Origin of the sequence: Vreelandella neptunia (assembly GCF_022489065.1) — a bacterium.
GTDB classification, from domain to species: domain Bacteria; phylum Pseudomonadota; class Gammaproteobacteria; order Pseudomonadales; family Halomonadaceae; genus Vreelandella; species Vreelandella neptunia_A.
In genome coordinates this window covers 57,672-115,342 of record NZ_JAKVTW010000012.1, presented here as the reverse complement: position 1 = coordinate 115,342, position 57,671 = coordinate 57,672, and the positions used below count along the sequence as shown (strand labels likewise).

Genomic DNA, 57,671 nt, shown 5'->3' with positions numbered 1-57,671 from the left:
GGCAGCATTTGATCAATCGAGATTTTGGCGACCGCACAGGCAGCAAACAGGTTCACGCCCAGCGGTGGCGTGATCATGCCAAGGGCCAGGTTTACGACCATAACCAGGCCAAAATGAACCGGATGAATGCCAAACTGAATAGCGATCGGCGTCAAGATCGGCGCCAGTACCAAAATAGCGGCGGAAGTTTCAATAAACATGCCGACGACTAACAGCAACGCATTGACCACCAGCAGAAACATCAGCGGGTCATTGATGGTGTTGGTCACCAGGGTAGCAATTTGCGCAGGCAGTCCCGTTCGGCTAAGCAGAAAACTGAATAGCGAGGCGGCGGCGATGATCAGCATGACCGCAGCGGTGGAAATGACACTTTGACGAAGAATCGGCCACATATCGTCCATTTTCAGCTCGCGGTAGTAGAAGCCACCCACGATTAAGGCAAAAAACACCGCCACGGCGGATGCTTCGGTAGGGGTAAAAACACCGCCATAAATACCGCCAATCACCACCACCGGCATCAGCATCGCGACCCAGGCGCGCTTCATCGAGATCATAAAGCCGGTGCTGTCTTTATAGTCATCCTTACCGTAGCCACGAATCTTGCAGAATAGGTAGAGAAAGATGATCAGCGCACAGCCAATCAATATGCCGGGGCCAATGCCCGCCAGAAACAGTTGCCCGATGGAAGTATCGGTACTCACGCCGTACAGGATCAAAGGAATTGAGGGCGGAATCAGCACGCCAAGCTCAGCGGATGATGCCTGAATGGAAGCCGCCAACGGCTTGGGGTAGCCATGCTTTACCATGGCGGGGATCAAAATAGCGCCGATAGCAAAGGTGGTCGCCACACTGGAACCGGAAACCGCGGCAAACATCATGCAGGTGAGTACACAGGACATCGCCAAGCCGCCCTGCACCCGGCCAACGATGGATTTGGCCAAATCCACCAACCGTTGAGATATTCCCCCTGCCGCCATCAGGTTACCGGCAAGAATAAAAAATGGGATCGCCATTAGCGGGAATTTATCGATGCCGATAAACATCTGCTGCGGCACCAGCAGCAGTGGCAGGCGCGTGAAGAATTCAATGCCGATAATCGATGCCAGGATAATAGAAATGGCAATCGGCACACCGAAGGTAAACAGAATAATCAGCGACAGGCCAATCACCATGTTCATGGCTGTGACCCCTCATTAGGTAGCTGCCCGTCCTGGGCTTCAGGCGCTATTTCGCTATTCTCCGGCCCTACTTTCTCGCGGCCACTCAGTTGCGCCAGTAAGCGCGCGATCACTGCGACAATGGCAAAAAAGGATCCCGTAGGGATTGCTGCGTACGCCCATGCCATCGAAATATTCATCCCGGACATGGTTTGATTACTTACCCGCATGGTCATTTGAATGCCGTAATGGATAAGCACGCCAAGAACCAGCAGGCAGCACACCACAATGGCGACCTCTAATAGCGTTATAAAACGCGCAGGCACCACTTTATAAACCACCTCCACCGCCATCATATAACCGCCCCGAAAGGTGGCCGCGGCGGCCATAAATACGCACCAGATCATCGCCGCGCGGGAGGCGACTTCTGTCCATGTGGAGGGGGCGTTAAACACAAAACGGGTGAGCACCTGATAAAAACTGAGCGTGACCGAGATCGCCAGCATCGACACCGCCAGCAGCATCGCGAAGCGGGTTAACTGGTGCTCAAAACGAAGAAAGACCGCTAGCATAAGAATTCACCATGCCAAGGCGACCCCCGGCAATGCCGGAGGCCGAGGTGGGAAAAACACTTAACAACCGCTGGCGGTTTCCTGAACGCGCTCAAGCATTTCGGTGCCGTATTCAGAGGTAAATATCTCGTAGGCGGGCTGTACTGCTTCCTGGAAGGGGCCGATATCGATATCGGTTTTCACCGTCATGCCATTTTCTTCCAGCAGCGCTACCCCTTCACGCTCTAGGCGCGAAACTTCTTCCCGGGTTGCCTGTGCAGAGGCTGCAGCTGCCTCTATAAACCAACCACGCTCCTCATCGCTCAGACCGTCTAGCAGAATGGGTGACCCCAGCACGATGGCCGGTGAGTAGACATGCCCGGTGAGCGAGAGGTAGTCCTGCACTTCCCAGAAGTTGGTGGCGACGATGACGGTAATCGGATTTTCCTGACCATCGACAGTGCCCTGCTGAAGCGCGGTGAACAGCTCAGGGAACGCCATCGGTGTTGGGCGGGCGCCCATCTGACGGAACGCTTCCTGGTGTACCGCGTTCTCCATGGTGCGTACGCGCAGCCCCTCGGCATCTGCGGGCGTGGCGATCTCGCGTTGGCTATTGGTTAGGTGGCGAAAACCATTTTCAGACCACGCCAAGCCCACCAAGTCGTGCTCGCCCATTTTTTCCAACAGCTCATCGCCCAGTTCACTATCCAACACGCAGCGAGCCTGATCGTAGTTCTCAAACAGGAATGGCAGGTCGAGCACATAGCTTTCTGGTACGAAGTTACCCAGCGGGCCTGTGGAAGTAATGACCACATCGACCGTACCGATCTGCAGGCCTTCGATCATCTCCCGCTCGCCGCCCAGCGACCCAGAGGTGTGCTCGGTGACCGTGAACTCGCCGTCAGACAGTCGCTCCAGAGCCTCTTTGAAGGCATCTGCGCCAACCGAGTAGTGCGATGTGGAGGATAACGTGTGCCCCAGGTTCACTTCCGTTGCGGCGTGAGCCTGAAGTGCCATACCAGCAGTGGCGACACCGCTAATTGCTGCGACCAGCACATGGCGCTTGAGTGTTGTTGTCACGTATTGCTTAGTCATTGTAGTGCCCTCTTTATATTGTTGTGAGGGTGGTCATTGGGGCAACTTATCCACGTGGGGTCGCCCAGGCAGTTTCCTACCCTTACGGGTAGGAGAGGAAGTCAGGACTGTTCAGAAACGAACGCATCAATGATCTGCTTGAAGTTGTCATCGCCTACAAAGCCAAGCTGCTTGGCCTTTGCTGTCTCAAAGCGCGCAGGCCAACTGGCAACAATGGCTTCGATGCGTGGGTCGGGCTCATGGTGTACCAGTGAAAGCGCCTTCTCACCCGCAGCTTCACGCAGCGCTTCCAGCATTTCTGCCACTGTGACGGTGATCCCTGGCAGCATAAAAGCTCGAAAAGGCGCCAGTGCCTCGCTCGGCACCTCAGCGCCATGAATCAGCGCATCCACCACTTTGCCCGGCGACATCACAAACATCGGCAGCTCAACAGGTACGGGGCAAATCGCTTCTTCGCCATTCAGCGGTTCACGTAAAATACTGGAGGCAAAGCTGGAGGCGGCGGCGTTCGGTCGGCCAGGACGAATCACAATGGTGGGCAGGCGCAGCACTAGGCCATCGATAAGCCCACGGCGGCTGTAATCGTTGATGAGCAGCTCACACATGGCTTTTTGGGTGCCGTAGGAGTTTTGCGGATGGAGTGCTGTCATATCATCCAACACTTCCGGCAGCTCACCGCCGTATGCCGCCACGGAGCTGGCCATAATCAAGCGAGTATCGGTCAGTGACTGCTTCCGGCAGCCTTCCAACAGCGCCCGCGTGGCATCGAAATTAACCCGCATGCCGAGTTCCAAATCGGCTTCTGCCGCAGAGCTCACGACCGCCGCCAGGTGATAAATAACATCAGGGCGTTGCGCCAGCACGCTATCCAGTGCGCCGGACTCGGTAATATCCAGCGCCCTTGATGTCACGGCGACGTTTCCCGATTCAGGCAAAGGTGCTTCTATCTGATCAATCAGTGTTAGCCGAGTAATGGGCTGCTGGCGAAGCTCACCTCTAGTCAGCAGCTGTTGCACTAACCGCTGACCTAGAAAGCCTGCTGCACCGGTAATGGCTATATGCATCGTTTTGCTCCTATGCACTGTTGTTATTGTTTGCGTTTTTCTCGTTTTTATTTGAACTGACGGATATCAGTGAGTGGTTAGCCCCCAAGCTTCGCCCCATCCTAGCCCCGCTCGGGTTTCTTCCTTGGGCCGATACTCACAGCCGATCCAACCGGTGTAGCCCAGCGCACTTAATCGCTCAAAAATGGCGGGGTAGTGCACTTCTCCAACATTCGGCTCGTGGCGCTCTGGGACCCCTGCAACTTGGATATGGCCGATGGCGCTGAACTGGCGTTCAAGGTGGCGAATCAAATCGCCATCCATAATTTGGCAGTGGTAGAGATCAAACTGTAGCTTTAGATTTTCCGCCCCAACCTCTTCCAACACCGCCATGGCTTGCGCTTGGCGTGACAGGAAAAATCCTGGCATATCGCGGGTATTGATCGGTTCAATCAGTATCTCTCGGCCAACCTTGGCCGCTTCACTCGCCGCAAAACGGAGATTCCTGATGTAGGTTGCATGGTGGTCAGCCTGGGTGGTGGCATCGGCGTTCTCAGGCAGCACCCCGGCCATAGCATGCACCCGCGGGCAGTTGAGTGCCTCAGCGTAACGCAGTGCCTCCACCACCGAATCGCGAAATTCGCCCTCTCGGCCTGGCAGGCTTGCCAAGCCTCGCTCACCTGCCTCCCAATCCCCCGGTGGCAAATTAAACAGCACCTGTTCCAATTGCGTTTCCTTCAACGCGCGCTGTAAATCGTCGGCAGCAAAGGCATAGGGAAATAGATACTCAACACCTTTAAAGCCCGCATCCGCGGCGGCGCCAAAGCGATCGATAAAGGCGTGCTCGTTAAACAGCATGCTGAGGTTGGCGGCTAATCGAATCATGGGGTGCTCTTGTTGTTAAGTACGCTATTAAATTTGTAGTTAATCCCGTGGAAAGCGCGCTTCTAACTCGGCTACCTGCTCTTGCGTTAACCCCCGCGGGTTCTCGCCTCGTAGTAGCAGGTAAAGCTTAGCTGTCTCTTCCAGCTCCTCGGTGGCATAAACCGCCGCTTCTAAGTTTTTACCCGCCACCACCGGGCCATGGTTGGCCAGCAGTACCGCGCTGTGTTTACCCGCTAAGCCGCGTACCGCATCGCCCAGTTTGGGGTCGCCGGGAATGTAGTATGGCACCAGCGGTAGTTTGCCCACACGCATCACGTAATAGGCGGTCAGCGGCGGAATGCAGTCGCAGGGGTCGACTTCCGGCAAGCAGGAGACCGCCACCGAGTGAGTGGAGTGCAGATGCACGATGGCGCCGGACTGCGGGCGCTCTTCGTACATCGCCATATGCAGAAACTGCTCTTTGGTGGGCTTATCGCCGCTGATCAGTTGGCCGCTGTTATCCAGATGGGAGAGGCGCGCCGGGTCTAACCTGCCCAAGCAGGCATTGGTCGGCGTCATCAGCCAGCCGCCGTCGTCCAGCCGCACGCTGATATTGCCGCTGGAGCCCATGGTGAGGCCACGATCAAACAGCGATTTGCCCAGGGTGCTGATCTGCTCCCGCAAGCTGTTCTGGGGGTGGCGATGCAAATGGATACTCATGCCAGCACCTCAAATGCCCGGGTAAAGAAATCGACGCCACCGAAGTTGCCGGACTTCAGCGCCAGCGACAGAGGAGCTTCGCGATCTGCGAGCGGGGCTTGAGTCCAGGGCACGCCGGGGTCGATCTGCTCGCCGATGCGCAGGGTGGTAATGCCCAGCGCCGAGACCACCGCACCGGAGGTTTCACCCCCGGCGACCAGCAACAGACCCACGCTTTCGTTAACCAGCGTAACTGCCAGTTGGCTCAATGCTTCTTCCACGAGCTGCCCGGCACGCGCTACCCCTAACGCTTGCTGTGCCGCTGCTACGTTGATTGGATCTGCCGAGGCATAAATCAGTACCGGCGCCTGTTCAGATAACCGCTGCCGAGCAAACGCCAGCGCCTGCGTCTGCTGTTGTTCGTCTTCCGCCAGCGCCAAGGGATTCAGGGCAAAGCCACCGTCAGGGTGCTTGACCAAGAAGTCTGCCACCTGGGCCAGCGTGGCCCGGGAGCAACTGCCGGAGAGCACCAGCGCCCCGCCCGAAGCAGGCGATAAACGCCCCGGCTCCGTGATGGTGTCTAACCAGCCCTGGGCACGGTACTGGGCGGGCAGCGCCTGCCCCAGACCAGAGCCCCCGGTGACTAACGACATCAAGACGGTGGCTTCGGCCAATACATCCAGATCATGCTCATCCAAGGAGTCACAGACCACATGACGCATACCTTGCTCAGCCAGTGCCGACAAATGAGCGCGGGTTGCCTCCGCCCCTTGGGCCAGCACCGCCCGGTTGGCCAAGCCTACCGGGTGTGGCGTTTGGCGGGAGAGCACGCGGACTAAATCCGCGTCTTGCATGGGATTTAGCGGGTGGTGCTGCATGCCGCTGTCGTTAAGCAAGCGATCACCCACAAACAAATGGCCCTGGTAGACCGTGCGGCCATTGATTGGGAAGGCGGGCACCATCACGGTTTGATTTGCTTCAAGAGCCTCTAATAGCGCATCGGCCACCGGGCCGATATTGCCCTGGTCGGTGGAATCAAACGTGGAGCAGTACTTGAAGAACAGCTGGCGGGCACCCTGCTGGCGGAGCCAATTCAGTGCTGCTAAGGAATCCGCCACGGCCTCATCCACTGGGCAGGAGCGGGACTTGAGCGCCACTACTACCGCATCAATCTCTCGCAGTTCAATCTCCTCCGAAGGCACGCCAATCACCTGCAGGCAGCGCATGCCGCCGCGCACCAGGTTATTAGCCAGATCGGTGGCTCCGGTGAAGTCGTCGGCGATGGCGCCTAATACAATGTTCGATCCCATACCCATTTTTATCAGGCTCCTTGGGCATCGTTGGCGGCTTCCGGCAAGGCGATGCCGGAGAGCCGCTGATAAACCTTGATCACCGCTGAATCATCTTCACGGCCAAAGCCTGCACCGCTGGCAGCGGTAAACTGCTGCAGAGCGCTGGACGCCACCGGCGTTGCCAACGCCAGCTCGCGGCCGGTTTGATGCACGATATTGAGATCTTTAATGAAGATATCCACCGCGGAAAGCGGCGTGTAGTCACCACTCAGAATGTGCGGCACGCGGTTCTCGAACATCCAAGAATTGCCCGCCGAGTGGGTGATGACGTCATAAATAACCTCGGGGTCGAGCCCCATACGAATACCCAACGCCATGGCTTCGGCGGCGGTGGCAATATGGACACCCGCTAGCAATTGGTTGACTAACTTCATGCTGGAGCCGACCCCAGGTGCATCGCCCAACTGATAAACTTTAGCGGCCATGGCATCAAGCGCTGGCTGGGCATAGCTGAACGCCTCAGGTGTACCGGAGGCCATGACCGAGAGCTCACCGCTTTTCGCTTTAGCAGCACCGCCGCTAATTGGCGCATCCAGCATCATTAAACCCTGTGCCGACAAGCGCTCACCCAGCTGTTTGGCTTGACTGGGCGCCACTGTGGCGCACTGCATAATCAGACTGCCCGGTGCCAATTGGCTGGCCACGCCTTGCTCTCCAAACAACACCTGATCAACCTGTAAGCCGTTAACGACAACCACCAACACAATATGGCAGTGAGCAAGCTCGGCAGGTGTTGCAACACTGCGGCCCCCTGCCGCCACGAAGGCATCGCGAGCATCTGCAGAAATATCGCAGCCCGTGACGTTAAATCCGTGTTGGAGCAATACGGTAGCAGTGCCCATACCCATGGCACCCAGGCCAATAACGCCTACTTGAAGTGATTGTTGATCGTGTTGACTCACCTGCCGACACCTCGCTTTGTTGAAAGTGTTGTTGTTTTTGTTGCTATCGTCGCGGCGCTGTTCTCCTAATCCTAGCCCGTTGCTAAAAGGCAAATGGTAGCGCTGTCATGATAGCGCTACCATTTGTTTTAGATTATTCTCTGCGTAACGACAAGCTGAACATTAGGGCCCTGCGACCAATGTCTAAAGACTCACCTAACGCTGACTCGCGCGCCAAAAATGTGACAACGCCTGCCCTACCTAACAACGCTAGGCAGCGACGAAGCTCCGACCAAGTCACGCTCAGCCAAGTGGCACAAGCGGCAGGGGTATCGCCGATTACAGCATCGCGGGCACTGAACTATCCCGATAAAGTTAGCGATAGCGCAAGGCGAAGCGTTCTTCAGGCCGTGGAGAACTTGGGGTACGTACCTAACTTGGTCGCAGGCAGCCTGGCGTCTTCCCGATCACGGCTGATTGCCGTGATCGTGCCATCACTGATCAATAGCGTGTTTGTGGAAGTGATCAAAGGCCTGCAGGAAACACTCGAAGCCGAGGGTTATCAGATACTGCTGGGTAACACCGACTACGATCTAGACCGCGAGTATCAGTTAGTGCGCACGTTTTTAGGCTGGTCATGTTCAGCGCTGGTCACGGCCGGGCTACGCCATAACTCGGCGTGCCATACGCTGCTGGCGAACTGGGATCACCCCATTATGGAAGTGATGGAGCTGGGCAAGGGGATGGACCTTAACGTTGGCCTGGATCACGTGGCCGCCGGCCGCTGTATGGCCAGTCATCTGATCGACAAAGGCTACCGCCATATTGTTTATGTAGGCGCACGGCTAGCTCAGGATTACCGCGCCAGTATGCGTTTTGATGGACATAAAGCGGTGCTAAAAGAGAAAGGGTTCGACGCCCCACTACTGGAACTAGACACCCTGGGCAGCCTGCAAGCGGGCGCGGAAGGACTGGCCCAAGTGCTCGCGCAACATCCCCATACCCAGGCCATTCACTTTGCCAACGACGATCTGGCGGCAGGCGCCCTGCTGGCTGCTCAACGTCAAGGGCTAAACGTGCCAGGGGATATCGCCATTGCCGGGTTTAACGGCCTGCCCCTTGGCCAGCAAGTGACGCCTCAGCTCACGACTATTCTCTCACCCAGAGAAGAGATGGGCCGCTTAGCCGCCAAGGAGCTTATCCGGCGACTAGGCGGCAAAAACGTCTATCGCCGCCAGCACGATGTGGGTTTTACACTCCAAATCGGCGGCAGTACTTAGGCCGCCTCAGCATTCACACCGCTGGCGGTTGACCAAGAATCTCCAAGCCTGAGCCCAACTCATTTTCAATCGCCTGACCAATGGCTAAAAGTTTCGCGTCCTGCCACGGCCCGGCGAGCACTTGCAGGCCAACCGGCATGCCCAGCGCGTCTTTCCCCACCGGTAGCGTTAAGGCACACAGACCCAGGAAATTAGCGATCACCGTGTTGCGCAGGGCGTGCATATTGGCTTTAGGGTAGGCGCCTTCTGGCTCGAGACTTTCGATAGTGGGTGGTGTAATTGCCACCGTAGGGGTGAGCACCGCATCGACATCGGCCATACGGGCGGCAGCAGATTGATAGAGCGAATCCAGTATTGTGCGACGACGCACATACTCCCAAGCGGGCATATCATCGGCCGCTTTAACGCGGGCAGCCACATTAGGATCTAGGGATTCAATCATCTCAGGCAGTTCAGTTTTTAAAAACGCGGCCAGCTCTGCCGCAGCCACACCGCCCAGCTTGAACAACTCATACGCTTCATCGATGCCAGGCAGTTCCAGGGTGACTATTCGCGCCCCGGCGGCCTCCAGCTGTTTGATCGCCGCGCGTACCGTTTCCGCGATGCCAGGGCTGCAGTCGTCCCAGAAAAACGTTTCCGGAACACCAAAGGTAAGACCGGCAAGTGTCGGTGTTGCTGGCACTCGATCATCCTGACCGCTAAGACCGCCATCCAACGCATCGAACGCAAAGGCAAGGTCATCTACCCGACGCGCCAGCAACCCTGGGGTATCCAGCGTGCTTGAAAGCGGCACAATCTGCTCGGTCGACCAGCGTCCAGCGGTAGTTTTCAACCCCGCTACGCCGGTCATAGAGGCAGGAATACGCACTGATCCGGCGGTATCGGTCCCCAACGCCAGGCTTGCCGTCCCACTCACTAACGAAACACCTGCCCCAGAGCTGGAACCGCCAGGCGTGCGGTGCTGCTTAGTATCCCAAGGGTTGCGCGGCGCTCCCCAGTGGGCGTTGGTACCCAGCCCGCCAAAGGCAAACTCAACGGAGTGGGTTTTACCCATCACGGAAGGTAATTGCTTTAGCAAAGCGCTCACTACCGGGCCGGGGCGCTCCCAGCACTTGGGCAGGCGTTGGGAAGAACCCGCATAGGTGGGTAGCCCTGGCACGGCGTAGATATCTTTAATCGATACCGCCATGCCCATTAGCCCACCGCTGTCACCACCTTGGAAAAGCACGGCATCCGTGGCTTTAGCCATCGTCAGTGCCTGCTCGCCATTCCAGGTGAGGTAGGCGTGGTCGTGTTTGCCGCGCTGCTGATACGCCGCGATAGAAGCCTCGGCAAGTTCAGTCGCGGTGAGGGTGCCTGCTCGCAGGCGTGCACGTTGCTCACGTAAGGGTAGAAAAATCACTGAATCCTGCATGCGTTATATTCCTCCTTAGCGTGCTTAGCGCACTTCAAATATTGCTTCGACTTCCACCGCGGCATTGCCCGGCAGTGTCGCCACCCCAATTGCAGTTCTGGCATGGCGACCTGCATCACCAAACAGCGCGACAAATAGCTCTGATGCACCGTTGATTACCAGCGGCACATCGTGAAAGCCCGGCGCCACATTGACGAAGCCGTTCATGCGCACGCAGCGGACCACCCGTGAGAAGTCACCATCAACCGCATCGCTCAATTCCGCCAAGAGGTTTAAAGCACACGCTTGGGCCGCCAGTTTTCCGGTTTCAAGATCGAACTCACCGCCCACCTTGCCAGGATAGAGAACATCACCGCCACGTTCGCAAATCTGGCCCGCTAAAAACAACTGATTGCCCAACCGAGACCAGGGCAGAAATAGCCCGCGCGGTGTTGGAATGGCCGGTAATGTAAGGCCCTGGTCCGCTACCGCCTGTTCAATCGTTTTACTCATGATTCGTTGTCCTTATTTGTTAGCGTCTTTAAACCATTGATTAATAGATTAACGAGGGCAGCCAAGTGCTGAGCCACGGTACATAAGTGATAATAATCAGCGCTATCAGCATCAAACCAATCAGCGGCAAACAGGCTTTAAACACTTCCTGCAGTGACATTTTAGATATCGCCATGGCGACGAACAGGTTCAGACCTACCGGTGGGGTAATCATGCCCACTGAGAAGTTAATCAACGTAATGACACCGAAGTGAACAGGGTCGACGCCCACTTGCGCAGCGATAGGCTGTAGCAGCGGCGAGAGTACGATGATGGCCGAGGCGCTATCGAGGAAGAAGCCAGCAATAATCATTACGACGTTAAACAACGCCATGACTTGAAAGGGATCATCCGTCCACGACAGCACCTGCCCCGCCAGCTGGCTGGGCGTGCCAGTAATTGCCAATAGCCAAGAGAAGGCCGAGGCGCCAGCGGTAATCAACAGCAGCGTGGCGGAGATCAGCCCTGAGCTTCTTAACGTTCCCGCTAGCGCTTTAAGGTTGATGGTGCGATACACCACCATGCCGACAAACAGGCCATATACGCAGGCCACCGCTGCCGATTCAGTCGGGGTGAATACGCCGCTGTAGATGCCCCCCAGCAGAATCACCGGCAGGCCAAGGCCCCAGGCAGCGTCTTTAAAGGCCGCAAAAATTTGCCGTAGTGTTGGGAAAGGTGAGCGCTCATAACCTTTGATGCTGCTAAAAACAATGCAGTAGGCGATCAGTATCGAAGCGATAACGATGGCCGGTAATAAGCCTGCTGCAAACAGACGCCCAACGGATGTGCCGGTCACCGAGCCGTAGATAATCAGTGCAATACTCGGCGGCACAATGGGGCCTAGCGTACCGGCGGTGGCAATCAACCCAATGGCAAAGCGTTTATCGTAGCCCGCCGCTACCAGCGCGGGAAACATGATAGAGCCAATCGCCACCACAGTAGCGGGGCTTGAACCGGAAATGGCACCAAAGAATAGGCACGACAGGACGGTAGCCGCGGCTAAACCGCCGGGCACCCACCCCACTAACGCCTTGGCAAGATTGATCAACCGGTCGGAAAGCCCGCCAATCCGCATTAACTCCGCCGCCAGGATAAAGAACGGAATCGCCATCAGCGAGAAGTTATTCATACCGGTAAACATGCGCATCGGCACGATCACGGGGTTAGTGGAGCCAAAAAATTCAATGGCGAGAAATACCGCTAATGCTAATGAGGCAAAGATGGGCAGCCCGAGCAGCAGCACGGCAAAGAAGATCGGTAATAATGCAGTAATCATGGTCGCTCTCCAGGAGTTAAATGAGCTTATCCGAACCGGCTACAAGCTCTTCGGAGAGACCTACCGGAGGCTTTTTCCAGACTTCATTGATTACCCATAGATAACGCAGAATCAGCAGTACACCGGAAACACCAATCGGCAGGTAAAACCATGCCATGGGTAGTCTAAGTGCAGCAGTTAACTGCCCGCGATCCAGCGTGCTGAAATAGAGAACAAAGCCGTAATAAGTCATAAAGCCAGCGAACACGATACCGATGATTGCAGCGATCAAATGAAGCCAACGATTAACGGCGGGCGTGGCAATCGCATTCAGCACATCGACCGAAATATGCGTGCCATGACGCACACCCATACTGGCACCCACAAAACTCATACAGATAATGGAGTAAATAACGACTTCTTCAGCCCAAAACAGCGAACCGCTAAAGCCGTAGCGATAGACAACTTGGATGGTAGTGAGGATGGTCGCAATCGACATGAAAACGACCATCGCCACACTTTCCAAGCGATCAAGACATTTGTTGAGCGCTTCGAACATGAGAGATCCACACCCTTAAGTGGGTAAGAGGAAAAGAGCGAGATTTATAAAAACTAGGTTTACGGAAACCTCTGCTTAGTACTCGATACCCACCGAGTCATAAACTTTGTGGAGCAGTTCGGTGGTGACGATCTCTTCATACTCTTCGTGCACCGGCATGCTGGCTTCGATAAAGGCTTCGCGCTGCTCTGCAGTGAGTTCGTTAATGGCAATTTCGTCTTTAATGTCTTCCATAATGGTTTCTTCGTCCTGCAGCGTTAATTCGCGGGACGTGTCGCGGCCATTTTCAAAGGCTTCCAGCATGATCGCTTGCAGATCTTCTGGTAGCGAATCCCAGGAGTCCTGATTAATCACCGCCGCATAGGCGTGGTAAGCGTGATTCGTCAGTGAGAGATAATCCTGCACCTCGTGGAAACGCATGGTGTAGATATTAGCCAGCGGGTTTTCCTGACCGGATACAACGCCCTGCTGCAGGCCGTTATACACCTCGGTAAACGCCATGGCGGTGGCGTTAGCGCCCAGGTTTTCATAGGTGGAGATAATGATCGGCGCCTGCATGGTGCGCATGCGGATACTATCCATATCCTCGGGGGTTTCGATCGGGCGATCATTGTTGGTGATATGGCGGAAACCTGCGCCCCAGAAGTTGACGCCATACATGTTATGGCCATTCAGGGTATCGAGGATTTCGCGACCCACTTCACCATCCAGGGTTTCCACCATGGTGTCGTAATCGGCAATCAAGAACGGCAGATCCAGAATCTGCATGCGCGGCTCAAAGTTGCCCAGAGTGGCCGTGGGAGGGATACCGATATCAACCAAGCCCATCTGAATCTGCTCAATGATTTCAACGTCGCCCCCGACCTGAGCGGCGGGCAGTACGTTGATCTCGATACGGCCATCAGATTTCTCTTCAACCTCCTCTTTAAAACGCAGCGCCGCTTGGCCGTTAGGCGTTTCTTCAATCAACACATGGGCGAAGCTGAAGGTATAGTCAGCCGCATGGAGTTGAGCCGCACTTAAAGAAGCAACGGCAATGGCAGCAGAGAGGGTGGCTTTTGTCAGCGTCAGTTTCATGTCCAGCACCTTATTTAGTTGTGGTGAATTGCTTTTTTAGTTTCCTGTTACCGCATATTGAGCAAGGTTGAGAGGCCGCTCACGCCATCAAGCGCTCCATCGCATCCCCCAGCGCTTCGCGTGGGGTACTACTCAGCAGCAAGGCAAGGGCAAGCCTTGCCTTACGTGCACTGATATCGTTGAGTGTTAGCACTCCAGCAGAGGCTAAATCGGCTAGGCTGCCGCTAAATTCATAACTGGTATTCACCGGCCCTTGCGCGCAGCTACTCACGACCGCTATCGGGACGCCCGCGCTAACCATTTCTCTTATTTCGTTCATCCAACTTGGCGGTACATGTCCACGACCCAAGCCATCGATTACTACCGCTTTTGCCCCGCTCTCAACAGAGGCTTTCAGTAGCGCGGGAGAGGCATCTAAATAGGCGGGTAGCAGATCAACCCGTGGTAACGGCAAATCCCACCCTTTAATCGGGGCCGCGACCACCTTTTCCGCGTAATAGAGTTTCACCCGCTGCCCGTCGATATATCCCAGCGAACCAGCGCCAGGGGCTTCAAATCCGTTGAGCTGAAAGCTGTTCACCTTGCGGGCATAGCGAGCCGCAAACAGCGACTCGTTGAACGCCACGACACAGCCAAGCTGGCTGAGTTGCGGGCTTGCCGCCGCCACGATGGCATCGCAGATATTTTTAAACGCATCAGTGCCCAGTTGGTGAGGCGCCCGCTGAGAACCGGTGATGATACAGGGCTTATCCGCGGGCAGCGTGAGCGATAGAAAGTAAGCAGTCTCTTCCAAGGTATCGGTACCGTGGGTGATCACCAGACCGTCCACATCCGCCCGCGCTAAGGCTTTCCGCCCTTGGCGATGGAGCTCAGCAAGGTCGGCGAGAGTGACAGCATTGCTGGGTTTTTGCAGAATCGACATCACCTCTAGCGTTATCTCGACGCCCTGGGGTAGTGCCACCTGCTCCAGCAGTTGCTCTCCGCTTAATGCCCCTGACTGGCTACGCCCTGAATTACTGGGCTTGCTGGCAATGGTGCCGCCCGTTGTCAGCACTACGATGTGCTTTTTACTCATGCAGATTCTCTTGTTTTATGCCAAGCTAATACAAACAGCAGACATCAGATGTCTGTTTTCAGACTAGACCAAAGAACAAGCCATAAGCAAGTCAGGCACATAAACCAAAATAAAATAAGAATATTGCTTTTAAATATATGCGATCAGAGGCTCTAAGCCGCTAGGCTTACGTTTCATTAGCATGCAATAAATCCCGATGAGCCACGTGAGGCCCACATGAGTTTTAAACGCCAGCCCGAAACCAACCCAGCGAACACAACGTCTTTTGGGGATTCGATGGAGCGCAGTTCCGTTGCGCTACAACTACTAGAGCGTATCAAGAGCGCCTTGATACGCGGCGACCTGAAGCCAGGGGATTACCTTCCCTCAGAAACTGAATTGACCCACAGCCTGGGCATTGGCAAATCGAGCGTGCGTGAAGCCATCAAAATGCTGCAAGCGATTGGCATTGTGGAAGTCAAACGCGGCCAGGGCACCATGATTCGCCGTGAACCCGGCACGCCGTTAGTCGATCCTATGGCGTTCGGGATGATCTTGGCGCGGGGCATGACAAGGGATGTGCTTGAGTTCCGTCTGATGTTTGAACCGGCGTACACCCTGCAAGCCATGCGTAGCGCCACAGCAGAGGATCATCAGCACATTCAGCAGAGTATCGACGCCATGGAAGAAGCCATCCGCGAGGGTGCTCAAACCTCCAAGCACGATATCGCCTTCCATCGCGCCATTCTGCACAGCACCCATAACCCCATGACCATTCGCGTCGGTGAAACCTTGCTGCAACTGATTGAGGCCGCACTGGAAACCTCTATGCGTTCCCTGCCTGAAACGGCCTTAAAGGATCACAAAGCTATCTATAAAGCCTTCAAGGCAGGCGATAGTGCCGGTATTCACGCGGCCATCGCCGTTAGCAGCGAAAGCTGGGAAACCAACCTTACTTATGAAGGTGACAGCGAGCTGAGTGCAGCACCGAGTTAGCATAATTGGCAATTTCTTCAGATGGCGTGGGTTCACCCTTCCCGAAAAGCCTCCACCACCCGTTCGGCCAGTACTTCGCTGGCGTCGCCACTGCCAGCACGCTTAACCAGCGCCACTTGGTAATCAGCGAGTGGGGGCAGTGCGTCACTGGTGAGGCGCTTGAGCGGAGATCGAATCAAGCTTTTCGGAAACGGGGAAATGGCCAGGTCTGCCAACATCGCAGCTTCCTGACCGGCACAGTGGTCGCAGGAGTAGGCGATGCGGTAATTCACCCCGGCGCTATCCAGTGCGTTGAGTGCAATTCGACGCCACGCACATCCCTGTTGAGCCAGCGTCACCGGTAGCGGGTCGCGCTGGGCTGCCAAGCCACCTTCACGGCCCGCCCATACCAGCGGTTCGCTATGAACGACCTCCCCACGTGCCGCTTGACCAGGCTCCCCTGACATTACCAAGGCGAGATCAAGTTCTCCTTCATCGAGTCTTGCAAGCAATTCGATACTACGGCCAACCACCACATCGACCTGAACTGCAGGGTGCGAGCGGGCAAACTGGGCTAAAACGGTGGGCAAAATACGCCCCACCACGTCGTCGGTTATCCCCAGCCCAACGCGCCCTTCGATGGTAGGGGCTAAAAACTGGGTCACCGCTTCCGCATTGAGTTTAAGCAGCCGACGTCCATAGCCCAGCAGCACTTCTCCCTCGGCAGTCAGGCGGACGTGGCGCGCTTCGCGCACAAACAGCGTCTGGCCGAGGATCTCTTCTAGGCGTTTGATCTGCATGCTCAGCGCCGATGGGGTGCGAAACAGCTGCTGAGCAGCGCGCGTGAAGCTGCCACTTTCAGCAATGGTTACAAAGGTGCGCAGCACCTCGCTATCCAGTAGCGGCAAGGCAGCCCGGCTGGGAGCCATGGTCGATAGTTGATTCATCACGCTCACCTTTCAGAAAAACTTAATGCTTAGTGTAGATCTTTTCGTTTGATTGATCCAAGTCAAAGCGCCAAGCTGATAACCAGAGGTCGCGACCCTCCTACTTATTAACCACAGATCACCGCTGTCCAGCCGGTGCCCAAGCGCCGTTGACTGCACAGTCGTTGTGAAAAAGGAGGTGCGCGATGAAGTGTGAACACCCGATCCAACATGCCCAACATGCCTGGGAAAAAGCGAGCCAATTGGCGCCGCCCCCCAAGCCACCACAATTGCATTTTTACCTGCCTGCCATGCCGTCAATGAGGCTAGTTCGCGCGCTCGATATGGCCTGGTGGCATTACCGTCGCCGGCGGCTTTTCCGCCGCCATATACTGCCGCTGCTGGCCCACGACGATCAATTACTGCTGGATATTGGTCACAGCCGTGAAGATATACTCTGGGCCAACCAGCTCCCATTGAAAGTCGACTCCCTTCACGCGTTAGAAACCCGACAGAACAAGCGGCAAGTTCAGCAGACCTAGAATCAAAAAAGCTTCGAACCTGTGAGAGGTTCGAAGCTTTGAATGAAGTCCTTAATTGCGTTTTAAGCACCTAATATAGTTATTAGGCTTTGCACTCGACGCCTGTTTTTTACACGCCTATCTGCCCGCCATCGCGTTTCTGAATAACAACAGTCGATGCTCGAGGGCGTACTTGGCCGCTGGCCGCCACGGTGGCGTCTTGCACTAGCTCGCTACCATCGGCAGGCCAGTTACCCGGATGCTGAATGTTAATAAACAGCGCGGTTTTATCCGGCGTTGCAAAAATACCCGTCACTTCGCAGCCGTTCGGCCCTACCGCAAAGCGTTTAAGCTGCTGCTGGTTACTGCTGTTAACCACCGGGCCGGTGCCTTGAATATCGTCTAGCCCGTTAGGTACCACCGCGAGCAACTGGTCATTGGTGTACTCCGTGACACCTTCATAGCCGTTATCAGTCTGGATCCAGAGGATACCTTGACCGTCATCGCGCTCATCAAACCAGAGCCCATCGGGGCTGGCGAACTGATTCATTTCTGTCAGGCCCGAGTGATTATCGGCATCGTCAGCGGCGGCGCCAAACACAAACACCTCCCAAGTAAAGGCGTTGGGCAACCGGCTTTCGCGCCAGCGAATAATATGCCCCGCTTCGTTATTGGCGCGAGGGTTGGCGGCATTGGTGGGTGCTAAATCGTAACCAACACCTACTTGTTCCAGATGCTCACCGTCATTAGTATAAGTTGGGGTTGTCTCTTCAGCGGTACGCTGCGTGTTATTGGTGAGGGTGAGATACACCTCACCGGATGCCGGATCGACGGAAGCCCACTCAGGACGATCCATTGGCGTGGCGCCCAACAAATCTGCTGCATCGCAGGTGTTGATAATGATACCTGCCGCATCGTCGTCGGCTAGCCCCAACGCCGCCGCCAGTGTGCGTCCATCGCGCGTTTGGGTGCTAGGCGTTAGCGGCAGCCATTCGCCGCTGCCGTCAGCATGGAAACGGGCCACATAGAGAGTGCCGTTATCCAAATATTTGTTGCCAATGGCAAGACGATCGTACTCTTCACCTGGGCGGTTGGCATCGGCGGGATTCCAGGCAGTATCAGAAACATATTTGTATACGTACTCGTTGCGGGCATCGTGCCCCGAATAGTAAACCACTGGCTGACCTGCTTCCAGCTTGCCTAACCAACACCCTTCATGGCGGAAACGCCCAAGTGCCGTACGCTTAACCGCCAATGCATCACTATAAGGATCGACCTCCACCTGGTAGCCAAACGTGCGTGCTTCGTTACGATAGTCATCTTCAGCACGCTCGCCGCGCGAAGTAATGTCGAAGCGAGCAAATTCGTCATTCTGTTCAGAGGCATCACCTGCCGAAGTATCCCAACCATAGCGGCTTTTATCGGTGGGAATACCAATCCGCGCATCGTCCTGGAAGCGTTCGCCGCGGTTCACAAAGATATCGGGCCAGTTCTCTTCACAGGCTATATAGGTGCCCCAGGGCGTTACCCCGTTACCACAGTTATTGTTGGTACCACGGGTTTGGTTACCCTCAGGCGAAAAGCGCGTTTTGACGTAGTCACTGCCCGCCACTGGCCCGGAAAGTTCCATCACCGTCGCACTGGTGAGACGGCGGTTGTAGCGCGATCCCGGCACGTGCGCCCATTGGCCGCTAGCGTTCTTTTCGACCTCGACAAGGGTAACACCGTGAGCGTTGATTTCGGTGCGCGACTCCTCTGCTGGCCGCTGGCCCTCATCAGCATTAGTGGGGCCTCCCTGGGGCGCCCATAGCGCTGCTTGGTCGATATACTCATTGTTGAGCGCCAGCACAAAACGACGCGAGGCGTTGTCGGTACCCAGGGCAAAACCGGCCATACCGTCATGGTGCATGCCCACACTCTCCGCCTGACGCTCAGCGGTCATCGGCTGTTCGGGCTGCCAGGTAACATTTTGGTGCAGCGGCGTGCCCCACGGCACCAGGACTTGGGCCACATAACCTTCCGGCACCACAACGGCATCGGTGAGCGACCCATGAACCGCTTCAAACGCCAGTGTCAGAGGTGTTTTTTGGGCGCCGCTCGAGGCAAGCGCTTGAGCAGCACCGCCAAAGCTAAGCATTGAGGCAGCGGCCATGCTTAAACCACCACGCATCACATCCCTACGGGACACATGGCGCGCCAATACCTCGGCGAATGGCTGGTTGCCGCTGTGGTTAAACAGGCGATGATCTTCAATCTCTTTACTCATTGGGGTCTCCCTCTGATCGTTTGTAGGCCAACGATTGAACTGAAGGAGACACTAATTAAGCTAAATGACAGGGTAATGACGGGCTGACTTCATTTAGGTGAAGACTGTCAGCCTGCGTGGCAAAGCCGTGATATAAAACCATACTTATTTATACATAATGTGGTGTCACGGATAGTAGCAGGCCAATCAGGAGCAAGGATGAGACTGTTCAGCATCTTATGGGTAGCGGTGGCGACCATTAGTTTCAGCCTTGGTATGGTGGGAATTTTTCTACCATTAATGCCCACCACTGTTTTTATGCTCATCGCTGTTTACTGTGCATCTAAAGGCTCGCCGCGGTTTGAACAGTGGATTCGCTCGCGCCACTATGTTGGTCCACTACTGCTAACCTGGGAACAAGAGCGAGCCATACCCCGCCGCGCCAAACTGGCGGCCATTAGCATGATAGCGGCGAGCGCGCTCCTCATCATCTGGTCTCTTGATGGAGGCTGGCTGCGATGGGGTTTGGTCGCTTTCCTCTTAATCATCGCACTGTGGCTGGCAACTCGGCCCGAGCCCTCGTCTTCTCCTAGATAGCGTTATAAACCGCGCCACCTCTAAAGCTCAGTTGGTAAACACCTAAATCGGCACCTGATGGGTCGAGACCACCTGACGTAGCCCCATAAACGAGCGGATCTGGCGCACCCCAGGCAGGTAGAGAAGTTGTTCGGCGTGCAGCCTGTTGAAGCTTTGGCTGTCCCGGGTGCGCACCAGCATAAAGTAGTCAAACTCCCCTGTTACCACGTGGCACTCCATACAGCCAGACACCTTCTGGGCCGCCTCTTCAAAGGCGGCGAAGGATTCCGGCGTTGAGCGGTCCAGCACCACGCCAATCAACACCACCATGCCCGCCTGAAGCTGTTCCGGGTCTAAATGAGCCACCACTCGGCTGATCACCCCGTCCCGCTTGAGCTTTTCAACTCTGCGCAAACAAGCTGCGGGGCTTAGATTAACTCGCTCGGCCAAGGCCACATTCGATAGCGTGGCGTCATTCTGAAGCAGTTTTAGAATTCGCTTGTCGATACGATCCAGCTCACCCCCTGGCTGGTCGGCATCTGAGCGCGAAAGCGATCGCTTGGCACACACTAATAGTGTCCTTATTGGCTATTTAGAAAAATTTAAAAACGGATTTATTTATTTATATCACTTTTTATTGCCCATAAAGCAAATACTTTGCAACACAAATAATAACGATACCGCTTACTATAAAACGGTGCTGAATATAAAAATTAGCGAGCTCGCCAACGTTTCACATTCATCCTCGCCATGCGGTTTTGGTACCGCTCTCTCTCGCTTAGAAGTAGGAAATTTTTATATGAACCTCGAACGCTTCCCCCGTTACCCGCTCACCTTCGGGCCCTCCCCCATTACGCCGCTCAAGCGACTAAGTGAACATTTAGGCGGTGAAGTCGAGCTCTACGCCAAGCGCGAAGACTGCAACAGTGGCCTCGCCTTTGGCGGTAACAAAACCCGCAAGCTGGAGTACTTGATTCCTGAAGCGCTGGAACAGGGCTGCGACACGCTGGTATCGATTGGCGGCATCCAGTCCAACCAAACCCGCCAAGTCGCCGCCGTCGCTGCCCACTTGGGCATGCAGTGTGTGCTCGTGCAGGAGAACTGGGTCAACTACTCGGATGCGGTGTATGACCGAGTGGGCAATATCGAGATGTCGCGCATTATGGGGGCCGATGTGCGCCTGGACGACGCGGGATTTGATATCGGCATTCGCCCCAGTTGGGAGCAGGCCATGGAGGATGTGCGTAATCGGGGTGGCAAACCGTTTCCGATTCCCGCTGGCTGCTCCGAGCACCCTTACGGCGGCTTAGGCTTTGTGGGCTTTGCTGAAGAGGTGCGCCAGCAGGAGAAAGAACTGGGCTTCACGTTTGACTATATCGTGGTGTGCTCGGTCACCGGCAGCACTCAGGCGGGCATGGTGGTGGGCTTCGCTGCGGATGGTCGCGCCCAGCGCGTGATTGGTATCGATGCCTCTGCCAAACCCGAACAAACTCGCGAACAGATTCTGCGCATTGCCCGCAACACCGCAGAACTGGTGGAACTTGAAGGCGGCATTGGCGATGACGATGTGATTCTGGATACCCGTTACGGCGGCCCCGAATACGGTCTGCCCAACGAAGGCACGCTGGAAGCCATTCGCCTCTGCGCCCGCCTGGAAGGGGTACTTACCGATCCCGTTTACGAAGGCAAGTCGATGCACGGCATGATCGACATGGTGCGCAACGGTGAATTCCCAGCAGGCTCAAAAGTGCTCTACGCCCACCTGGGCGGCGTGCCTGCGCTGAATGCCTACAGCTTCCTGTTTCGGAATGGTTGATAGCCCCTCTGACCCGCCTGGCCTGCCGCTTGAATGGCTCAACCAGGCGGTTCGCCTTCATGTAACCCCCTAAACAGCTGTACAAATACAGAACAGAATTTAGACTCGGCGTATAAGATTCCCATTGATGAGGATACGCCATGTCTTCAAAGCTCCCCGCTCACCTCACCCTTGAAGACCTTGCGCAATGTTCCGCGCCCCTGCCAGACGTCGAGGTACACGGACTTGATATGGGTTGGTACATCGTGCGCCTTCACCAGAATAACGCTGTCAGTTTGCTCACCGACCAGCATGGCGAGACACAGCGTTTCACCGGCACGCAGTGGATTGGCCATGCGCTGGCACCGCTGGGTTTCACCCACGGTACGCTTACCTGGGCTGACGCCGCCGATGAAATGATAGGTACCGATGTGCCACCTGTTTCCGCTCAGCAACGCTTAGCCTACGGCGTTCGCGTGGCTTTCAACCAAACCAGTCTATAAACTCAACACAGCGAGCCGCCGAGAGTTTGCAATGTTATTGCCATAAACACCTAGTTTCCAAAAAGGACGGACGCTATGCGCGATGATGAAAAATATACCAATAACGAAGAGCTGCTACTCTATCTTCAAAAGCTGTTAGACACCCCAGACACAGCGGCTCTACAAGAGTTTTTCACCGAACTCGATATTTTAGACATTGCGCGAACACTTGAATCCTTCCCGGCTAAAACAAGAGATTATCTTTGGGAATTTGTTCCTGACGATTTAATTGGTGAGGTGCTTGCCGAAGTTGATGAAGACATCCGTGCTGACTACATCGAAGATTTATCGGCCAGCGACGTAGAGCAAATTGTCAAAGGCTTGGATGCTCAAGAAGTTGCGGAAGTACTGGATGTTGCTGATGAGGCCATAAAAACCAGCGTTTACGCCAGCTTAGACCAGGATATTCGTGCTCACGTTGAAATTCTTCATGCCTATGAAGATGATGTGGTGGGTCGTTACATGGACCCTGAAACCGTTAATGTAAAACAAGGTGTGTCGCTAGAGGCCGTACAACGTTATATCCGCATTCATCACTTACTCGACGATGAGTCGCAGCAGATTATGATTACTGATAAGGATAAACGTCTTCTCGGCACCCTGACCCTAATTGATTTAATCAAACAACCTCAAGAAGCCGTTGTTGATGATTATATGGATGATTTTTTCACCCTGAATGATCAAATGAAGGTCAGCGATGCCGCCGCATTATTACGCTCTAAAGAACTCCACTTTGTGCCGGTATGCGATAGTGATGGGTTATTGGTAGGACAGCTAAACGCTACCGATGTATTAGAAATCACTCAAGACGATGCGGATCTGACGTTGAAGCATATGTCGGGCGTTAGCGACGAAGAAGAAGTCTTTACGCCCATAGTTCGCAGCGCGAAAAGTCGAGGTATTTGGCTGGGCATTAATCTGCTGACCGCCTTCTTAGCCGCCTTTGTGATTGGTCAGTTCGAGGCCGTACTGGATCAAATTGTGGCCCTGGCGATTTTGATGCCAGTCGTAGCGAGCATGGGAGGAATTGCAGGAAGCCAAACCCTTACCGTTGTAATCCGCGGCCTAGCGCTAGGCCAGCTCGCTGGTAACAATAAACAGTGGCTTTACAACAAAGAGCTATGGGTAGGCATGAGCAACGGTTTTGTGTGGGCAATCGTGGTCGGCTTAATTGCCTTCATCTGGTTTGGCGACCCGCTGATTACGTTAGTCATAACCCTGGCCATCTTTATCAATATGAGCTTAGCCAACTTATCCGGCGTGCTGATTCCGCTGGTGTTGAAACGGCTGCAGATTGATCCGGCGTTATCAGGCGCGGTGATCTTGACCACCGTGACCGATGTAGTTGGATTTTTGTCATTTTTGGGGCTCGCGACGCTGATTATCTTATAGTTACCCAACCACGAGTGGCTGATAAAAGCTTGATGGAACGACACTTCGCCCGCTAACGTTTCTTCAGTGCTATGCTTTACGACCCCGCACACGCGGGGTTTTTCGCGTTAGGCTCTTTCAGCTACTCATCGCCAAGGATATATCATGTTCCCTGACTACTCCGTCATCGCCTGGCTACTGATCGTGTTTTCCGTTTATCTAACCGGCGTTTCAAAAGGCGGCTTTGCGGGTGGTTTCGGCACGCTTTCGGTGCCGCTTATGGCGCTGGCCATTAGCCCAACTCAGGCAGCCGGGCTATTGCTGCCGCTGCTACTTGTAATGGATGTATTCGCGGTAAAGGCCTGGTGGGGTAAGCAATCAAACGCCGAAGTCTGGCGCTTTGTACCGGGCTTATTTATCGGAGTGGCGGTGGGGACGCTACTGTTTGGCAGCCTGAGTGAGCAAGGCGTGCGCCTAGCATTGGGTATTTTATCCGTCGTGTTTGCCGCCTATATGCTGCTGAAACCAGTCGCAAAAAAGCCAATTTCCAGCCGATGGGCGCTGCCAGCGGCAAGCGTTTGCGGGTTTACCAGCTTTATTGCCCATGCGGGCGCGCCGCCAATGAATATGTATCTAATGCCGCGCAAGCTCACCAAAGAGACATTCATTGCCACCTGTACGATCACTTATGCGGTAGTCAACACCATCAAATTAGGCCCGTATGTGTGGCTTGGCGAGGTCAACATGACCAGCGCCTGGGCATCGCTACTGCTGGTGCCGGTAGCTTGGATCGGCGTTCGCAATGGTCTATGGCTGCAAAGTCGTGTTAATGAGGCGCTGTTTTATCGTCTAGTGATTTTAGCGATGTTTTTAGTGGGCATTAACTTGATGTGGCAAGCATTGAGCTAGGCATTGTTCAGTTACAACGCCACCAGCACCAACCCCGCTACCATCACCAGGGTGCCGAGGGCTTTTGCCCGGGATGCAGGCTCTTTTAACCATAGCACGCCCATCAAGACACCCACTGGAATAGAGAGCTGGCGCAGCGCTACCACGTAACTCACCTCATCGGTGAGCGCCATGGCCATCAGTACTAAGCCATAGGTGCAGGTCATCATCAACCCAGTGGCCACCAGGACCGGCAACCCTTGCTTGCGAAGCGCAGGCAAACGGCGACGCTCTGCCGGTAACAGCGCCAGCATCGGTACCGCCCACGCCAGCGTCATGACCGATTGCAGCACCATAAACACCGCCCCAGCGGTAAGCCCGCTATGCCCTGCTCCTTGCATCAGCCCCAGCGCCTGCTTATCGATTAACGAATAGCCCACCGTGCCCGCCGCGGCCAGCAGTGCAAACCCCATGGCTGGCGTGAGATAAGTAGATAGCCTGCGCGCCTCGGGGTGGCTAAGCGGCAGGCAGAGGGCGCCGACCACCACCAGCACCATGCCAAGTCCGTCCCATCGGTCCAGCACTCGGCTGCCCAATAGCGCAATAGAAATGAGCGGTACCAGTACCACCGGCAGCGCCCGGGCAATGGGATAAAGCACGCTAACTTCCCCACGGGCATAGGCCCAGGCCAAGCCGCCCATATAGAGCATTTGGCACAGCCCTGAGAGCGCCAGCCAGCCCCAAAAGGCAATTGGCAACGCCACGAGTGAAGGCCCAAGCAGCACCAGCGGCAGCATCACCGCACCTCCAGCGCCGTAAGCTAAAGCAAAAGAGGCCAATGAGGGCGCGTTGCGCTTACCCAGCACGTTCCACCCAGCGTGCATACATACCGACACCAGTACCAGAGCGAGTGCGGTAGGACTCAAGGACGCTCTCCCCGTTGTAAGCGTGTATTAATAGTTTCTACAACGCCGGGCAGGTCGGCAATGGTCTCAATACAGTAGTGGGGTTGTGAAGGCGCAAACTGGGCGGCCACTTGCTCGTGGGCCGCTTGGCGCTCTGATTTACTCAGCGATTGATACTCTGCATAAGTTAGCCCTAGCGCATTGCCTGAGCAGGTAAGCGCGACGGTCCACATTCCCGCGCTACGCCCTTCAAGTATGCCCGGCGTGGTGTCGTCGACTTTAATACAGGCAGCCACATCGCTAACGCCTAGGGCAATCACATTGGCCAGCGCCTGGGCAGGATGCGGACGGCCATTGGGCACTTCATCGGTAGCCACCACATGATCGACCTGCAGGCCGTTATCAGCGGCCAGGGCGGCCACCTTTTCCATCACGACTAATGGATAACCGGAGCAGGAGCCAATGTTAAGCCCCTGGGCGCGCAGCGTAGTTAGGGTGTCGAGCGCGCCAGGAATTACCGCCGAGTGGTCGGCAATTTTGGCGATTTGCAACGGCATAAAACGCCCGTAAAGCGCCGTGACATCATCATCAGCAGGCGCATGGCCGACCGCCTGAACAAAGCGTTCGGCAATATCCGGTTGATTGCAGAGTGTACGAATATGATCCCACTTGCCCATGCCCATGGGCCCGCGGGCTTCTTCCAGGCTAATCGCCACACCCAGCTCTGCGAACGCTTCGACAAATATCTGGGTCGGTGCAAAGGAGCCAAAGTCGACCAGAGTACCTGCCCAATCACAGATAACCGCCTGAAGATGTTGAGGAGATTGATACTGCATTAGGCACTCCCAAATTGTGAAGATAGGTCAGCAATAAGAGAAACATCCATATCTGCTAGCGCCTCTTGGATGGCACTTAGCAGTTCCGCGATCACCGTCGTGTCTAGCTGGCCAATGCAGCCGATGCGAAAGCTTTCTACCTCGGTCAGCTTACCGGGGTAGATCAAAAAACCACGCGCCTTTAGCGCCGCGTAGAAGGCGTTAAACTCAAAGGCGGGATAAGTGGGACTTAAAAACGTGGTGATAATCGGCGACAACCACTCATCTTCCAGCAGCGTACTAAAGCCCAGTGACCGCATGCCGTTGACCAGTGCATCACGATTACGGGTATAGCGCGCGCAGCGCCCCGGCACACCGCCCTCTTCCCGGTGCTGGGCAAGCGCCGCCTGAAAGGCCACCACGGTGTGGGTGGGCGGCGTAAAGCGCCACTGACCGGTGCGCTCCATATATTCCCACTGGGCGTAGAGATCCAGACTCAGCGAGTGGGCGCGCCCTTTGCCTGCTTCAAGCAGCGCCTGGCGAAGGATCACAAAGCCAAACCCCGGCACACCCTCAATGCACTTATTGGCAGACGAAACCAGCACATCGATAGGTGTTTTCGCGAGACTAATCGGTACGCCACCAAAGGAGCTCATCGCATCCACCACCAGCGTTTTACCATGGGCGTGTACCACCTCAGCTATCGCCTCTAACGGGTTTAAAATACCGGAGCTGGTCTCGCAGTGAACCAGAAACACCAAGGTAATCTCTGGGTCTTGTTCAAGCAGTGCCGCCACTTCGTCGGGATGGGGAGGCAGGTAGTCGCCCTTATCCAGGGTCACGTAACGGCGGCCCATCATGTGGAGCAACTGCGCCGCGCGCTTGCCGTAGGCGCCGTTCATCAGAACCAGCACTTTACCGTTGGGATCCGTGGCGCAGGCCAGCGCACTCTCAACCGCAAAAGTACCGCTGCCTTGCATAGGCACACAGGCGTAATCACTGCTTCCTGCCTCGGCCATGGCAAGTAGCTGGCGACGAATATCAGCAGTCACTTGGTTAAAATCATCATCCCAGGAGCCCCAGTCACGCAGCATGGCAGCCTTGGTCGCATGGGAGGTAGTCAACGGCCCTGGGGTTAATAGATAGGGCTCTTTGATTGAATTAATCATTTTGGTATATACCAGATTTTTTAAACACTTTAATCGCAAGCAAAGCGGCTGTCTAGGTGTTGCTTAGCCTGCCAATCGCCAACGTTGAGCGTTATTTAACAGAACATGGGTAAGCACTGCATGCAGCAGCTTCACCACCAGCGAGGTGAGAAAAATCAGTACGGCCATGGCCGCCGCGCTGGCAAAGTAGCCCGCCTCATCCAGGTGCAGTACCGCTACCGACGCAAGCCGAGTATCGCTGTTATAGAGGAACACCACCGCCGACACTGTCGTCATCGCATTGACGAACAGGTAGACCGAAATATCCAGCACAGCGGGCAGGGAGACCGGCAGCGTAACGCGACTGAAGGTGATCCAAAACGGCACTTTTAGTGAGGCCCCCACGGCTTCAAACTCAGGGTCAAGCTGCTTGAGTGCGGTCACTGAGGTGAGGTGACACACCGTATAAAAATGCACCAGCGTGTTGAGCACCAGAATCGCCATGGTGCCGTAAAGCCAGTTCAGGGGATTACCTGCCTGGTTAAAAAAGAAGATATAGGCAAGCCCCAGCACCATGCCCGGCACTGCCATGGGCAGCATGGCCATAAAGTGTAGCCCTTGGCGCAGCGGACGGTAGCCTTCGCTCTTTTCGATCAGCCAAGCGTTAAAGAAGATCACCAGCGTGCCCACTAACGCTACGCTAAACGCCAATTTGAGCGAGTTAAACCACGCGCCCCAGCCGCCATCGGCCATGCCTTGGAAGGTGTAGTGTTCCAGCGTGAAAGAGAGGTTATAGGGCCAGAACTGTATCAGTGAGGCATACACCGCCGTACCGATGACGAGCAGAATAACGCCCGCTACCGTGTAGCAAAGCAGCGCAAATATCCAATCCCGCAGCGGGTTGGCCGTGGGCTGCCACGGCACCGCCCGGGCCGAGAGCTGGGCGACTTGGCGGCGCTGTATCCAACGGTCGACGATAAAGGAAAGCACCGCTGGCAACAGCAAAATCACGCTCACCACCGCCCCCATTTGAAAGTTCTGCTGGCCGACGACCTGTCGGTAGACATCGGTGGCCAGCACGCTGAACTGGCCACCGATGATTTTAGGCACGCCAAAGTCGGTAATCGCCAGGGTAAACACCACAAAAAGACAGGAAATTAGCCCGTAGCGTACTCCAGGCAGGGTAATGGTCAAAAAGGTGCGCCACTTAGGGATGCCCAGGGCTTCAGCTGCTTCGTAGAGCCGGGCATCGCTGTTGGTTAGCGCCGTAGTCAGCAGCATCAGCGCGTGGGGGAAAATCCAGAAGCTCATGCCTATGACGATACCGATCGGCCCATAAATCGAGTGGCCCGCCAGCACGTCGCGCAGAAACCCCTGATTGCCAAACAGGTAAACCAAGCTAATAGCGGGCAGCAGCGACGGCGCCAGAATGGGCAGAATCGCTAGCATGCGAAACAGCCGTTTGCCCGGCATGCAGGTACGGGTAATCCCATAGGCGCATACAAACGCTAACCCTACTACCGCCACGGTGGTCATCAGCGCGACCCGCAACGAGTTGGCAATCGAATTGACCAGCGCCGGGGTTTGAAAGTACTGAGCAAAATTGGCCAAGCCGATAAAGTCACCGGCGCGGTCTTGCAGACTTTTAACCAGCATGGCCACCAGCGGGAATAGCAGCCCCACCACCAGCAAAGCGACACCCGCCAGTAGCGCCAATAAACGAATAAGCGACTCCAGCGACGGCTTGGTCGCCGATGTTGAGAAGGCGTTGGCGATCATTGATGACTGCTCCCAGCGGGGTACAGGCGTGCGGCTTCCGCAGGCAGGTGAATAGCTAACGTTTGCCCCACGTAGAGATCCAAGTCGCTACTATCACGGCTGGGCACATCGGCGATTAGCGTTTGGTCAGCTTCGGTTAGGTGCAGGGTGACCCGCTGAAAGGGGCCTAAAAACTCGATTCCGACCACCTCGCCCTTCAGCGCTCCACCGTCACGGCTAAGCGCCACTGTCTCCGGACGGATGGCCAGCTGGGCGGCTTGGCCCGACGCCAGAGTGTGCGGCAGGCAGGCGCAAGGCGTGGAGCCAACCAGCGCCTGGGTGCTGCCCTGCACAGTGACATCGAGGAAATTCATGCTGCCAATAAACGAGGCTACAAAAGCGCTGGCAGGCTGGTGGTAAATCTCGGCCGGGGTGCCCACCTGCTCGATCACGCCGTGGTTCATCACCACAATGCGGTCGGCCATGGTCAATGCCTCTTCCTGGTCGTGGGTCACCATAATGGTGGTCACACCCAGGCGCGCCTGGAGCGCTTTAATTTGGCTGCGCAGATGGCCGCGTACCCGAGCATCCAGCGCCGAGAGGGGTTCATCAAGTAATAACAACCCCGGCTCGGTGGCCAGCGCCCGCGCCAGCGCAACCCGTTGCTGCTGGCCGCCGGAAAGAGCTGCCGGGTACTTCGTTTCACTGCCCGTTAAGTTCACTAAGGCGAGAAGTTCAGCCACCCGAGCATGAATATGTGCTCGATCAACCCGGCGGTTACGCAGCCCATAGGCAACATTGTTAAACACCGTCAGGTTGGGAAACAGCGCATAAGATTGAAACACAATGCCAAAATCACGTGCTTGGGTAGGCAGTGCGGAAATATCGTTGCCACGCTGAATCAGCGTGCCTGTCGTTTGCTTGGTAAGCCCCGCAATGGTGCGCAGCAAGGTGGTTTTGCCACAGCCGGAGGGGCCCAAAAAGCAGACAAACTCGCCCTCGTTAATGGTCAGGGAAATACCGTCTAGCGCAGTAAAACTACCAAAACGCTTGGTGACGGTATTAATGCGTAAATGCGGTGTCGTAGGGGTCATCACCGCCGGCGAGTCGGCTGCCAGCAGCGATGTCATGGTGGTGTGCATAACATCTCCAAGCCCCGGCTTAAACGCCGAGGCAACTGATCGCGAATCGCAGCTTACTGTTCGGTTTTACCGTCATAGCGGCGCTGCCACTCAGCCAGCACGCGCTCGCGGTTCACGGCCGCCCACTACTTGAAGTCGGCGTCGATCATGCGCTCGGTAATATCGGTGGGGTAGTTTTCGATGGGCTGTGCAACGCCAGGATAGGCCACCACCGCATAACCTTCGTTATACAGCTCGTTGGCTTCCCGTGAGATCGACCAATCCAACAGCGTTTGCGCCGCTTCTTGCTTGTCGGTACCGGCCACCATTGCGGACGCTTCCATATCCCAGCCCAGACCCTCTTCAGGGAAGACAACCTCAATAGGCGCACCCTGTGACTTCAGGCGCGCGCCTCGGAAAGCGAATGACACGCCTACTACGGTCTCGCCTGTGGCCGCCAGGCTACAAGGTGCAGAACCCGAATGGGTGTAGCGCGCGATGTTGTTATGCAAACGATCCATATAGTCCCAGCCCTGCTCCTCATCCCATAGCTGTAGCCAGCTGGCGACATCCAGGTAGCCGGTACCGGACGAGTTGGGGTTGGGCATGATCACATGGCCTTCAAACTCTGGCTGGGTCAGGTCTTCCCAGGAGGACGGCATCGGCACGCCCTGGCGTTCACCTTCGATAGTGTTGTAGCAAATAGCCGCCACCCAGGCGTCCATGCCCACCCACGCGGGGTCTTCGCCGTCTCGATAGGCCGCATCGACAAATTTTGGGTCGAGGTTTTCAACGCCTACGGGGGCATAGCGTTCCAGCATGCCCTCTTCTTCAAGCACCCGCAGGCTGGTAGCGGCCAGGCCCCAAATCACGTCGGCCTGGGGGTTGTCTTTCTCTGCTAGCAAGCGAGCGGTAATCACGCCGGTGGAGTCGCGCACCCAGTTAATCTCGATATCCGGATGGGCGGCGTTAAAACGTTCGGCGTATTTTTGCAGGTCGTCGGACTCAACGGCGGTATACACCGTTAATTCAGTGGCCTGAGCATTTGAGGCAAGCGCAACCGCAGCGACAGCTGCTAACAACGTGGAGGGTAATAAACGGCGTGGCATCATGATAGTAGTCTCCCGGCTAATTGGTATAGACCAGAAGTTTGCCGCTATTAAATGACAGCGCGATGACGCTTATTTGACCGATTTTTTAAGTTGTGATGCTGAGCGCGTTATTGCTGACCAGAAAGCTCCACGCTGATACACAGGGAATCATGCAGCCAGTGCTCTTCATCGTACTCAATGGGGCGCTGCTGGTCGTCTAAAATGGCGCGGTTAATGTTCAGCCCGGCAGTGCCTGGTGCCACCAGTAACTCTTCGGCGTCAATAGGTAACAGGGCTTCAGATACCATGCGGATCGAGCGGTTGGCCAAGTAGTGCCCCCAGCGCTCACGCAGCAGACCCCAGAGCGACTGTCCACTGTAGATGTCCAGCAATTCGGGCGCGCGCTCTGGCACCACCCACAGCGACTCCACTAGTACCGCGCGGTCATCCACATAGCGTCGGCGGCGGATATGGTGAAACGGCTGATCATCCGGCAGCCCCAGCGCGCGTGCAGCGGGCACATGAGCACGGGTTTCAAGCTTCAAAACCGCCGTTCGGGGCTGCCGCCCCTGGGCACGCACATAGTCATTAAAGCCTGCATCACGAGTGGGGTCGTAAACCAAACGGGCGGGAGAGATAAACCAACCGCGCCGGTTGCTGCGGTGAATAAGGCCCTCACCTTCGAGTTGCGCCAGCGCTTGGCGCAGCGTCACGCGGGTGGTGGCAAAGCGTTCCGCTAACGCGCGCTCAGCAGGCAACTTACCGTCCCAGTGGACGGCATTTTGGTCGATTAAATGACGCAGCTGTTCGGTTAGCTGTAAATAGTAGGCATCAGACATGCACCAATTTTCCTGGCAAGGCGTTAGGCAGTGAAACGCCGGTTTGGCGTGATCGCCCGCCAGTCTAAGCGCCGCCAACCTTCAACGCTAGCCACCTCGGCCAGCACCGGGTCAGGGTTGACTGCCACAGGGCAATCCACGTATTGCAGCAGCGGTAGGTCATTACGGGAGTCTGAGTAGAATGTCGTGTGGCTAGGGGTGAGCTGCTGTTCAGTCAGCCACTGCTTTAGGCGCAGCACCTTACCGCCACGATATGAAAATATGCCTTCGCTTTGGCCGGTGTAGCGAGCGTCTTCATTCACGCCGCGCTCTACGCTCAGCTCCACCGCTAGCACGTGCTCTATTCCTAGCACCATCGCTACCGGCTCAACGAGATGGCGCGACGAAGCCGAGATCAACAGCAGGGTATCACCCGCCTGGCGATGCGCTTCCAGGCAGGCCCAGGCTTGATCGAAAATACGCGGCTGCAGGTGCATGGCCACAAAGCGCTCGACCTCTTTTTGCACATCCTTCACGCGTCGCCCTCGCAGCGGCGCGAGCGTCATGGCTAAGTACTCTTCCAGCTTAAGCTTGCCAGCGTGGTAGGCCCGTTGCATTTGATCCGCACGCGCCATAAAGGTCTCGGCATCGCTGATCCAACCTTGCTCTATCATCCATAAATTCCAGCGATCGCTGCAGTCTCCGTCCAGGAGGGTGTCATCAAGATCAAACAGGGCCAGACGCATGGGAGCACTCCTTTATCGCGGGTTGGCGGCGCGTAGGGTATGCCAAAGGTGATGACAAGACGATGACGCTGGTGGTTAATATAAATGGCGACAATCGTCAGTCATCAAATCTAGCAGCGATAGTGCCTGGGGCGAGCGGCAATGTCTGGCAGCGCTGCCAAATGCGTTCATAAGCAGGGCGTAAGGCTTCGGTCATTTGTTCGGCATTAGCAATCTCGGGCCTAAGCCGCTGCATAGCCTCGCTGATACGTTTGGATATCTCGCGTTGATCGAGGCGGGTTAATTTGCCATCTGCAACGACACATTCGCCCTCTACCAGCACGCTATGAATGCCGTTGCCGCTCTCCCCAAATACTAATTGGCGTAAAGGGTTATTCAGCGGCGTAAACGCAGGGGCATCCAACCGATAGAGCACCATGTCTGCACGCTGCCCAACCTTTAAGCAGCCCAGCTGTTTCTCAAGCCCAAGCGCTTTTGCGCCGCCTTGGGTAGCGGCATAAAAAGCCTCTTCAGCGCCCACCCAGCGGCGATAATCATTACCCCGCAGCTTGTGCAGCAGCGCCGTATTAGCAACTACACGTAGCATATCGGTGGTTTCCAATGAACCGCAGCCATCGGTGCCCAGGCTAACGTTGACCCCGGCATCCAGCAGTTGGCGAAGGGGCATCAAGCCCGAACCCAGCTTCAAATTACTATTGGGGTTATGTTGCACGCTGGCACCACTAGCGGCAATCCGCGCGATGTCATCATCCGTTAGCCACACGGAATGAATAAGCGACGTGCCTGGTGCCAGAAAGCCCAATTCATCCAAATGCTTAAACAGCGTTTTGCCGCGCTGGTGCCATGCTGAAGCCGCCTGTAGCCGAGTCTCCTGCACATGTATTATCACCGGCAAACCAGTGCGATCAGCCAGTGCGCGAACCTTTTTCAAGAGATCATCGGTGCAGCGTTGGGGGGCTGACGGTGCTAGCAGTACACCGACTCGATTGTCACGCGGGTGACGCGTTGCCGCCAGTGACTCAACAAAGCGCAAATACTCGGCGGCGGGCGTCGCGTTACCCGGCGCTAAACTGGCCAAGGTTCCATGGCTGCACTCTTCGTGGATAAACGGCACGCTTTCATGAAAAGGCACATCGAACAGCGTCGGCCCTACCAACGCACGAATCCCTATATCTTCATACGCCTTTAAGGCGGCCTGCACATGCTCAGGGTTTAAAACCGGTGACGCATTGAAATCATCGACAATACAGGTGGTGCCCGACAGCAAGGCTTGGCAAGCACCGACTAACGTTCGCAGGTAGATGTCATCAGCGGTCAGCGGTAGCGGCTTTGCTGGCCGTACGTAATTCATCCACAGCTCAAGGGGCAGTCGGTCGTAACGCCCCTTGTGGAAATTTTCATGGGAGTGGTGATGGCCGTTAATAAAGCCAGGCACGGTAAAGGTGTCGGAGGCATCTACCCGCTCTCCTTCCACTGGCTGGCTTCCCGATGGGCGGATGTCGTCAATCACGCCATTGCGAATGACGATATCCATCGGCTCAGTGCCGACAGAAACGCCATCCTCACTCAGCGCCAGCGTTCCCACTAGCGTTATGGTTTTGTGCATAGTGGTTTTATCCATATCGGTTTTCCATAGCGCACACAAACAAGCAGCTCCTGATCCAGAAGCTGCTTGAGCGGACGGCGTTTTTATTCGCCGAGGTAAGCAGCGCCCAGTGCGGCCTGCTCAGCCGTTAAGGCTTCAGCAAAGGCTTCATGGTCAAGAAACTGGATACCTGAGCCAATCTGGCCGATCAAGCGAAGAAAACCTTCATCCTGGGTTAAGCGCTCAAAGCCATCGCTGAGTTCAGCCACGACTTCAGGCGGTGTACCTGCGGGCGCCATCACTCCCCGCCAAAACTGGAAGACCACATCGTAGCCCTCTTCCTGGCAGGTGGGGATATCCGCATAGGCTTCAAAGCGCTCAGTGTCGGTTACACATAGACCCACCAGTGTACCCGCATCAAGGTGCTCGCCGACAACGCTTGGGTCACCCGCATAGGCCATGGTATTGCCACCCAACAGTTGGGTCACCGCAGGGCCGCCGCCACCAAGCTCTACGCCTCGCATATCAATATCCGCCGTGGACTTAAGCATTTCAAATACGGTAAAGGTAAAACCATTACGGTTATCGGAGCTGTAAACCAGCTCGTTGGGGTTGCCTTCGGCGTAATCGACTAGCTCTTCGATGGTTTGAAAAGGCTGATCCGGCGTAGTAACAAAAATCGCAGGGCTGTAATTGATGCGTGCTACGGCGACAAAATCATCCATTTCGTAAGGTAGGTCTTCGACTTGAGGGCGCAACGAGTTAATCGTTGGGTCACCAAACAACAACATGGTGCCATTTGGCGTACTACGCGCCACTTCAGCCGCAGCAACGGCACCACCACCGCCACCTCGAATGGTAGAAATTAGCGGGCGACCCAAGAAGTCCTCCCCCACCGCCGTGATAATACCAGCATGGAGTGAGTGCGACCCACCGGCTGGATACGGTGTTACGAAACGGATAGGTTCATCGGCTAAATGGCTATCTTGAGCTAGCGCTTGCCCAGCGGTGAGGGTCGCGGCGGCCGTAAATGAAGCGGCCATTAACGTACGAGCAAAAATGGGACGAGTCATGAGGTAACTCCTAGTGCTTTTGGGACGGGGAAGGAAGACGTTTAAAGCGCTTTTTAATAATTCCTGCCGTCGTTAGCCCACGCCAAGCCATCACGACAATGACCAGGGCTAATAAGACCAGCAGGATAAGGCTGCCTGGACGCGACCAGAAGATCGCCAGGCTGCCGTTTGAGAACACCAGCGATTGGCGCAGGGCGCTCTCAAAACCCGGCCCAAGTAACAGGCCAATAATCAGCGGTGCCACAGGAAACCCTGTACGCCGCATGACATAACCCAAACCACCGCCCGCCACTAATACCAGCAAATCAAAGGAGCTGGAGTTAACGGCGTAGGCACCACACAAACAGAGCAGCATGACGCAGGGATACAGCACGGTGGGGGGAATACGCGTAACTTGTTTGAGCCAGCGAATCGCGAGTAACCCAAAACCAAGCAGCAGCACATTGGTGACCAACAGCACTAAGAACATGCCAAATAGAAAGCCGGGATTTTGCTGGATCATCAACGGCCCTGGCATCATGCCCTGAGCCATTAAGGCACCGATAAGCACTGCTGTAATCGTGTCACCGGGGATGCCAAAGATGGTCATCGGAATAAGCGCGGCAGGGACGACAGCGTTGTTGCCTGACTCTGCGGCGGCCAGGCCTTCCAGTGAACCGTTACCAAATTTTTCTGGTTCGCGAGAACGCCCTCTCGCTACTCCATAGGCAATCCAACAGGCAATTTCAGCCCCTAACCCCGGTAGCGAGCCTAAAAATGCGCCTAACGTAGTGGAGCGAATAATCGTTGGTCGCAACGCCCAAAACTCCGCCCAGCGCAGCGGCTCGCCACCATGTTCCACCGCCCCTGCATGACTATTTTCTACCGAATGAGAGGGAGGATGAGTGAGCTGCATCAGAATTTCGCTGAGTGCGAACATGCCAATTAGCAACGGAATCAGCGATACCCCCGCTAATAAATCGGTGCTGCCGAAGGTAAACCGCTGATAGCCGGTCATAGGATCAAGGCCTACACAGGCAACCATTAGGCCTAGCCCTGCGGCAATCATGCCTTTGAGAAAGCTTTCACCGCTTACCGTTGCAATCATGGTCAGCGCAATCAGATAGAGCAGCGCAAACTCCGGTGAACCAAAACGAATTGCAATACTGGCCAGGGGGATGGCCACCACAATCAGCACCAAGGTGGCGAGAAAATCAGCCGCGACCGAGCTATACAAGCTCAGTTCAAGCGCCTTGCGCGACTTACCCTGTTGCGTTAGCGCATAGCCATCTTTAGCCGTTGCGGCCGCCGCTGCCGTTCCAGGGGTATTGACTAAAATGGCTGGAATAGAGCCGCCATAAATGGCCCCTTTGTAGATGCCCAGCAAAAACGGAATGCCGATAGTGGCGTCCATAAAAAAGGTAAAAGGAGCCAGCACTGCAACCGCCATGGTGGCGGTAAGCCCCGGCAGTGCGCCAATCAAAATACCACCGGCTAAGCCAGCGGAAAGCGCCAGAAAGGTCCACGGACTGGCCAGCATCGCCAACCCCTGCTGCAACACACTAAAATCAATCACAGCAGCATCCCCCGCGGAAAATAGATCCCCATCACCCCTTCAAACAGATGGATGACAACGGTAGGCGGAATAACGGCCAAGGCCAGCAGTACATACCAGCGCCGCTCACCAAAACACACTGCTAACAGTGGCACTGCCAACATGCTGACTAACCAAATACCCGCTACGTTGATCAATAACGCCATCGCCAGCATTAAGATAAACGCGATTAGCGCTACTCCGGTACGGCCCCGCTCAAATACAACGTTTGCGTTGGCCCGCCATGTCGCCAACAGCATGACCACCCCCAAGCCGGTGACCAACAGCGCCACAAGACCAGGAAAAAACGCCGCCGAGCCTATATCGCCCGGCGCGCCATAGGGGGGTGGTGTGCCGTGCACAATGCGCAAAAAGCTAACCCCAATCGCCACTATCCCAAACGCCAGCAACGACGAGAGCAGTTTGCCAATCAACAAAGGAGAGTTGGTCAGGGGCTTTCGCATCAGGTCGACTCCGCACGTATTAGCAGACGTGCTGCTGCTGAAAAGATCACCACGCGCCACCCCCTTCCGGCCGCGGTTTGGGCCGTGCGGGAGCAGGCAGGTCGCAGCGCAGAAAAGCTCCGCGCCCAGGCGTCCCTAAATAGTCGCCATCCCGCCAGACCACTTCGCCTCGCGACAGGGTCAAGGCGGGCCAAGCGGTGACGGGAATGCCTTCGTAGGGGGTGTAATCAACGCCATGATGTAAATCCACATTGCGAATAGTGCGCTCAAGGCCGGTATCCCAGATGACTAGATCTGCATCAGCACCAATAGCAATCGACCCCTTACGCGGATAAATCCCATACATGCGCGCAACATTGGTGGCCGTGAGCGCCACAAACTGCTGAATGGTAATTCTGCCGGTCTCTACCCCATGGCTAAACAGCAGTGCTAAGCGGGTTTCAAGCCCTGGAATACCGTTGGGAATGCGCGCAAAGCTGGCATCCTCACCTGCCGCAAACTTGCCCTGCGGCCCGTCAAAGGTGAACGGAGCATGATCGGAGGAGAACACCTGGAAAACGCCATTTTCTAATCCATCCCAGACGAATTGCTGATTCGCCTTATCGCGAGGAGGCGGGCTACAAATGCACTTGGCGCCATGGGGGTCATCATCAGGGTCATCATCTAAACCCAGGTCATCGGCGGTTAGAAATAAGTACTGGGGGCAGGTTTCGGCATAAACCCGTAAACCATGTTGGTGGGCCCAGCGCAGTTGTTCCATCGCTTCACGCCCAGACACATGCACAATCAAGATCGGCACATCGACCAGCTCGGCGTAGGCAATGGCACGGTGGGTAGCTTCGCGCTCAACCAGCATCGGTCTGGAGGCAGCGTGGTAACGGGGAGCTGTATGGCCATTGGCGAGCAGGCGCTCGGTTAACCAGGCAATGCAGTCGGCATTTTCGGCGTGGACCATCACCATGGCACCGTGTTCACGGGCAACCGCCAGCACATCAATGATTTCACGATCCGCTAGCTTCAGATCGTCATAGGTCATGTAGATTTTAAACGAGGTGTAACCTTCGCGGATTAGCGCAGGCAGCTCTACTGCTAACACGTCAGGCGTAGGGTCGGTGACGATCAGGTGGAAGGCATAGTCGATGCACGCCTTGCCCTCCGCCCGGTGGTGATAATCCTCCACCGCGGCCCGCAGGCTCTGACCCTTAATTTGGCAGGCAAAAGGGAATACGGTTGTTGTGCCGCCGCAGGCTGCCGATCGCGTTCCTGTTAAGAAATCGTCAGCCATTTTAGAGCCATCGGAAGTCGGCTGATCCAGATGGCAGTGGCCATCAATGCCGCCAGGCAGTACCCAGCGCCCTGCCGCGTCGATTTCTTCCTTCCCTGCCGCCAGCGCATTGCCTAGAGCAACAATCACGCCATCGCGGATGCCAATATCGGCGTCAAAAACATCGGCGGCAGTGGCACAGCGCGCCCGGCGAACCACTAAATCGAACTCAGCCATATTACAGCGTCCCTTCCATCAAGCGTCCCCAGCCGGTGACCGGCGTAGTGGCATGCCCCGTCATACGCAGCATTTTCCACACCACCGTCGCGGTAGTATCCAACACCGGCACGCCTAGCTCCGCTTCCCACTGGGCCACCAGTTGAGCAGAATTGAGGTTGGTGCAGGCGACCACTATCAAGGGAGCGCCCTGCTCAGCCACCCGCCGTACTTGGGCCGTGAGGGTCTCTGCGCTCACCTCAGCAAAGGCAAAGTTTTCACTGATACTAAGGTGGTCTTCCGCAACAATACTGAAGCCTTCGGCGTGGTAATTCGCCAAGATGCGCTGCTGTACGTCGTCGGTATAAGGCGTTACCAGACCAAATTCACGTACATCGTGCTCGGTCATGATCTCGTTGAGCGCCAGCATGGATGTGGTGGCTTGAATGCCAGTTTCAGCCTTAATGCGCTGGCACAGAGTGACATCATGGTCAAAGCCAAGCCAACCGGCTGAAGTGCCGCTCCAACCAATCACATCGACCCGGGCATCGGCGAGCAGCTTGGCGGCAGCCAGCACATGGGTATCGTCAAATTGGCCCAATGCGCGCTGACTTAGCGCTATTTCAGTAACGCCGAAACGAGAAAAGTGCGCGGTGACGCCAGGCACTTGAGCCACCATCGCCGAGGTCAATGGCTCAAGCGCAGTATTTGAAGAGGGTGTTAAAACACCAAAACGGCTACGGGGCATGGTCATGGTCGTGCTCCAAAATTTATATGCGGTGTTTGCCTTACGATATGCGCTGCCGCCCAATTAATTGGCCCAGGGCGGGCGACAATCCCGTCCAGCTTTTTTCAGGTGGTACGGCGTAGCTGCCCGCAGAGGCTTTGTGGGGGTTGAGGCGTGCTAATAGCTCTGCCTGATGTACGGCACAGCTCACACCATCCACTACCGGCACCGGAATTCGCTCGGCAACGCTGCGGGCCAACCCTGCCAGCGGTGCGCCTGCAATAATCAACACATCGGCTCCGTCTTCGCGTACGGCGGCTTCGCATAGCGCCACTAGCTGTTCACCCTTATCCTGCTGAACACTGCCAATATTCGGCAGCGGTTCGTCTAAGCAGCGGATACTGGCCAGTCGCGAGGTCATCCCGTAGCGGTCAACGGTTTCGCTGTACCAGGCGCGAATACGCTGCGAAATTGCCACAATACCGATGCGACCACCCAGCATGGCGGCACTCATCAGCGCACTTTCGGTAAGCCCGACCACTGGAATCGGCAGCATTTCACGGGCGGCTTCTAAGCCAGGGTCGCCAAAGGCGGCAATGATCGCGGCGTCATGTCCGGCATAGTGTTCAGCAAGCTCATTCAATGTCGCATAGGCCCCGATGGCTGCTTCAGCGCGGGTTTCGATATAGGCAACCCCAAAGGCAGCCGTGCGCAGCGTCAACTGTGTATCGCCGCTTGCCGAGCGCTGCGCCTCAGCAGCGATAAGGTCGGTGACACTTTGTGAGATATTAGGATTAACGATTAGTAGCTTCATAAAGGCAGTCTCCACCGCATCAAACCTGAGACCGGGCGTGCGCCCAGAGCGCTTCAGCCGCGTGCTGCGCATCGGCCAGCAATGCGGGTGTATCGGCCAAGCACAGCTCGCCGTCTTCAACCACTATCTGGCCGTTACATACCACCATCTCGACATCCCGCCCTTGAGCGGTGTGTACCAAGTTGCCCAGAGCGTTAATCAGCGGCACTAAGTGCGGGCGACGGAAGTCAAACACCACTAAATCAGCGCGTTTGCCGGGAGTGAGAGAGCCCAGTTCAGCATCCAGCCCTAACGCTTTTGCGCCCCCTAGGGTGGCCATTTCCAACACGTGATGAGGCTGCCAAGTGTCGTTAATCTCGCTCTCCTGCACCCGACCCATAATCAGCGCCCAGCGCATCACTTCCACCATATCGCCGTGCATGTTGTCGGTGCCCAGGGCAAGGTTTGCGCCTGCTTCGCGTAACCGCGTGGTAGGTGCAATACGCCCGCCGGTGGCATTTCCCCGAGGGATATGGGCAATGTTCGTGCCTGTACGGCCAATACGCTCAATATCGCTGTCGGTCACGTACATGCAGTGGGCGGCGGTAAACCGAGGGCCTAGCAGCCCCACATCTTCCAGCAGCTCACTAGGCGTCATCCCGTCACGCTCTATCACTCGACGGTTCTCTTTAACGCTTTGGGAAAGGTGGCCATTAACGTGAATACCCAGTGCATCGCGGGCAGTGGCAACTTTGGCTAATAAGGCACGGGAGCAGGTATCAGGCGCATGGGCAGCAAGCTCGACGCCTAAGCGGCCATCCAACTTGCCCTGCCAGCGCTCGTGAAGGGCAATGGCTTCATTTAGCGTTCGCTCGCCAATTGCATCGCGATGCTCCCAGATCCCCTCGTGCACACGGCTGAAATCCACATCGTGGATGCGCCCACAGGTAATCACCCGCATACCTAGCTCACCCATGGCAGGAAGCGTTAAGTCGGCATGCACATAGCTGTCGTTAATCAGCGTTGAACCAAACAGCAGCGCTTCGGCGGCCCCTAACCGTGCCAAGGCAACGGCTTCCTCTTCGCTCACTTCATGACCATGGGGCACACCGGGCGTATACGCTGGAGCGAACCCCATATCTTCCGCGACACCGCGCACCATGCTCAGAATGGTGTGGGTATGCACATTGACGAAGCCTGGGGTAATCACTCGGCCGGTTAAATTAAGAGTACGGCGCGCAGGGGGTAGCGGCTGTGCCGGATCGTTTGGGCCTACCTCGACTAAGCGACCTTGATGAATCACTAAGCGGGCATTTGGAATTTCGCCCAGCTGTGGATCAACCGTCAGCACTCGAGCGCCATGAATAACCAAATCAGCGGGATGCTGAGCATCGAATGGTTGCGTCATTATCTGCTCCGATAACATTTAATAGCCAAGCGCGCGGGGCAGCGCGGTGACGAGCTGGGGAACAAAGATGCAGAGGGCAAGCACCGCGAATTGGAAGGCCACAAAGGGCAGCGACTCTTTCACAAGCTGCATCATGGGCACCTTGGTGATGCCGCTCATGACGAAATAGAGCACACCTACCGGCGGTGTCATCATGCCGACGACCAGGTTGTACATAAACAGAAAGCCGAAATAGAGCGGGTCGATGCCATAGGTCAGCGCAACCGGCGCAAACAGAGGCACCAGCATGATGTAGGCGGCGTTAGATTCTATGAGCATGCCAACCACGACCAGCAGCGCCATGGTGAGCAAAATGAAGGTCATCGGGTCGCTGGTCAGCTCCTGAATAAAATCAGATAGCATCATCGGCACCATCTCGACGGTGAAGATGAACGTCAGCACAGAAGCAAACGCAATCAGCGCACCGACCATGGCCGACGTGACCGCAGCACGGTATAGACAGCCCGGCAGGTCGGAAATTTTCAGCCGCCGCGTGACGACAAAACCGATCAGCGCGGAGTACACCACGGCGATGGCAGCGCCCTCGGTAGCGGTAAAAATGCCGCCGACAATACCGCCTACGACAATCACTGGCATCATAATGATGACCATCGCGCGCCGCCCTTGGTGCAACACATTGGCCAGATTAAAACGCTCGCCAGTGAGCGGATAACCCCGCTTCCACGAGATCCAGCTGGCAATCACCATAAAGCCAACGGCTAACAAAATGCCGGGCAGAATACCGGCGATAAAGAGCCCGCCCACGGAGACCGAAGAGCCCGCCATCAGCGCATACACGATCATGGCATTACTGGGGGGAATCACCGGCCCCAAATTAGCGGCAGAGGCAATAACTGCCCCTGAGTAAGCATCGGGATAGTACTTGCGTAGCGAGGGAACCAAGGTGCTGCCCATGGCGCTGGCACTTGCAACCGCGGCACCGCTGACGGAGGCAAAGATAGTTCCTGACGTGATCGTCACATGGGCCAAACCGCCGTGCATCCGCCCAACCAAGCTGTTCGCGAAGGCTATGAGTCGATCCATAATGCCAGCACGCACCATTAGCTCACCGGCCAACATAAATAGCGGAATAGCCATTAAGGGGAAGCTATTAACCGCATGCATCATGCGCTGCGGCATGACCACCAATTCAAAATCGAGCATCCACAGGCCCGCTAGCGAGCCAAAACCAAGCGCAAAAGCCAACGGCATACCGAAAAAAGCCAGGGCCAGGAACAAGCCAATTGCCATCCACGTCATGACAACTCCTCCCATGTACGCGATCCACCCCATGCGAGCAGGGCCAAGTGCAAAAAGGCGTGCGCACCGCAAATCAGTACGGCGATGTAGTAGATGGCAGAGGTTATCGGCAGGGTCGGCATCAGCTCTGGCCAGCGATCAACTGTCGCGACCCACGCGCCGACCATCACCATCAGCATTAGCAGCGTGGAAACGCCTGCCATCAGACGAAACAGAACCTCCTTCAACCAGGCGGGCATCATCATCACAAACAGATCAATACCGACATGCACCCCGTGTTTAACGCCATGGGGGATGGCCAGAAAAATCGCCCACACGAAGCACAAGCGCGAGAGTTCGTCTGCAGCATCAATGGAGGAGCCAAGCACATAGCGCCAGAACACCTGAAGCGCCACGATGGTCACCATTAGCGCCATGACAGCAACAATGCCCCAGTAGGTAACGGCATCTAAGCGCTCAACGACCCATTTCGCACGTTTAAACGCGGTGCTTAAATGCGGGGGCGCTGGCCCCCGCTTAGTATCAACTTGGGGTGATGCAGAGGTAGGTGTCATGGCCGGTCTCACAGTGCTGCTTCAGCTTCCTGGGTGACCAACTCAATGAACGCAGGGTCTATACGCTCTTTGAGACTTTCAGTGACTTCCAACGTAGCTTCGCGCAGTTCAGCCCGTAGCTCCGGTGAGATCGGCGTAAACTCCATACCGTCTGCAATTAACTGCTCACGCCACGCTTCCTCTTCATCAGCGGCGGCTTCACGCTGCCACGCCATTGCATCCGCCATGGCTGAATCAATAATGGCGCGGTGCTCTTCTGAGAGGCGCTCGTAGCTACGCTGGTTAGCAACGGCATTGATAAAGTCATAGAAGTGGCCGCTATCTGAGAGGTACTCCTGCACTTCGTTAAAGCGACGGCTGGCGATGATGTTGTAAGGGTTTTCCTGACCATCGAGGACACCCTGCTGAAGTGCTGAATAAAGCTCGGACACATCCATAGAAACAGGGTTAGCACCCAGTGCACGGAAGGTCTGCAGGTGAACCTCATTAGGCTGCAGGCGAATGCGCATGCCCGCAAAATCTTCAACCGAGGTAATCGGGCGCAAGTTATTCGTCACGTGCCGAAAACCCAATTCACCATAGCCAAGGTTAACGAAACCAAGCCCTAGCATCTTTTCATCCAACTGCTCACCAACGGGCCCGTCCATAACGGCGAACGCCTGTTCACGGTTATCGAACAGAAAGGGGAGGCTGACCGCTTCATACTCAGGGATGGAGCGCGTGAAGTAAGCGATCGACGTGAAAACAGCGAAGATAGTGCCAGAGCGAACTTGGTCGACGTTTTCAGTAGCGCCGCCTAGCTGCATAGCGGGAAACAGATCAATTTGAATCTCGCCGTCAGACTCGCTCTCTACCTGCTCTTTGAACACCTCCATCGCGCGTGAGACAGAGTGATCGGTGGGGAAGTTGCCCGCTACACGCAGTCGTTCAGCCGCCTGTAGTGATGAGGAGAATAGCGTTGCAGCCGTCAACAGCGAGGCCAGTTTTACAACGTTAGCTTTAGAGATCATGGGGAGGCTCCAGCGGTTTCATAAAGTAGTCATCGCATGCTCGCGCAATCGATTACCTAAAAATGAAGCAGCAATCCTCATGCCATACAGACATTGGCGGTTAAAAAAATGGACTTAAATGCAGCACAAACCGATGATTTAAAATAGAATTAAAAGGGTATAAAAAATATCATAGTGATATTGTTTAATAAATTGCATACAATTTATTAAACATAATAATGCACAAAATTGATGCCATTTCGCATGGAGATTGCACTTGAATAGTGCGATTTTCCAATTCTAAAACGTTTTGAACACAGCACTACTGACCCCCTTGCCGTTACGGCATACTGAACACAGTTTTCGACAGGATAAGATGACCATGGACGCCGCCCCGACTAGCAAGCCTGCCATCGAGCAAATAGCCGAGCGCATTACTGATGCGGTAATGGAGCACCGGTTACCGCCTGGCATTAAGCTTGTAGAGGAGAAGCTAGCAAGTGCCTTTGGCGTTAGCCGGACCAAAATTCGTCAGGCCCTCACCCTACTTGCTAAAGAGGGGCTGGTAACGCTACATGCCAATCGAGGTGCATTTGTTACCCGCCCAAGTGCTGCTGAAGCACGCGACTTATTCGCAACTCGACGGCTTGTTGAACCCGAAATAGTACGTAATGTAATTGCTCGCGCCTGCGAACATGACTTGGCTCGATTGCGCCAACATTTAGTCGCCGAGGCGGACGCTCGGCAGGAAGGAGACCGGAGAAAAATCATTCGCCTCTCTGGCCAGTTTCATATGCTACTGGCAGAAGTCAGCGGTAATAAATTCATAGAAAAATTGATGGCCGAACTGTGCCCATTGACCTGCTTAATCATTGCGCTTTACGACGCACCTCAAACGCCTGCCTGCCCTGAAGATGAGCACAGGTTAATAGTCGACGCCATTGCCGCTCATGATGAGGCTGCGGCTATTAAGCTAATGCTGCATCATTTAAAACACATTGAGTGTGAACTACAGTTAGACGCCGAACCTAAACATGAAATTCATTGGGAAACACTTTACGGCTAGCCCCTTACGCGGGTGATAACCACATCGCCGCAAACTCATCGGCCGGTAATGGACGGCCAAACCAGTAGCCTTGGGCTTCATTACACCCCATTTCGGCCAGCAGACGTGCTTGTTCCTGGGTCTCGACACCCTCGGCCACGGTCTTCATCTCGAGCGCTTGCGCCATGGCAATGATGGTTTGCACGATGGTGCGGTCGTGGCGATTATCGAGCATTTCACGCACAAAGGAGATATCGATTTTCAATGCATCGGTGGCGAAACGTCGCAAATAAGCGAGTGACGAGTAGCCCGTGCCAAAGTCGTCGATAGAGAGAGCGTAACCCGCCTTACGCATGGCGTGAGTAATTTCCACGGCTTGGTCGAGGTCGCGCATAAAGTCGCTTTCGGTAAGCTCCAGCGAGATGGCATTCGTCGGAACGCCAGCCGTTAGTTGCGCAATGTGTTGGGTTAGCTCTGGGTCAGCAAACTGTTGGGCGGAAATATTGATCGACAGCCGACCCGGCAGTGCCTGCTTGTTTTGCGTTCCCCAGGCCATTAGTTGCCTTGCGGACTCCTCCAGCACCCAATCTCCCAATCCTCGAATTAAACCGCGCTCTTCAGCGAGAGGAATAAACTCACCCGGGCTCACCCAGCCCCACTCTGCATCGTGCCAGCGGCATAGCGCTTCAGCGCCTGTCAGCCGCCCGTTAGTGAGGTCTACCTGCGGCTGAAAATAGAGCTGCAACCGCTGTTCGCTAATAGCAGCGCTAAGCCGCTCGCTCATCAGTTGGCGCCGTTGTAGCGCATAACGCATGGTTTGAGTATAGGGACAGATGCTGTTTTCGCGCCGCTTGGCGTGGTGAAGTGCAATGCTGGCAGCGTTAAATAACTCGCCTGCTTTAGCGACATCTTGAGGGTAATGGGCAAAACCAATGCTGACATCAAGATGAAAAACGCGGCGCTCCAGATGCAGCGGCTGCGTGACGACTGCGCGCAGCTGCTCAATAAGATCATTGACGTGATCCTCATCAGCATCGACCAACAGCAAGGCGAATTCATCACCGGATAAGCGCGCCAGCGAGCCAGCCGTATGGCTGATCCGATGTAAACGATCCGCCACGGTGATCAGTAATTGATCTCCCACCTGATGGCCGTGCAGGTCATTCACTTCTTTAAAGCGACGAATATCCAATAACAGTAGCGAAAGCCCATGCTCACGTTGATGAGCCTCTTTCCACATTGTCCCTAGCAGCTCCATGAAACGAACACGGTTAGGCAAGCCAGTGGTGCTATCGGTATAGGCCAATTGGTGCATATGCCGATGGTCCCGGCGGCGCTCAAGCTCTGCCGCGGCGCCGGTAGAGAGGATTTGTAATACTGAGGTGGCAAACGCATTGGTGGTTAGTGGTTGGCGGTAAAAAACCATCATTACACCAATGGCTTCACCGTTGGCGTTGTCCAAGCGGCGGCCAATCCAAGCCCTGACCGGCAGCAGAGTACCTGCTAGCAGAAGCGGCGGGCTATCATGTACCACCGCTTCCCGCTCTAGCACCACCTGTTCGCTCGGTGACTCTTTTAATGCAAAGGTGTGCTGTTCAAGCGATTTTCCCTCTACCACCATGCTGACGGTGGTCGCCTGACCATAGACTTCTTCGCTTCCCTGGGGCGATGTATGCAGCAGCGCAATAAAACCCGCATCGGCTTCCAGCACTTCAACCAAGGTGGCAATCAATTGTTGAAAATAATCATCGCCGACTCGCGTGGTGACCGTAGAAGCCACTTGCAGCACGGCGTTTTGCACCCGCTGTGACTCTTGTTGATCGGTGACATCAGAGATAAAGCCTTCCAGACAAACAATCTCACCGGCATCATCTATAACGGCCTGGCCCTGTTCCCAAATCCAGCGGTGGCTGCCGTCACGGTGTTGCAATCGATACACCACACGATAAGGCCGTTTACTCGCTATGGCCGACTGTACCTCCTTGAAGAGCTTGTCTTGATCCTCAGGATGAATCAAAGCGGCAAAGCTGATAACCCGGTTGCCTTGCAACTCATCAGGCCGATACCCCGTTAACGCTTCCGCCCCCTGACTAACCAGTTGCATGGTCCATTCGCGGTCATTTAAACAACGATAGGCCATGCCTGGGAGGTGATTAAGCAGCGTATCCAAGCGGCGCTCGCTCTCGCGCGCAACTTCTTCACTTTTTCTTAATGCCTGTTCCGCTTTTTGACGGCCAAGCTCTGCCCCTGCTTGGGCTGCAGCTATACGTAGTATTTCACTTGATAAACCATCGGTATGCATCGGTGCATTTTTGAGTACCGATAACAACCCTACCGGGGAGCCATCCGCTGCCAATAGAGGTAACCCCATATAGCTCTCGGCACCGAGCTCATTGAGCAGGCTATTGTTGGGGAAGCGTAACTGAACATCGCAATCATATAGGCAGAATTCACGGCCCAAGGCGGTTTCGCAGGGGGTGCCTGATAATGAGTAAGTAAAGTTGGCTTGAAGTGCACCATTTGACCAAACGGCCAAGGTTTCGGCCATCCCTTGCTCAGCAACAGCGGCTACCAATACATGTTCAACACCTAATATGGCAGCTAAACGCTCCACTAGCGTTGCATAAAAGTTAGGACTTCCACTCTGTCCCACGCCTTCTGCCAGTTGGCGGAAGATATCGGCCGCGTTATTCCACATGCGCATTGGTGGGCTCACCTATTCCCGCTTTTTCTTCAGCTTAGCGCGAAGTGTCGCGACAAAGAAGCACCCGTTAAACATCCAGGCAGCCATGGCGGCCGCTTGGATGTTTAATTGTGGTCGATGGCGGGCGTTTAGCGAGTCATTGCCTCCGGTAAATAGAGGGCAATACCGGGGAAGAGATGCATTAAGGCAATCGCCAGCAGCATCAATAGGAAGAACGGCAGCGTGGCTTTGGTAATGGTTAAAATATCCTTGCCCGTCAGGCCCTGAATCACGAACAGGTTAAAACCAACCGGCGGCGTGATCTGGGACATTTCAACGACGATCACCAAATAAATACCAAACCAGATGAGGTCAAACCCTGCCGCACTCACCAGCGGCATAATAATCGCTGTGACCAGCAGTATTAGTGAAATTCCGTCGAGAAAACAACCCATTATTAGCAGCAGCAACGTCAGCGCAATCAACAACATTGTCGGTGAAAGCCCCATTTCACCAATTGCCTGAGCCAGCTTCATGGGCACTTGGGTAAAGCCCATGGCCGAGGTCAAAAACGACGCACCAGCAATGATGAAGGCGATCATGCAAGCAGTACGAACAGCGGCAAACAGCGAGCTTTTGAAGATATTGCGGTCAAAGTGACCATTGAAGCGGGCAATAACAATCGACAGCACTACACCGACCGCTGCGGCCTCAGTGGGTGACGCCAAGCCGCCATAAATCGAGAAGATAATCCCACCAATGAGCAGCAGAATTGGCATAAGAGACCAGGTGTTACGCAGTTTCTCGGCAAAGCTCATGCCCGACTCATCCTCACCGGTCAGCCCTTCGCGGTTGCCTTTAAGCAGCGCCCACAGAATGAGATAACTCATAAACATTGCCAGTATCATCAGGCCTGGGCCGATGCCGGCCATAAACAGCCTGGAGATCGACTGCTCGGTGACAACGCCGTAGACGATCAACACGATGGAAGGTGGAATGAGCAATCCCAGTGTCGAGGCGCTGGCCAGGGTGCCAATCGCCATATTGCTGTCGTAGCCCCTCCGCTCTAACTCCGGTAGCGTCATTTTACCCACCGTGGCACAGGTAGCAGCCGAAGAGCCGCAGACCGCTGCAAACATACCGCTGCCAATAATATTGGTATGCAGCAAACGGCCCGGCAGACGGTTTAACCAGGGCGAAAGGCCACGGAACATATTATCGGCGAGCCCGGAGCGGAACAGAATCTCACCCATCCAGATAAACATGGGCAGTGCAGTAAGGTCCCAACCGTAGCTTGCTCCCCAAAAATCGGAGGCCAAAATAGACGCGGGTGAAAACGAGCTGAAGAACTCTAGCGCAATCCAGGCAGTACCGATCAGCGCAAAGGCGATCCACACCCCGCTCCCCAGCAGCAACACGAGGGTAAATATAGTGGCGAGACTTAATAGCAGCACGAGAAGCTCTCCGGTTTAGGGGGCAGAGGCACTTTCAACACAGGTGTCGTTAGCAGAACGTGAGTTAAGGTCGCCATTTAGTATCCCTCACTGTCATCAGGGGCGGTGGCTTCGCGAAAACTAGATGGGTCGCGAATGGCAATACGAAGCGCCATATAAAGGGCTTCGGCCAGCGCCAAACAGAGCAGCGCCACGCTGGTCGCGAGCACAAGCTGAGGAATCCAGAGCGGAATCGACACAAACCCTGAAGAGACATCGTTGTACTGCAGACTCTCTCTTGCCAACCCAACTAGGCCATAGCTGAGTAATAGGCTGATCACCAGGGCGATGATGAGCCCAAACACTTCGAACCACACACGGATGGCCGATGGTAGCCGAGTAATTAGTAGCGTCACGCGGATATGAGCGTGATGCACGAAAGTGTAGGCCAACCCCAGAAAGGTCGCGCCAACCAGAAGATAAGAAGCAATTTCCGAAACGCCGGTAATACTTAGCCCCAGGCGGCTCAAACCCACCAACACCAGCAAAGCATCTACCAAACGGAAGGTCACCTGAAGCGCTATTAGTGCACAGATAGCCACCATACACGCCGCCGCCCCCCAAGCACCCAAGCGATAGAGCTTGTCGAATTTAAACGTCATGTTCGCAGCCTCACGAAGCACTTAAGAAAAAGCGCGCGGGAAAAGCAGCGACGGCGGTGCCGCCGCTGCAAGCGTCATTAAAACGAGACTTAGCTGTCGCGTTGCTCGCGGTAGGATTCCAGCGCCTGTTTGGCTTCGTCATCAGCACGCGACTGCCAATCTTCAAACAACTCATCACCAGCGGCTTGAAGCGCCTCTGAAATGACGTCGTTGGGCTCAGAGACCGCGATACCGTTCTCTTCAAGTTTCGCCAAGCTGGCATCGTTATCTTCGCGGCTCATCTCCCAACCACGTTTTTCAGCCTCAGCGGCGGCTTCCATCAGTGCTTCTTGGGTGGCTTCATCCAGGCCATCAAAGCTGCGCTGGCTAATGAACACGATATTCTTCGGTAGCCACAGGTTGGCATTAGTGTAATCGGTCACGTAATCCCAAGCCGCCATGGAATTACCGGTGGAACTTGAAGTGATCATTGCGTCAACCCGGCCAGTGCTGAAGGCAGTGGGGATATCAGACTCTTCCGTCTCAGTGGGGCTACCACCCAAGTTATCCACGAAGCGCTGAGTATTGATATTAGGCGCACGTACACGCAGACCTTCGAACTGCTCGGGGTCAGTTAGTGGCTCTGCGGTGTAAATCCCCTGGGCGGGCCAAGCAACGGCATATAAAGGGATCAGCCCTTCGTAGGCAAACAGCTCGGTAATCATTGGTTTGGTGGCTTCCCACAGCGCGTAAGCATCATCGTAGCTGCCCGCGACACCCGGCAGCGTATCGACTTCAAAGATCGGATCATCGTTGGAGAGAACCGAAAGGAAGACTTCACCTGCATCAATGGTGCCACGACGAACCGATGGCTTAATCTCACCGTGCGCCACCAAGGAGCCACCGCTGTGTACGGTAATGGTCAGCTCGCCGTCGGTCGCTTCCGCTACATCTTCAGCGAACTGCTTGGTGTTTTGGGTATGGAAACTTGCATCACCGTAGGGCGTCGCCATGGTCCATTCCGCCGCGTGAGCCGTTACCGTCAAGCCACAGGCTGTCGCTAGGAGTAGTGAAGTCGTTATTGTCTTACGCATCGTGAGAACCCTCTTATTTCTATTAATAGTGTGGTGCTTCTAATAGTGTGTTGCTGTTGCTTTGGTAGTGCCAGAGGAGGCGTTGGAAGAGACCCAGCGCCCGGAGAAAAGTGTTGTTGTCATATCGGCACGACGCGCCTGGGCATAGCTGCAGGCGCACTGCTGGGCCAAGCGGGCAACGCCACGGCAAAAACGCGGATGGTTAGCATTGCGCCATATCACATCATAGTGCATGGCGGGTAATGGCAGTGGCAGCTCAAGTCGGTAAAGCTCCCCCCGCTGCCACTCTTCCAGCACAGTAGCCACCGGCAACGCGCCAATCCCCAACCCTTCGGTGGTCATGCGCACAATCGTCATTAATGTACTAACGCTATGGATACGCGGGCTGGCCACGCCCTGCTCTGCCAAATAGTGCACCAACTCTGAATGAGGGCGCGCCTGCTTACCAAACGAAATAAAGGGCAACTTTTTGCACCAAGATTCGCTACTTTCGCTCAGCATCTCGGCATGCCGCGGGGACACAAACATGCCCATTTCATAAGGGCTCAACGACTCGTAGTCGATCTGCTTTTGGGGCGAATAGCCATTCATTGCCAGCACGATATCCAACTCATTACTCAGCAGCCGCTCATTCAAAACCGGCGAATAATCAACCGTTAACTCGATCGTCAGACGCGGATACCGCTCGGTAAGCTGACGCATAAAGTCGGGAAACCAGCTATGGGCAATGGTTTCAATGGTGCCGAGCCGCAATGGTGCAGAAAAAGCCTCTTCATTATCGAAAAGCTTCATCGCTTCATCGCGTTGGTGCAGCATACGCTCGGCGTGCATAAAGAACTCTCGGCCGCGCATGGTGGGTTGAATTGGCCGAGCGGCGCGCTCCAGCAGCAGCTCCCCCACCGTAGTTTCAAGGCGCGAAATACGCTCAGAAACAGAAGGCTGGGTAAGGTGCAGGCGAGTAGCCGCCTTACGGAAGGAGCCTAACCTCACCGCCCATACAAACGCCTCAAGTTCTTTAAAATCGAGCATAGTGACTCGCCTACAAATGTCTTTCTGGGGTAAATAAACGCTGCCGTGCTAACAGTTACAGAGGAGTGCAGAGGGCTACCGCTTATGACTGCCATGATAACTATGCAACTTTGAGACCACTCCCAGCAGTGTTATTTCACCAACGCTATTATCACGGCCCGCTCTTACTGTGATAAGCGTATCGTGCCCAAGCGTCAACCATTTTTCTACCAAATAACAATATGATAGGAGTGCCCGATAGTTAGTATCGTCAAAAACGATTGGCACTGAGCATGCCGTGTTCATATATTGGTGGTGGATTACACATAAGCTACAGCCAAGTCACCGCTTCCACTGAATCAGCTAAATCAGCTAAATCAGCTAAATCAACAACAGGAGTCGCTATGGCCATCCCCCTGCTTAATTGCGATATGGGCGAAAGTTTCGGCAACTGGACCATTGGGCTGGATGCCGATGCGATGCCCTATGTCGATTGCGCCAATATCGCCTGCGGCTTCCACGCCTCCGACCCTCATGTGATGCGCCGCACCGTCAAACTAGCGGTTCAGAACGGCGTCCGTATTGGAGCGCATCCTGGTTACCCGGATTTGATGGGCTTTGGCCGCCGTTCAATGGCCTGCTCACCAGAAGAAGCGGAAGACATGGTGCTGTATCAGATAGGCGCTCTGGCAGGTATATGCCAAGCCGAAGGCACCCATCTGAGCTACATCAAACCTCATGGCGCCCTGTATAACGACATGGCGGCTAATCCAGCACTACTCGAAGGTGTAATGCATGCGGTGCGGGCTTACGATCCGAGTCTGCCGCTAATGATTATGTCCACTGCCGACCCTGAGCCACATCGCGAGCTGGCCGCCAAGCTCGGCATTACCCTCTGGTTCGAAACCTTCGCTGACCGCGCCTACGACGCCAACGGCCACTTGGCGTCACGGCGTTTGCCTAACGCCGTACATCACGACCAGAACACCATCGTCAATCAGGCCATTATGCTGGCCAAAGGCGAGCCGCTCACAGCGCTCGACGGCACACCGCTTCACTTAGCCTGCGATACGCTATGTGTTCACGGCGATAACCCCGAATCAGTAGCCGCCGTGCGCGCTATTCGCGAGGCCTTTCAGGCGCTGGAGCAGGTGTGAAAGCCCTTATTGGAAGAAACGCTGAAAGAAACACTAACGTACGTGTTGAAACCGCCGCCATGGATGCCTTGATGGTACGTCTCTTCAATACCATCGATGAAACCAATATGGCGTGGGTAATCGCCGCTGACCAAACACTGCGTAAGGCCTTTGGCGCGGCGTTAATTGATCTGGTGCCCTCTTACACCACGCTGTTAGTCCATTACGACTGCCAGCAGGTAACCCATACCAACGCCCTGCAACTTATTCACAAGGCACTTTCGGGCCTTACTCCTGTGGATACGCAAGCCGGTGAATTGCACGATATTCCGGTGTGGTACGACGAAAGCGTGGGCCCTGAGCTGCCCATGGTCGCCAAGCGTGCGGGCATAAGCGTGGATGAGCTGATCAAGCAGCACTGTAATCACGATTACTGCGTGTTCGCGCTGGGTTTTGCACCGGGTTATGGGTTCATGGGCTTGGTAGATGAAGCGCTGGCTACGCCGCGTTTGAAAACACCACGCCGAAAAGTGGCGGCGGGCAGCGTTGGCATTGCTGATCGGCAAACCGCGATTTATCCGCTGCTTTCCCCGGGTGGCTGGAACATTCTTGGACGCACCAACGTGCCGTTATTTGAGTATGCCAAACGTGGTGATCCGCTATTTCGCCCCGGCGACAAGGTACGCTTTAGAGCGATCTCCCGCGCAGAGTTTGAAGCGGACGGTGGCGATACTACGCCGATGGAGGAGCGCCCATGAGCCATGCGGCAATGAATGAAGCGCGCAAAGGGATGCTCGTTAAACAGGTTGGTCCACTGGCGCTAATTCAAGATGCCGGGCGGTTTGGCGTCGGTCATTTAGGGGTTACCCAAGGCGGTGCCGCCGACTGGATCTCCTTCCGCTGGGCCAATTGGCTGCTCGGCAACTCACTAAACAGCGCCGCCCTGGAAATCGTTATGGGCGGCGGCCTAAGCTTTGAAACCGAAAGCGAGGTGCGTTTAGCGCTGACCGGGGCGGATTTAGACGCCCAATTGGATGGCAAGCCACTCGCCCCTAATTCAAGCTTCAAGCTACTGCCCGGCCAGCGCCTAGTTTTTCGCCAGCCGCGCCAGGGCTTGCGCGCCTACCTCGCCTTTCCCGGCGGGCTAAATGCGCCGGAGGTGTTGGGCAGTCGCGCATGCACCGCCCGGGAGCAAATTGGCGGTTTACATGAAGATGGCAAGCCGCTGAAAGTGGGTGACCGGCTAACCTGGAAAGGTACCGCCCCAGCGGTGCGCCGTATCGTGGAAGGCCAAGGCCCACGTATGCCTGCGTCAGGCTGCCACTTACCCATCGTGCTAGGTTCGCAAATCGCTTCCTTCAGCGGCCACTCTCTTTTTCAGGCGTTTAATCAGCCCTGGACAGTGGATAATCGCGCCGACCGCATGGGCGTAAGGCTCACTGGCCCCGGTCTGCATGGTTCGCTCACGGGCATTATTTCGGAAGGTATTCCGCTAGGTGCCGTACAGATACCCCCGGACGGCCAACCCATCGTACTGATGAACGACCGTCAGACAATAGGTGGCTACCCACGCTTAGGCGCCCTCACCGCCATCGCCTGCGCAACCCTCTCCCAGTGCCTCCCCGGTACCGAGGTGTGGCTAACGCCCGTTAGCGCCAGCCAGGCGCAAGATGATTATCGGGACCAGCTAAAAGTGTGGAGTTAACGCTGATAAGCCCCCAATGGGGGCTTATGTCAGCAGTAATGGTTCGTAGCGATCAGTGTCTAGCCATCTGCAGCTCTTTAACGACGATATCGCCATCAATGACGATAGGCTCATCATCCAAAAACAGCGAGCAGTTGCGCATCGGAATATCCAGGTGGCAGGCAGTATCGTTAGATCCTCCCAATTCGCTGTTTGGGCCGGTTGAGAACATCACGTTGCCATAGAAACTGCGTGGTTCCATCCCCATGCCGCCCGGGAACTCTCCCGGCACCATGCGGTGCCATTTGGCATTAGGGTTCATGCCCCAGCCCACATGGCTCATGCCCATGCCACGCGGGTCGTTAAAGCTATCCATATAGGATTTCACTAACTCGGCATCTAGGCCACCGCGTATATCGGTAATCCAGCCCTTCTCAATGGTGTAGGTAATGGGCTCTCTGACATACATATTTTGGGGAAGCAGGATGTCACCGGGCGCAACCACAATGGTGCCATCAACACCATCGTCATCACCGCCGGTAAATACAAAGCCAGACGGCCAGTGATCCCAGCGACCCGGCTCATCAGTACAAGCATATTCGGCGACGGTAGCGTAAGTGTTCAGTTGGTAGGTGACATCGGTACCGTGGGGCGAGGTGATGCGCATCACTTTGGCTTTTTCCAGCAGCGCGGCGGCTAATTCGACCTTCTCCCTTAACTCCTTGCTGGGCATCATTCTAGCCAGTAATTCAGGCGGCTCAACCGCTGTTAATATGCGTGTGCCCGCGGCTTGAATCGCCATTTGCTCCGGTGAGAAGAGCAGGAAAATACAGTCGATCAACATGTCGCAGTTTTTAAGCGCTTCCACCGCATCGGGCATGCTGGCAAGCCCCGTTGTGCCCACGTTCCAGCCACCTGTAGGTAGCGGCGAGGGTAACCGCATGTGGTACATATTGGCGCCTAAACGCTGCCCCGCCGCCATAAAGGCATCCGCATAATCAAGGCGTTCGCTGCCCTGGGTCAGCACCACCAGTTTCTCACCTTCATGTACGCCAGACATTTTTAACTGCTGGAGGCAGATTTCCGTAAAGCTTGCATGATCCATAAAGACTCCTAACTTCCCAGCCGAAAACTCAGCTATCTCGTGACCGGGAAGTGTTAGCTGAGAGCGCTCGTGCTCGCCTTGAGGTACACCAAGCGCTCTATGGTGTTATCGGGTCAACGCTGAACGTCAAAGACTAGCGGCCGCCCGTTTATTTGCCTGATCGGCGATAGGGCGCCGCTTTTTACCCAGCTCTTCACTGATGGCAGTAAAGAATGCATCCGTAGAGGCTTGATGAGGCTTGGTGGCTAAACTAACGCCGACAAACAGCACACTGGCGACCACAATGCCCCATACGCCTGCTGGCAGCCCCAACAGTGAATTGCCAGTGGCGTACATCAACAGCACAAAAGCACTGGTCCCCACCACACTCGCCAATGCACCGGCAGACGTACCGCGCTTCCAATAGAAGGCACCGATAAGCGCGGGCACCATGGCGACCAAGCCTGATGAGGCAGCCACCGACAACACCGCAATTAGATCAAGCTGCAGTTCGGCAAAGGCCAACGCCATTAGCGCAATCACCGGCACCACGAACTTGCCCACCAGCAGTTGGCGCTTTTCACTGACATTCGGTTTGACGTTGGCATAGACGTCTCGTGAGACCATGGAGGCCAGTGTCAGCATGATTGAATCGATAGTGGAAACGGCGGCGGCCATAATGCCGATCATCACGATAACGCCCAGCACGGGCGGTACAAACTCCGATGCCAACAGGGTGGGCGTGGCTAAGTCAGCTCGTTCTAAACTTGGGAAAGCGGCCAAGGCAGAGAAGCCCCATAGCACTGAAACCATGGTGTAAATAAAACCAAACACCAGGAAGCCAATCAGCATGTGGCGCATTGAA

At 55.4% G+C, this 57,671-nt stretch carries 54 protein-coding genes and 1 pseudogene (2 of these 55 cut by a window edge); 12 read left to right on the top strand and 43 right to left on the bottom strand.

Going from position 1 to position 57,671, the window contains the following annotated elements; translation table 11 throughout:
• The 8 genes from MLE19_RS15400 to ltnD form a co-directional block, all read right to left on the bottom strand.
• Positions 1–1,178, bottom strand: the 5' portion of a protein-coding gene (locus MLE19_RS15400) for a TRAP transporter large permease (protein WP_240719016.1). It extends 100 nt beyond the left edge of the window; 1,178 of the gene's 1,278 nt are visible here — the first part of the coding sequence; the start codon lies at positions 1,176–1,178; its stop codon lies beyond the left edge, outside the window.
• A complete protein-coding gene (locus MLE19_RS15395; protein ID WP_240719015.1) occupies positions 1,175–1,729 on the bottom strand; it encodes a TRAP transporter small permease in 555 nt (184 codons plus the stop codon). The genes MLE19_RS15400 and MLE19_RS15395 overlap by 4 nt, the downstream gene beginning before the upstream one ends.
• A 60-nt stretch (positions 1,730–1,789) precedes the next feature.
• A complete protein-coding gene (locus tag MLE19_RS15390) occupies positions 1,790–2,803 on the bottom strand; it encodes a TRAP transporter substrate-binding protein (protein WP_240719014.1) in 1,014 nt (337 codons plus the stop codon).
• A gap of 101 nt (positions 2,804–2,904) precedes the next feature.
• Positions 2,905–3,867 (bottom strand): D-erythronate dehydrogenase, encoded by a 963-nt coding sequence (gene denD, locus MLE19_RS15385; protein ID WP_240719013.1) that lies wholly within the window; start codon positions 3,865–3,867, stop codon positions 2,905–2,907.
• A 66-nt stretch (positions 3,868–3,933) separates the two neighbouring features.
• Positions 3,934–4,731, bottom strand: coding sequence for a 2-oxo-tetronate isomerase (gene otnI / locus MLE19_RS15380; RefSeq protein WP_240719012.1), 798 nt, complete (start codon positions 4,729–4,731; stop codon positions 3,934–3,936).
• Between the two features lie 39 nt (positions 4,732–4,770).
• Positions 4,771–5,430 carry a 3-oxo-tetronate 4-phosphate decarboxylase gene (gene otnC, locus MLE19_RS15375; protein ID WP_240719011.1) on the bottom strand — a complete coding sequence of 220 codons (660 nt, stop codon included), beginning with the start codon at positions 5,428–5,430 and terminating at the stop codon, positions 4,771–4,773.
• A complete protein-coding gene (gene otnK, locus MLE19_RS15370) occupies positions 5,427–6,725 on the bottom strand; it encodes a 3-oxo-tetronate kinase (RefSeq protein WP_240719010.1) in 1,299 nt (432 codons plus the stop codon). Before otnK ends, otnC begins: the two co-directional genes overlap by 4 nt.
• Positions 6,726–6,730: 5 nt before the next feature.
• The gene (ltnD, locus tag MLE19_RS15365) at positions 6,731–7,663 is read right to left on the bottom strand and encodes an L-threonate dehydrogenase (RefSeq protein ID WP_340163108.1); all 933 of its coding nucleotides are present in this window, start codon (positions 7,661–7,663) and stop codon (positions 6,731–6,733) included.
• A 179-nt stretch (positions 7,664–7,842) separates the two neighbouring features.
• On the opposite strand from ltnD, the gene MLE19_RS15360 reads away from it, so the two are divergent.
• Positions 7,843–8,922, top strand: a complete 1,080-nt coding sequence (locus tag MLE19_RS15360; protein WP_240719009.1) for a LacI family DNA-binding transcriptional regulator — start codon at positions 7,843–7,845, stop codon at positions 8,920–8,922.
• A gap of 13 nt (positions 8,923–8,935) precedes the next feature.
• On the opposite strand, the gene MLE19_RS15355 is transcribed toward MLE19_RS15360, so the two are convergent.
• From MLE19_RS15355 to MLE19_RS15330, 6 genes are all read right to left on the bottom strand, one after another.
• Entirely contained in the window at positions 8,936–10,336 is a 1,401-nt protein-coding gene (locus tag MLE19_RS15355) for an amidase (protein ID WP_240719008.1), read from the bottom strand.
• 24 nt (positions 10,337–10,360) lie between these two features.
• Positions 10,361–10,828: a RidA family protein gene (locus MLE19_RS15350; protein WP_240719007.1), complete on the bottom strand. Its 468-nt coding sequence runs from the start codon at positions 10,826–10,828 to the stop codon at positions 10,361–10,363.
• Between the two features lie 40 nt (positions 10,829–10,868).
• Positions 10,869–12,143 (bottom strand): TRAP transporter large permease, encoded by a 1,275-nt coding sequence (locus MLE19_RS15345; protein ID WP_240719006.1) that lies wholly within the window; start codon positions 12,141–12,143, stop codon positions 10,869–10,871.
• Positions 12,144–12,159: 16 nt separating this feature from the next.
• Positions 12,160–12,681 (bottom strand): TRAP transporter small permease, encoded by a 522-nt coding sequence (locus MLE19_RS15340; RefSeq protein ID WP_240719005.1) that lies wholly within the window; start codon positions 12,679–12,681, stop codon positions 12,160–12,162.
• Between the two features lie 75 nt (positions 12,682–12,756).
• Positions 12,757–13,758: a TRAP transporter substrate-binding protein gene (locus MLE19_RS15335; protein ID WP_240719004.1), complete on the bottom strand. Its 1,002-nt coding sequence runs from the start codon at positions 13,756–13,758 to the stop codon at positions 12,757–12,759.
• A 79-nt stretch (positions 13,759–13,837) separates the two neighbouring features.
• Positions 13,838–14,833: an asparaginase gene (locus MLE19_RS15330; protein WP_240719003.1), complete on the bottom strand. Its 996-nt coding sequence runs from the start codon at positions 14,831–14,833 to the stop codon at positions 13,838–13,840.
• A 216-nt stretch (positions 14,834–15,049) separates the two neighbouring features.
• On the opposite strand from MLE19_RS15330, the gene MLE19_RS15325 reads away from it, so the two are divergent.
• Complete coding sequence (locus tag MLE19_RS15325) at positions 15,050–15,808, top strand: FadR/GntR family transcriptional regulator (RefSeq protein WP_240719002.1); 759 nt, start codon at positions 15,050–15,052, stop codon at positions 15,806–15,808.
• Positions 15,809–15,840: 32 nt separating this feature from the next.
• Here MLE19_RS15325 and MLE19_RS15320 read toward each other — a convergent pair whose 3' ends face one another.
• Positions 15,841–16,734: a LysR substrate-binding domain-containing protein gene (locus MLE19_RS15320; protein ID WP_240719001.1), complete on the bottom strand. Its 894-nt coding sequence runs from the start codon at positions 16,732–16,734 to the stop codon at positions 15,841–15,843.
• A 185-nt stretch (positions 16,735–16,919) separates the two neighbouring features.
• Here MLE19_RS15320 and MLE19_RS15315 point away from each other — a divergent pair, with 185 nt between their 5' ends.
• Positions 16,920–17,255 carry a hypothetical protein gene (locus MLE19_RS15315; protein WP_240719000.1) on the top strand — a complete coding sequence of 112 codons (336 nt, stop codon included), beginning with the start codon at positions 16,920–16,922 and terminating at the stop codon, positions 17,253–17,255.
• A 109-nt stretch (positions 17,256–17,364) separates the two neighbouring features.
• Here MLE19_RS15315 and MLE19_RS15310 read toward each other — a convergent pair whose 3' ends face one another.
• Entirely contained in the window at positions 17,365–19,500 is a 2,136-nt protein-coding gene (locus tag MLE19_RS15310) for a PhoX family protein (RefSeq protein WP_240718999.1), read from the bottom strand.
• Positions 19,501–19,698: 198 nt separating this feature from the next.
• Between MLE19_RS15310 and MLE19_RS15305 the strand changes: the two genes are divergently transcribed.
• Positions 19,699–20,076 carry a YbaN family protein gene (locus MLE19_RS15305; RefSeq protein ID WP_240718998.1) on the top strand — a complete coding sequence of 126 codons (378 nt, stop codon included), beginning with the start codon at positions 19,699–19,701 and terminating at the stop codon, positions 20,074–20,076.
• A gap of 42 nt (positions 20,077–20,118) precedes the next feature.
• Here the strand turns inward: MLE19_RS15305 and MLE19_RS15300 are convergent, their stop codons facing one another.
• Positions 20,119–20,625 (bottom strand): Lrp/AsnC family transcriptional regulator, encoded by a 507-nt coding sequence (locus MLE19_RS15300; RefSeq protein WP_240718997.1) that lies wholly within the window; start codon positions 20,623–20,625, stop codon positions 20,119–20,121.
• Positions 20,626–20,854: 229 nt separating this feature from the next.
• On the opposite strand from MLE19_RS15300, the gene MLE19_RS15295 reads away from it, so the two are divergent.
• The 4 genes from MLE19_RS15295 (at position 20,855) to MLE19_RS15280 (ending at position 24,672) form a co-directional block, all read left to right on the top strand.
• Complete coding sequence (locus MLE19_RS15295; protein WP_240718996.1) at positions 20,855–21,871, top strand: 1-aminocyclopropane-1-carboxylate deaminase; 1,017 nt, start codon at positions 20,855–20,857, stop codon at positions 21,869–21,871.
• 140 nt (positions 21,872–22,011) lie between these two features.
• Entirely contained in the window at positions 22,012–22,353 is a 342-nt protein-coding gene (locus MLE19_RS15290) for a DUF6482 family protein (RefSeq protein ID WP_240718995.1), read from the top strand.
• Between the two features lie 75 nt (positions 22,354–22,428).
• Positions 22,429–23,784, top strand: a complete 1,356-nt coding sequence (gene mgtE, locus MLE19_RS15285) for a magnesium transporter (RefSeq protein ID WP_240718994.1) — start codon at positions 22,429–22,431, stop codon at positions 23,782–23,784.
• A gap of 144 nt (positions 23,785–23,928) precedes the next feature.
• A complete protein-coding gene (locus MLE19_RS15280; RefSeq protein WP_240718993.1) occupies positions 23,929–24,672 on the top strand; it encodes a sulfite exporter TauE/SafE family protein in 744 nt (247 codons plus the stop codon).
• 11 nt (positions 24,673–24,683) lie between these two features.
• On the opposite strand, the gene MLE19_RS15275 is transcribed toward MLE19_RS15280, so the two are convergent.
• The 19 genes and pseudogenes from MLE19_RS15275 to MLE19_RS15185 form a co-directional block, all read right to left on the bottom strand.
• Entirely contained in the window at positions 24,684–25,577 is an 894-nt protein-coding gene (locus MLE19_RS15275) for a drug/metabolite transporter (protein ID WP_240718992.1), read from the bottom strand.
• On the bottom strand, positions 25,574–26,392 hold the full coding sequence (gene phnX / locus MLE19_RS15270; RefSeq protein ID WP_240718991.1) for a phosphonoacetaldehyde hydrolase: 819 nt from the start codon (positions 26,390–26,392) through the stop codon (positions 25,574–25,576). The genes MLE19_RS15275 and phnX overlap by 4 nt, the downstream gene beginning before the upstream one ends.
• Positions 26,392–27,540 carry a 2-aminoethylphosphonate--pyruvate transaminase gene (locus MLE19_RS15265; RefSeq protein ID WP_240718990.1) on the bottom strand — a complete coding sequence of 383 codons (1,149 nt, stop codon included), beginning with the start codon at positions 27,538–27,540 and terminating at the stop codon, positions 26,392–26,394. The genes phnX and MLE19_RS15265 overlap by 1 nt, the downstream gene beginning before the upstream one ends.
• 63 nt (positions 27,541–27,603) lie before the next feature.
• A complete protein-coding gene (locus tag MLE19_RS15260) occupies positions 27,604–29,298 on the bottom strand; it encodes a putative 2-aminoethylphosphonate ABC transporter permease subunit (protein ID WP_240718989.1) in 1,695 nt (564 codons plus the stop codon).
• The gene (locus MLE19_RS15255; protein ID WP_240718988.1) at positions 29,295–30,419 is read right to left on the bottom strand and encodes a putative 2-aminoethylphosphonate ABC transporter ATP-binding protein; all 1,125 of its coding nucleotides are present in this window, start codon (positions 30,417–30,419) and stop codon (positions 29,295–29,297) included. Before MLE19_RS15255 ends, MLE19_RS15260 begins: the two co-directional genes overlap by 4 nt.
• Positions 30,420–30,472: 53 nt before the next feature.
• Positions 30,473–31,510, bottom strand: a pseudogene (locus MLE19_RS15250) (putative 2-aminoethylphosphonate ABC transporter substrate-binding protein).
• A 107-nt stretch (positions 31,511–31,617) separates the two neighbouring features.
• Entirely contained in the window at positions 31,618–32,328 is a 711-nt protein-coding gene (locus tag MLE19_RS15245; protein ID WP_240718987.1) for a UTRA domain-containing protein, read from the bottom strand.
• A gap of 23 nt (positions 32,329–32,351) precedes the next feature.
• Positions 32,352–33,053 carry an HAD family hydrolase gene (locus MLE19_RS15240; protein WP_240718986.1) on the bottom strand — a complete coding sequence of 234 codons (702 nt, stop codon included), beginning with the start codon at positions 33,051–33,053 and terminating at the stop codon, positions 32,352–32,354.
• A 97-nt stretch (positions 33,054–33,150) separates the two neighbouring features.
• Complete coding sequence (locus MLE19_RS15235) at positions 33,151–34,674, bottom strand: amidohydrolase family protein (protein WP_240718985.1); 1,524 nt, start codon at positions 34,672–34,674, stop codon at positions 33,151–33,153.
• Between the two features lie 68 nt (positions 34,675–34,742).
• The gene (locus MLE19_RS15230; RefSeq protein WP_240718984.1) at positions 34,743–35,711 is read right to left on the bottom strand and encodes a Bug family tripartite tricarboxylate transporter substrate binding protein; all 969 of its coding nucleotides are present in this window, start codon (positions 35,709–35,711) and stop codon (positions 34,743–34,745) included.
• Between the two features lie 10 nt (positions 35,712–35,721).
• A complete protein-coding gene (locus MLE19_RS15225) occupies positions 35,722–37,266 on the bottom strand; it encodes a tripartite tricarboxylate transporter permease (RefSeq protein WP_240718983.1) in 1,545 nt (514 codons plus the stop codon).
• Entirely contained in the window at positions 37,263–37,748 is a 486-nt protein-coding gene (locus MLE19_RS15220; protein WP_240718982.1) for a tripartite tricarboxylate transporter TctB family protein, read from the bottom strand. Before MLE19_RS15220 ends, MLE19_RS15225 begins: the two co-directional genes overlap by 4 nt.
• Positions 37,749–37,794: 46 nt before the next feature.
• On the bottom strand, positions 37,795–39,249 hold the full coding sequence (gene hydA, locus MLE19_RS15215) for a dihydropyrimidinase (protein ID WP_240718981.1): 1,455 nt from the start codon (positions 39,247–39,249) through the stop codon (positions 37,795–37,797).
• A gap of 1 nt (position 39,250) precedes the next feature.
• Positions 39,251–39,982, bottom strand: a complete 732-nt coding sequence (locus tag MLE19_RS15210) for a maleate cis-trans isomerase family protein (RefSeq protein ID WP_240718980.1) — start codon at positions 39,980–39,982, stop codon at positions 39,251–39,253.
• A gap of 34 nt (positions 39,983–40,016) precedes the next feature.
• Positions 40,017–40,769, bottom strand: a complete 753-nt coding sequence (locus MLE19_RS15205) for an aspartate/glutamate racemase family protein (protein ID WP_240718979.1) — start codon at positions 40,767–40,769, stop codon at positions 40,017–40,019.
• 19 nt (positions 40,770–40,788) lie between these two features.
• Positions 40,789–42,156 carry an amidohydrolase family protein gene (locus MLE19_RS15200; RefSeq protein ID WP_240718978.1) on the bottom strand — a complete coding sequence of 456 codons (1,368 nt, stop codon included), beginning with the start codon at positions 42,154–42,156 and terminating at the stop codon, positions 40,789–40,791.
• 18 nt (positions 42,157–42,174) lie between these two features.
• Positions 42,175–43,455: a TRAP transporter large permease gene (locus MLE19_RS15195; protein WP_240718977.1), complete on the bottom strand. Its 1,281-nt coding sequence runs from the start codon at positions 43,453–43,455 to the stop codon at positions 42,175–42,177.
• Positions 43,452–44,009 carry a TRAP transporter small permease gene (locus MLE19_RS15190; RefSeq protein ID WP_240718976.1) on the bottom strand — a complete coding sequence of 186 codons (558 nt, stop codon included), beginning with the start codon at positions 44,007–44,009 and terminating at the stop codon, positions 43,452–43,454. The genes MLE19_RS15195 and MLE19_RS15190 overlap by 4 nt, the downstream gene beginning before the upstream one ends.
• Before the next feature lie 8 nt (positions 44,010–44,017).
• Positions 44,018–45,019, bottom strand: a complete 1,002-nt coding sequence (locus MLE19_RS15185) for a TRAP transporter substrate-binding protein (protein WP_240718975.1) — start codon at positions 45,017–45,019, stop codon at positions 44,018–44,020.
• A gap of 361 nt (positions 45,020–45,380) precedes the next feature.
• Between MLE19_RS15185 and MLE19_RS15180 the strand changes: the two genes are divergently transcribed.
• On the top strand, positions 45,381–46,064 hold the full coding sequence (locus tag MLE19_RS15180; protein WP_240718974.1) for a GntR family transcriptional regulator: 684 nt from the start codon (positions 45,381–45,383) through the stop codon (positions 46,062–46,064).
• A 4-nt stretch (positions 46,065–46,068) separates the two neighbouring features.
• Here MLE19_RS15180 and MLE19_RS15175 read toward each other — a convergent pair whose 3' ends face one another.
• The 5 genes from MLE19_RS15175 to MLE19_RS15155 form a co-directional block, all read right to left on the bottom strand.
• Positions 46,069–48,747 carry a bifunctional diguanylate cyclase/phosphodiesterase gene (locus MLE19_RS15175; RefSeq protein ID WP_240718973.1) on the bottom strand — a complete coding sequence of 893 codons (2,679 nt, stop codon included), beginning with the start codon at positions 48,745–48,747 and terminating at the stop codon, positions 46,069–46,071.
• Between the two features lie 128 nt (positions 48,748–48,875).
• A complete protein-coding gene (locus MLE19_RS15170) occupies positions 48,876–50,180 on the bottom strand; it encodes a TRAP transporter large permease (RefSeq protein ID WP_240718972.1) in 1,305 nt (434 codons plus the stop codon).
• A gap of 77 nt (positions 50,181–50,257) precedes the next feature.
• Positions 50,258–50,821: a TRAP transporter small permease gene (locus MLE19_RS15165; protein WP_240718971.1), complete on the bottom strand. Its 564-nt coding sequence runs from the start codon at positions 50,819–50,821 to the stop codon at positions 50,258–50,260.
• 89 nt (positions 50,822–50,910) lie between these two features.
• Complete coding sequence (locus tag MLE19_RS15160; protein ID WP_240718970.1) at positions 50,911–51,894, bottom strand: TRAP transporter substrate-binding protein; 984 nt, start codon at positions 51,892–51,894, stop codon at positions 50,911–50,913.
• 39 nt (positions 51,895–51,933) lie between these two features.
• Positions 51,934–52,923, bottom strand: a complete 990-nt coding sequence (locus MLE19_RS15155) for a LysR family transcriptional regulator (RefSeq protein WP_240718969.1) — start codon at positions 52,921–52,923, stop codon at positions 51,934–51,936.
• Positions 52,924–53,306: 383 nt separating this feature from the next.
• Between MLE19_RS15155 and MLE19_RS15150 the strand changes: the two genes are divergently transcribed.
• Genes MLE19_RS15150 through MLE19_RS15140 form a run of 3 tightly spaced genes read left to right on the top strand, consistent with a single transcriptional unit; the run spans position 53,307 to position 55,743 of the window.
• A complete protein-coding gene (locus tag MLE19_RS15150) occupies positions 53,307–54,059 on the top strand; it encodes a 5-oxoprolinase subunit PxpA (protein WP_240718968.1) in 753 nt (250 codons plus the stop codon).
• Positions 54,056–54,796 (top strand): 5-oxoprolinase subunit PxpB, encoded by a 741-nt coding sequence (pxpB, locus tag MLE19_RS15145; RefSeq protein WP_340163107.1) that lies wholly within the window; start codon positions 54,056–54,058, stop codon positions 54,794–54,796. The genes MLE19_RS15150 and pxpB overlap by 4 nt, the downstream gene beginning before the upstream one ends.
• On the top strand, positions 54,793–55,743 hold the full coding sequence (locus MLE19_RS15140) for a biotin-dependent carboxyltransferase family protein (RefSeq protein WP_240718967.1): 951 nt from the start codon (positions 54,793–54,795) through the stop codon (positions 55,741–55,743). The genes pxpB and MLE19_RS15140 overlap by 4 nt, the downstream gene beginning before the upstream one ends.
• Before the next feature lie 52 nt (positions 55,744–55,795).
• Here MLE19_RS15140 and MLE19_RS15135 read toward each other — a convergent pair whose 3' ends face one another.
• Positions 55,796–56,827 (bottom strand): leucyl aminopeptidase, encoded by a 1,032-nt coding sequence (locus MLE19_RS15135; RefSeq protein ID WP_240718966.1) that lies wholly within the window; start codon positions 56,825–56,827, stop codon positions 55,796–55,798.
• A gap of 126 nt (positions 56,828–56,953) precedes the next feature.
• Positions 56,954–57,671, bottom strand: partial view of a sodium:solute symporter family protein gene (locus MLE19_RS15130; protein ID WP_240718965.1) — the 3' portion only. The gene runs 797 nt beyond the window's last position; only the last 718 of its 1,515 coding nucleotides appear in the window; its start codon lies off the right edge, out of view — the gene reads right to left on this strand; its stop codon occupies positions 56,954–56,956.

What these genes read in the sequence shown, in the direction of transcription:
- MLE19_RS15150 (WP_240718968.1), top strand. Translation starts at nt 53,307, where the DNA reads ATGGCCATCCCCCTGCTTAATTGCGATATGGGCGAAAGTTTCGGCAAC.
- MLE19_RS15220 (WP_240718982.1), bottom strand. Translation starts at nt 37,748, where the DNA reads ATGCGAAAGCCCCTGACCAACTCTCCTTTGTTGATTGGCAAACTGCTC.
- MLE19_RS15195 (WP_240718977.1), bottom strand. Translation starts at nt 43,455, where the DNA reads ATGACGTGGATGGCAATTGGCTTGTTCCTGGCCCTGGCTTTTTTCGGT.
- MLE19_RS15330 (WP_240719003.1), bottom strand. Translation starts at nt 14,833, where the DNA reads ATGAGTAAAAAGCACATCGTAGTGCTGACAACGGGCGGCACCATTGCC.
- MLE19_RS15190 (WP_240718976.1), bottom strand. Translation starts at nt 44,009, where the DNA reads ATGACACCTACCTCTGCATCACCCCAAGTTGATACTAAGCGGGGGCCA.
- MLE19_RS15175 (WP_240718973.1), bottom strand. Translation starts at nt 48,747, where the DNA reads ATGCGCATGTGGAATAACGCGGCCGATATCTTCCGCCAACTGGCAGAA.
- MLE19_RS15325 (WP_240719002.1), top strand. Translation starts at nt 15,050, where the DNA reads ATGAGTTTTAAACGCCAGCCCGAAACCAACCCAGCGAACACAACGTCT.
- MLE19_RS15165 (WP_240718971.1), bottom strand. Translation starts at nt 50,821, where the DNA reads ATGACGTTTAAATTCGACAAGCTCTATCGCTTGGGTGCTTGGGGGGCG.
- MLE19_RS15235 (WP_240718985.1), bottom strand. Translation starts at nt 34,674, where the DNA reads ATGGATAAAACCACTATGCACAAAACCATAACGCTAGTGGGAACGCTG.
- otnC (WP_240719011.1), bottom strand. Translation starts at nt 5,430, where the DNA reads ATGAGTATCCATTTGCATCGCCACCCCCAGAACAGCTTGCGGGAGCAG.
- MLE19_RS15180 (WP_240718974.1), top strand. Translation starts at nt 45,381, where the DNA reads ATGGACGCCGCCCCGACTAGCAAGCCTGCCATCGAGCAAATAGCCGAG.
- MLE19_RS15160 (WP_240718970.1), bottom strand. Translation starts at nt 51,894, where the DNA reads ATGCGTAAGACAATAACGACTTCACTACTCCTAGCGACAGCCTGTGGC.
- MLE19_RS15345 (WP_240719006.1), bottom strand. Translation starts at nt 12,143, where the DNA reads ATGATTACTGCATTATTACCGATCTTCTTTGCCGTGCTGCTGCTCGGG.
- MLE19_RS15265 (WP_240718990.1), bottom strand. Translation starts at nt 27,540, where the DNA reads ATGATTAATTCAATCAAAGAGCCCTATCTATTAACCCCAGGGCCGTTG.
- MLE19_RS15210 (WP_240718980.1), bottom strand. Translation starts at nt 39,982, where the DNA reads ATGACCATGCCCCGTAGCCGTTTTGGTGTTTTAACACCCTCTTCAAAT.
- MLE19_RS15280 (WP_240718993.1), top strand. Translation starts at nt 23,929, where the DNA reads ATGTTCCCTGACTACTCCGTCATCGCCTGGCTACTGATCGTGTTTTCC.
- MLE19_RS15260 (WP_240718989.1), bottom strand. Translation starts at nt 29,298, where the DNA reads ATGATCGCCAACGCCTTCTCAACATCGGCGACCAAGCCGTCGCTGGAG.
- MLE19_RS15205 (WP_240718979.1), bottom strand. Translation starts at nt 40,769, where the DNA reads ATGAAGCTACTAATCGTTAATCCTAATATCTCACAAAGTGTCACCGAC.
- MLE19_RS15350 (WP_240719007.1), bottom strand. Translation starts at nt 10,828, where the DNA reads ATGAGTAAAACGATTGAACAGGCGGTAGCGGACCAGGGCCTTACATTA.
- mgtE (WP_240718994.1), top strand. Translation starts at nt 22,429, where the DNA reads ATGCGCGATGATGAAAAATATACCAATAACGAAGAGCTGCTACTCTAT.
- MLE19_RS15135 (WP_240718966.1), bottom strand. Translation starts at nt 56,827, where the DNA reads ATGGATCATGCAAGCTTTACGGAAATCTGCCTCCAGCAGTTAAAAATG.
- MLE19_RS15310 (WP_240718999.1), bottom strand. Translation starts at nt 19,500, where the DNA reads ATGAGTAAAGAGATTGAAGATCATCGCCTGTTTAACCACAGCGGCAAC.
- MLE19_RS15200 (WP_240718978.1), bottom strand. Translation starts at nt 42,156, where the DNA reads ATGACGCAACCATTCGATGCTCAGCATCCCGCTGATTTGGTTATTCAT.
- MLE19_RS15140 (WP_240718967.1), top strand. Translation starts at nt 54,793, where the DNA reads ATGAGCCATGCGGCAATGAATGAAGCGCGCAAAGGGATGCTCGTTAAA.
- MLE19_RS15155 (WP_240718969.1), bottom strand. Translation starts at nt 52,923, where the DNA reads ATGCTCGATTTTAAAGAACTTGAGGCGTTTGTATGGGCGGTGAGGTTA.
- MLE19_RS15390 (WP_240719014.1), bottom strand. Translation starts at nt 2,803, where the DNA reads ATGACTAAGCAATACGTGACAACAACACTCAAGCGCCATGTGCTGGTC.
- MLE19_RS15230 (WP_240718984.1), bottom strand. Translation starts at nt 35,711, where the DNA reads ATGACTCGTCCCATTTTTGCTCGTACGTTAATGGCCGCTTCATTTACG.
- denD (WP_240719013.1), bottom strand. Translation starts at nt 3,867, where the DNA reads ATGCATATAGCCATTACCGGTGCAGCAGGCTTTCTAGGTCAGCGGTTA.
- otnK (WP_240719010.1), bottom strand. Translation starts at nt 6,725, where the DNA reads ATGGGTATGGGATCGAACATTGTATTAGGCGCCATCGCCGACGACTTC.
- MLE19_RS15315 (WP_240719000.1), top strand. Translation starts at nt 16,920, where the DNA reads ATGAAGTGTGAACACCCGATCCAACATGCCCAACATGCCTGGGAAAAA.
- MLE19_RS15360 (WP_240719009.1), top strand. Translation starts at nt 7,843, where the DNA reads ATGTCTAAAGACTCACCTAACGCTGACTCGCGCGCCAAAAATGTGACA.
- otnI (WP_240719012.1), bottom strand. Translation starts at nt 4,731, where the DNA reads ATGATTCGATTAGCCGCCAACCTCAGCATGCTGTTTAACGAGCACGCC.
- hydA (WP_240718981.1), bottom strand. Translation starts at nt 39,249, where the DNA reads ATGGCTGAGTTCGATTTAGTGGTTCGCCGGGCGCGCTGTGCCACTGCC.
- MLE19_RS15185 (WP_240718975.1), bottom strand. Translation starts at nt 45,019, where the DNA reads ATGATCTCTAAAGCTAACGTTGTAAAACTGGCCTCGCTGTTGACGGCT.
- MLE19_RS15305 (WP_240718998.1), top strand. Translation starts at nt 19,699, where the DNA reads ATGAGACTGTTCAGCATCTTATGGGTAGCGGTGGCGACCATTAGTTTC.
- MLE19_RS15320 (WP_240719001.1), bottom strand. Translation starts at nt 16,734, where the DNA reads ATGAATCAACTATCGACCATGGCTCCCAGCCGGGCTGCCTTGCCGCTA.
- MLE19_RS15245 (WP_240718987.1), bottom strand. Translation starts at nt 32,328, where the DNA reads ATGTCTGATGCCTACTATTTACAGCTAACCGAACAGCTGCGTCATTTA.
- MLE19_RS15255 (WP_240718988.1), bottom strand. Translation starts at nt 30,419, where the DNA reads ATGCACACCACCATGACATCGCTGCTGGCAGCCGACTCGCCGGCGGTG.
- phnX (WP_240718991.1), bottom strand. Translation starts at nt 26,392, where the DNA reads ATGCAGTATCAATCTCCTCAACATCTTCAGGCGGTTATCTGTGATTGG.
- MLE19_RS15340 (WP_240719005.1), bottom strand. Translation starts at nt 12,681, where the DNA reads ATGTTCGAAGCGCTCAACAAATGTCTTGATCGCTTGGAAAGTGTGGCG.
- MLE19_RS15355 (WP_240719008.1), bottom strand. Translation starts at nt 10,336, where the DNA reads ATGCAGGATTCAGTGATTTTTCTACCCTTACGTGAGCAACGTGCACGC.
- MLE19_RS15290 (WP_240718995.1), top strand. Translation starts at nt 22,012, where the DNA reads ATGTCTTCAAAGCTCCCCGCTCACCTCACCCTTGAAGACCTTGCGCAA.
- MLE19_RS15335 (WP_240719004.1), bottom strand. Translation starts at nt 13,758, where the DNA reads ATGAAACTGACGCTGACAAAAGCCACCCTCTCTGCTGCCATTGCCGTT.
- MLE19_RS15295 (WP_240718996.1), top strand. Translation starts at nt 20,855, where the DNA reads ATGAACCTCGAACGCTTCCCCCGTTACCCGCTCACCTTCGGGCCCTCC.
- MLE19_RS15240 (WP_240718986.1), bottom strand. Translation starts at nt 33,053, where the DNA reads ATGCGTCTGGCCCTGTTTGATCTTGATGACACCCTCCTGGACGGAGAC.
- MLE19_RS15395 (WP_240719015.1), bottom strand. Translation starts at nt 1,729, where the DNA reads ATGCTAGCGGTCTTTCTTCGTTTTGAGCACCAGTTAACCCGCTTCGCG.